Annotated in this window: 47 protein-coding genes and 2 tRNA genes (2 of these 49 running past the window's edge); 27 read left to right on the forward strand and 22 right to left on the reverse strand. The window is 47.8% G+C overall.

Annotated elements, in window-relative coordinates; all coding sequences use genetic code 11:
* From ACO6UX_RS12695 to ACO6UX_RS12710, 4 genes are all read left to right on the forward strand, one after another.
* A protein-coding gene (locus ACO6UX_RS12695; protein ID WP_422448117.1) for an ankyrin repeat domain-containing protein crosses the window boundary here: on the forward strand, positions 1–190 show its final stretch. Its footprint begins 1970 nt before the window's first position; 190 of the gene's 2160 nt are visible here — the last part of the coding sequence; its start codon lies beyond the left edge, outside the window; it ends in the stop codon at positions 188–190.
* Positions 191–362: 172 nt separating this feature from the next.
* Positions 363–1583 carry an ankyrin repeat domain-containing protein gene (locus ACO6UX_RS12700; RefSeq protein WP_422448119.1) on the forward strand — a complete coding sequence of 407 codons (1221 nt, stop codon included), beginning with the start codon at positions 363–365 and terminating at the stop codon, positions 1581–1583.
* Entirely contained in the window at positions 1555–2049 is a 495-nt protein-coding gene (locus ACO6UX_RS12705; RefSeq protein WP_422448121.1) for an ankyrin repeat domain-containing protein, read from the forward strand. The genes ACO6UX_RS12700 and ACO6UX_RS12705 overlap by 29 nt, the downstream gene beginning before the upstream one ends.
* 119 nt (positions 2050–2168) lie before the next feature.
* Positions 2169–3524 carry a transposase gene (locus ACO6UX_RS12710; RefSeq protein WP_422444684.1) on the forward strand — a complete coding sequence of 452 codons (1356 nt, stop codon included), beginning with the start codon at positions 2169–2171 and terminating at the stop codon, positions 3522–3524.
* Between the two features lie 591 nt (positions 3525–4115).
* Here the strand turns inward: ACO6UX_RS12710 and ACO6UX_RS12715 are convergent.
* Positions 4116–4706, reverse strand: a complete 591-nt coding sequence (locus ACO6UX_RS12715) for a hypothetical protein (protein WP_422448123.1) — start codon at positions 4704–4706, stop codon at positions 4116–4118.
* A 1021-nt stretch (positions 4707–5727) separates the two neighbouring features.
* The gene (locus tag ACO6UX_RS12720) at positions 5728–5928 is read right to left on the reverse strand and encodes a hypothetical protein (protein WP_422448125.1); all 201 of its coding nucleotides are present in this window, start codon (positions 5926–5928) and stop codon (positions 5728–5730) included.
* A 259-nt stretch (positions 5929–6187) separates the two neighbouring features.
* Here ACO6UX_RS12720 and ACO6UX_RS12725 point away from each other — a divergent pair, with 259 nt between their 5' ends.
* Complete coding sequence (locus tag ACO6UX_RS12725) at positions 6188–8488, forward strand: Rho termination factor N-terminal domain-containing protein (protein WP_422448127.1); 2301 nt, start codon at positions 6188–6190, stop codon at positions 8486–8488.
* Positions 8489–9168: 680 nt separating this feature from the next.
* On the opposite strand, the gene ACO6UX_RS12730 is transcribed toward ACO6UX_RS12725, so the two are convergent.
* Entirely contained in the window at positions 9169–9303 is a 135-nt protein-coding gene (locus ACO6UX_RS12730) for a hypothetical protein (protein ID WP_422448129.1), read from the reverse strand.
* Positions 9304–9442: 139 nt separating this feature from the next.
* On the opposite strand from ACO6UX_RS12730, the gene ACO6UX_RS12735 reads away from it, so the two are divergent.
* Together ACO6UX_RS12735 and ACO6UX_RS12740 are read left to right on the forward strand one after the other, a co-directional pair.
* Positions 9443–9646, forward strand: coding sequence for a hypothetical protein (locus ACO6UX_RS12735; protein ID WP_422448131.1), 204 nt, complete (start codon positions 9443–9445; stop codon positions 9644–9646).
* Between the two features lie 163 nt (positions 9647–9809).
* Positions 9810–10436, forward strand: coding sequence for a hypothetical protein (locus ACO6UX_RS12740; RefSeq protein WP_422448133.1), 627 nt, complete (start codon positions 9810–9812; stop codon positions 10434–10436).
* Positions 10437–10625: 189 nt separating this feature from the next.
* Here the strand turns inward: ACO6UX_RS12740 and ACO6UX_RS12745 are convergent, their stop codons facing one another.
* Entirely contained in the window at positions 10626–11789 is a 1164-nt protein-coding gene (locus ACO6UX_RS12745) for an ankyrin repeat domain-containing protein (protein ID WP_422448135.1), read from the reverse strand.
* 114 nt (positions 11790–11903) lie between these two features.
* Between ACO6UX_RS12745 and ACO6UX_RS12750 the strand changes: the two genes are divergently transcribed.
* The 5 genes from ACO6UX_RS12750 (at position 11904) to ACO6UX_RS12770 (ending at position 17441) form a co-directional block, all read left to right on the forward strand.
* Positions 11904–13658, forward strand: coding sequence for a hypothetical protein (locus tag ACO6UX_RS12750; protein WP_422448137.1), 1755 nt, complete (start codon positions 11904–11906; stop codon positions 13656–13658).
* A 229-nt stretch (positions 13659–13887) separates the two neighbouring features.
* Entirely contained in the window at positions 13888–14550 is a 663-nt protein-coding gene (locus tag ACO6UX_RS12755; protein WP_422448138.1) for a hypothetical protein, read from the forward strand.
* 226 nt (positions 14551–14776) lie between these two features.
* Entirely contained in the window at positions 14777–15670 is an 894-nt protein-coding gene (locus ACO6UX_RS12760; protein WP_422448140.1) for an efflux RND transporter periplasmic adaptor subunit, read from the forward strand.
* Positions 15671–15672: 2 nt separating this feature from the next.
* Positions 15673–16956, forward strand: a complete 1284-nt coding sequence (locus ACO6UX_RS12765; RefSeq protein WP_422448142.1) for an efflux RND transporter permease subunit — start codon at positions 15673–15675, stop codon at positions 16954–16956.
* Positions 16953–17441: an efflux RND transporter permease subunit gene (locus ACO6UX_RS12770; protein WP_422448144.1), complete on the forward strand. Its 489-nt coding sequence runs from the start codon at positions 16953–16955 to the stop codon at positions 17439–17441. Before ACO6UX_RS12765 ends, ACO6UX_RS12770 begins: the two co-directional genes overlap by 4 nt.
* Positions 17442–17549: 108 nt before the next feature.
* Here ACO6UX_RS12770 and ACO6UX_RS12775 read toward each other — a convergent pair whose 3' ends face one another.
* The 3 genes from ACO6UX_RS12775 to ACO6UX_RS12785 form a co-directional block, all read right to left on the reverse strand.
* On the reverse strand, positions 17550–19610 hold the full coding sequence (locus tag ACO6UX_RS12775) for an AarF/UbiB family protein (protein WP_422448146.1): 2061 nt from the start codon (positions 19608–19610) through the stop codon (positions 17550–17552).
* A 442-nt stretch (positions 19611–20052) separates the two neighbouring features.
* The gene (locus tag ACO6UX_RS12780; RefSeq protein WP_422448148.1) at positions 20053–21030 is read right to left on the reverse strand and encodes a potassium channel family protein; all 978 of its coding nucleotides are present in this window, start codon (positions 21028–21030) and stop codon (positions 20053–20055) included.
* Between the two features lie 360 nt (positions 21031–21390).
* A complete protein-coding gene (locus ACO6UX_RS12785) occupies positions 21391–22392 on the reverse strand; it encodes a hypothetical protein (RefSeq protein ID WP_422448150.1) in 1002 nt (333 codons plus the stop codon).
* A 421-nt stretch (positions 22393–22813) separates the two neighbouring features.
* On the opposite strand from ACO6UX_RS12785, the gene ACO6UX_RS12790 reads away from it, so the two are divergent.
* The 4 genes from ACO6UX_RS12790 (at position 22814) to ACO6UX_RS12805 (ending at position 25296) form a co-directional block, all read left to right on the forward strand.
* Positions 22814–24028: a multidrug effflux MFS transporter gene (locus ACO6UX_RS12790; RefSeq protein ID WP_422448152.1), complete on the forward strand. Its 1215-nt coding sequence runs from the start codon at positions 22814–22816 to the stop codon at positions 24026–24028.
* A gap of 168 nt (positions 24029–24196) precedes the next feature.
* Positions 24197–24451, forward strand: a complete 255-nt coding sequence (locus ACO6UX_RS12795; RefSeq protein ID WP_422448154.1) for a type II toxin-antitoxin system HicA family toxin — start codon at positions 24197–24199, stop codon at positions 24449–24451.
* Positions 24448–24780: a type II toxin-antitoxin system HicB family antitoxin gene (locus ACO6UX_RS12800; RefSeq protein ID WP_422448156.1), complete on the forward strand. Its 333-nt coding sequence runs from the start codon at positions 24448–24450 to the stop codon at positions 24778–24780. The genes ACO6UX_RS12795 and ACO6UX_RS12800 overlap by 4 nt, the downstream gene beginning before the upstream one ends.
* A gap of 63 nt (positions 24781–24843) precedes the next feature.
* Positions 24844–25296, forward strand: a complete 453-nt coding sequence (locus ACO6UX_RS12805; RefSeq protein ID WP_422448158.1) for a deoxycytidylate deaminase — start codon at positions 24844–24846, stop codon at positions 25294–25296.
* Here ACO6UX_RS12805 and ACO6UX_RS12810 read toward each other — a convergent pair.
* On the reverse strand, positions 25289–28159 hold the full coding sequence (locus ACO6UX_RS12810; RefSeq protein WP_422448160.1) for a hypothetical protein: 2871 nt from the start codon (positions 28157–28159) through the stop codon (positions 25289–25291). The genes ACO6UX_RS12805 and ACO6UX_RS12810 overlap by 8 nt on opposite strands.
* Before the next feature lie 559 nt (positions 28160–28718).
* Complete coding sequence (locus tag ACO6UX_RS12815; protein WP_422448162.1) at positions 28719–31967, reverse strand: hypothetical protein; 3249 nt, start codon at positions 31965–31967, stop codon at positions 28719–28721.
* 283 nt (positions 31968–32250) lie between these two features.
* Between ACO6UX_RS12815 and metH the strand changes: the two genes are divergently transcribed.
* Positions 32251–35958 carry a methionine synthase gene (gene metH, locus ACO6UX_RS12820; protein ID WP_422449552.1) on the forward strand — a complete coding sequence of 1236 codons (3708 nt, stop codon included), beginning with the start codon at positions 32251–32253 and terminating at the stop codon, positions 35956–35958.
* 160 nt (positions 35959–36118) lie between these two features.
* Here metH and ACO6UX_RS12825 read toward each other — a convergent pair whose 3' ends face one another.
* Complete coding sequence (locus tag ACO6UX_RS12825; RefSeq protein WP_422448164.1) at positions 36119–37696, reverse strand: hypothetical protein; 1578 nt, start codon at positions 37694–37696, stop codon at positions 36119–36121.
* A 288-nt stretch (positions 37697–37984) separates the two neighbouring features.
* On the reverse strand, positions 37985–39589 hold the full coding sequence (locus ACO6UX_RS12830; protein ID WP_422448166.1) for a hypothetical protein: 1605 nt from the start codon (positions 39587–39589) through the stop codon (positions 37985–37987).
* A gap of 81 nt (positions 39590–39670) precedes the next feature.
* On the opposite strand from ACO6UX_RS12830, the gene ACO6UX_RS12835 reads away from it, so the two are divergent.
* On the forward strand, positions 39671–40993 hold the full coding sequence (locus ACO6UX_RS12835) for an MATE family efflux transporter (RefSeq protein ID WP_422448168.1): 1323 nt from the start codon (positions 39671–39673) through the stop codon (positions 40991–40993).
* 118 nt (positions 40994–41111) lie between these two features.
* On the opposite strand, the gene ACO6UX_RS12840 is transcribed toward ACO6UX_RS12835, so the two are convergent.
* Positions 41112–41780, reverse strand: coding sequence for an RraA family protein (locus ACO6UX_RS12840; protein WP_422448170.1), 669 nt, complete (start codon positions 41778–41780; stop codon positions 41112–41114).
* 58 nt (positions 41781–41838) lie between these two features.
* Here ACO6UX_RS12840 and ACO6UX_RS12845 point away from each other — a divergent pair, with 58 nt between their 5' ends.
* The 5 genes from ACO6UX_RS12845 (at position 41839) to ACO6UX_RS12865 (ending at position 45589) form a co-directional block, all read left to right on the forward strand.
* Positions 41839–42168 carry a hypothetical protein gene (locus ACO6UX_RS12845; protein WP_422448172.1) on the forward strand — a complete coding sequence of 110 codons (330 nt, stop codon included), beginning with the start codon at positions 41839–41841 and terminating at the stop codon, positions 42166–42168.
* 38 nt (positions 42169–42206) lie between these two features.
* Positions 42207–43316, forward strand: coding sequence for a hypothetical protein (locus ACO6UX_RS12850; protein ID WP_422448174.1), 1110 nt, complete (start codon positions 42207–42209; stop codon positions 43314–43316).
* Positions 43317–43414: 98 nt separating this feature from the next.
* A complete protein-coding gene (locus ACO6UX_RS12855) occupies positions 43415–44197 on the forward strand; it encodes a hypothetical protein (RefSeq protein WP_422448176.1) in 783 nt (260 codons plus the stop codon).
* A 352-nt stretch (positions 44198–44549) separates the two neighbouring features.
* Positions 44550–45275: an AzlC family ABC transporter permease gene (locus tag ACO6UX_RS12860; RefSeq protein ID WP_422448178.1), complete on the forward strand. Its 726-nt coding sequence runs from the start codon at positions 44550–44552 to the stop codon at positions 45273–45275.
* Entirely contained in the window at positions 45275–45589 is a 315-nt protein-coding gene (locus tag ACO6UX_RS12865; RefSeq protein ID WP_422448180.1) for an AzlD domain-containing protein, read from the forward strand. Before ACO6UX_RS12860 ends, ACO6UX_RS12865 begins: the two co-directional genes overlap by 1 nt.
* Before the next feature lie 174 nt (positions 45590–45763).
* Here the strand turns inward: ACO6UX_RS12865 and ACO6UX_RS12870 are convergent, their stop codons facing one another.
* From ACO6UX_RS12870 to ACO6UX_RS12915, 10 genes are all read right to left on the reverse strand, one after another.
* Complete coding sequence (locus tag ACO6UX_RS12870; protein ID WP_269674107.1) at positions 45764–46036, reverse strand: hypothetical protein; 273 nt, start codon at positions 46034–46036, stop codon at positions 45764–45766.
* 7 nt (positions 46037–46043) lie between these two features.
* Positions 46044–47192 carry a Na/Pi symporter gene (locus ACO6UX_RS12875; RefSeq protein ID WP_422448182.1) on the reverse strand — a complete coding sequence of 383 codons (1149 nt, stop codon included), beginning with the start codon at positions 47190–47192 and terminating at the stop codon, positions 46044–46046.
* A 204-nt stretch (positions 47193–47396) separates the two neighbouring features.
* A complete protein-coding gene (locus tag ACO6UX_RS12880; RefSeq protein WP_422448184.1) occupies positions 47397–47846 on the reverse strand; it encodes an NfeD family protein in 450 nt (149 codons plus the stop codon).
* Entirely contained in the window at positions 47846–48772 is a 927-nt protein-coding gene (locus tag ACO6UX_RS12885; protein WP_422448186.1) for an SPFH domain-containing protein, read from the reverse strand. Before ACO6UX_RS12885 ends, ACO6UX_RS12880 begins: the two co-directional genes overlap by 1 nt.
* A 211-nt stretch (positions 48773–48983) precedes the next feature.
* Positions 48984–49691, reverse strand: coding sequence for a hypothetical protein (locus ACO6UX_RS12890; RefSeq protein WP_422448188.1), 708 nt, complete (start codon positions 49689–49691; stop codon positions 48984–48986).
* Positions 49692–50105: 414 nt separating this feature from the next.
* Positions 50106–52196 (reverse strand): S9 family peptidase, encoded by a 2091-nt coding sequence (locus ACO6UX_RS12895; protein ID WP_422448190.1) that lies wholly within the window; start codon positions 52194–52196, stop codon positions 50106–50108.
* Between the two features lie 359 nt (positions 52197–52555).
* The gene (gene tusB, locus ACO6UX_RS12900) at positions 52556–52837 is read right to left on the reverse strand and encodes a sulfurtransferase complex subunit TusB (RefSeq protein ID WP_422448192.1); all 282 of its coding nucleotides are present in this window, start codon (positions 52835–52837) and stop codon (positions 52556–52558) included.
* On the reverse strand, positions 52837–53196 hold the full coding sequence (tusC, locus tag ACO6UX_RS12905; protein ID WP_422448194.1) for a sulfurtransferase complex subunit TusC: 360 nt from the start codon (positions 53194–53196) through the stop codon (positions 52837–52839). The genes tusB and tusC overlap by 1 nt, the downstream gene beginning before the upstream one ends.
* A gap of 1 nt (position 53197) precedes the next feature.
* Complete coding sequence (gene tusD / locus ACO6UX_RS12910; RefSeq protein ID WP_422448196.1) at positions 53198–53590, reverse strand: sulfurtransferase complex subunit TusD; 393 nt, start codon at positions 53588–53590, stop codon at positions 53198–53200.
* Between the two features lie 88 nt (positions 53591–53678).
* The gene (locus ACO6UX_RS12915; protein WP_209201278.1) at positions 53679–54350 is read right to left on the reverse strand and encodes a Bax inhibitor-1/YccA family protein; all 672 of its coding nucleotides are present in this window, start codon (positions 54348–54350) and stop codon (positions 53679–53681) included.
* Positions 54351–54734: 384 nt separating this feature from the next.
* On the opposite strand from ACO6UX_RS12915, the gene ACO6UX_RS12920 reads away from it, so the two are divergent.
* From ACO6UX_RS12920 to ACO6UX_RS12935, 4 genes are all read left to right on the forward strand, one after another.
* Positions 54735–54825, forward strand: a tRNA-Ser gene (locus tag ACO6UX_RS12920).
* A gap of 47 nt (positions 54826–54872) precedes the next feature.
* Positions 54873–54963, forward strand: a tRNA-Ser gene (locus ACO6UX_RS12925).
* Between the two features lie 220 nt (positions 54964–55183).
* A complete protein-coding gene (locus ACO6UX_RS12930; RefSeq protein WP_422448199.1) occupies positions 55184–56809 on the forward strand; it encodes an N-6 DNA methylase in 1626 nt (541 codons plus the stop codon).
* A protein-coding gene (locus ACO6UX_RS12935) for a restriction endonuclease subunit S (protein ID WP_422448201.1) crosses the window boundary here: on the forward strand, positions 56806–57671 show its 5' portion. 433 nt of this gene lie beyond the right edge of the window; 866 of the gene's 1299 nt are visible here — the first part of the coding sequence; the start codon lies at positions 56806–56808; its stop codon lies off the right edge, out of view. Before ACO6UX_RS12930 ends, ACO6UX_RS12935 begins: the two co-directional genes overlap by 4 nt.

Below are 57671 nucleotides of genomic sequence, written 5' to 3' on the forward strand. Positions count from 1 at the left end.
CGTCATGTACCTGTGTCAACAGGGTGCCAACATTCACTACTCCAACCCGGCTGAAAATGCGGACGTACTTTCCATTGCCAGGCAAGGGAACCATCAGGAGGTGGTTCAATTCCTGCAACAACAGATTGCAGCAGCAGTTCCTGCCGGAAGCCCGGAAGCGCTTATCCTTGATGAGTCAAAAAATGAGTGAAATGAAAGTTTGGGCTAATGAAGCCAAAAAGTTTCCCTATCTTTACTGCCAAGGAATCAGTCACTTTTTTGATACATTAGTAGTTCCATATAAAAATAATTGTCCGGGGAGGGATAAAAAAGGGCAGATAAATGTCAAGTAGGTTTATAAAAACTGAATTAGGATCAAAAAAATGTATGGTGCAGTTTCCAGTCCTGATGGCCAGAGTGCATTCACCGGCATATCCACCGACAAAAAGCCTTCTGGCCTTGATGCCACCGATAAGTCATCGGCCCCGGTTCTTCCTGCCTTGCCAAAAGAGGCTGCCCCTGCCCACAACAGCCCTGTCGCCGCTACCGCCCTGAAAGACCGAACCATCGCGCCATCAGGGCAGTATACCCCTACGCCCCTGCCGGAAGACTGGCAATGGCAATTGATGTCTGGAATTTTGCATGGAGAAATTAACGCCATTTCAGCATTGCTTCAACAGGGTGCCGATGTTAATTGCAACCTCTCCAGCCAGATTGCGACATTGGATCAGCAATCAGTCAACATTATCGGGTTAGACCCCTCTGTTGCCGCCCTACTGCCCATGGCTGTTGAGAAAGGATCGTGGTACACCCCAATCTGGCTGGCCGCATTGGCTGGCAATCTTGAAGTGGTAAAGTTTCTGCTGTCTTCGGGGTCACACCTTGAGGCCAGTAACCCTCTCCATGCACCTTTGTCAGTAGCAACCGCTGCCGGGCGTCGGGAGATAATCAAGTTTCTGTTGGCACATCATGCCGACATACAGGCTGGCAGCACCACAGGCGTCAATTCGCCACTGTACTGGGCCATTAATGGTGGCCACCAGGATCTGGTGGCGTTTCTGGAAATGAACGGTGCCTATCTGCAAATCGCTTGCCCGGGCAGGGATGCCCCGATTCACCATGCCGCCAAAATGGGGTTTTCCAGAATCGTAGAGTATCTGCTCAATCGGGGCGAGGACATTGATAACCAGAGTACCGGGCAACATACCCCGGTTTATGCTGCGGCAATCTGCGGCCATTTTGAGCTGGTCAGGTTACTGCTTGAGCGAGGTGCAAACAATAGCCATGGCGAAACCGGTGCCAAAACCCTGATCTGGGCTGCCTGCCGCAGCGGCAACCTGCAAACGGTCAAATATCTGCTTGACCAGGGAGCGGACATCAATGCCGGCGGCCCGGACATCAACGCCATCACCCGGAAAGGACACCACCCCATCGAGGCTGCGGCCTATTCTGGCAGTTGCAAACTGGTGGAGTACTTGCTTGAGCGTTATAAGCTGAGAATTGATGCTCCTGACCTTGGCACCACCCTATTCCGCCGCGCTGCTGAGGGTGGTAAAAAGGTGATGATGGATTACATTGCCAGCAGGGCTGGCCATCAACATTGATGAGGAAGGTTATTATTCCCCGATCTCTTCTGCAGCCCGCAGTGGCTCCATAGAAGCAGTAGAGTGGCTACTGGACAAGGGCGCAGACATTCACGCCCACTGCATGGGCCAGGAAACCCCAATGTGTCAGGCCTGCGGCCGGGGGCACTTGGAACTGGTCAAATTTCTGGACAGCAAGGGCGCAAGACTTCAAGATGCCGGGTCGGGTTCGCCACTCTATTGGGCGGCCAGCGCTGGCAGTATGGATACCGTGGCATACCTGCTTGACAGAGGCAGCAAAGTCAATATTGATGTAGTGAAGTACCTTGTTGAGCAGGGGGCTGACGTTAATGTGGAATACCAGAGCCTTGGCAGCGCACTCTGGACTGCATCAGAGTATGGTCATCTGGATACCGTCATGTACCTGTGTCAACAAGGTGCCAACATTCACTACTCCAACCCGGTCAACAATGCGGACGTACAGTAATTCCCGATGAATCCTGAAGCACTACAGCCACGAGAGATACAGAAGAGGTAAAAAAATCATGCCCGCACAATTCTTCGACTAAAATTGCATATTACTCAATCATTGTCGTCGAGTCAGTCATGGGTACGGCTATTCAGAAAAATGTCAGGCAATTCAGTGCTTCTTACTTGATAAAAAAGGTATCAGAATGCTTCGACAGCATTCCAGATCATCGTCCAAATAAATGCGTGATACCCTTTCCTAACTTTCTGAAATCTGCTTTTGCGATGATGCATCAAAAGTTCGATTCACTATTAGGGTTTGATGAAGAGCGGCTTGATGAAATCTGCTGTCATAATCTTGAAAAGCTCTATCACGTAAAAGATGGCAAAGTTCCCTCCGATACCAGAATGAGAGAGGTTGTTGACCCGGTTAATCCACTCGGGTTGAAGACGCCGTTTAAAGAATTGTTTTCTGTCGTTCAGCGCAATGGTGCTCTGCAAGCTTATGCATTCGAATGTGGCAAGTTGAAAGATCTTTATCTGCTTCCTATTGATGGTACGGGTCTCTTTTATTCGGGAACCTGCCGCTGTGATGACTGCTGCATTAAAAACGAGGGCAAAAAAAGTGAAACCTTTTACCACAATATTATGGGGGGCTGTATTGTCCACCCTTCCAGAAAAACCGTCATTCCTTTAGCGCCGGAAGCAATTTGCCGACAGGATGGTTCCACAAAAAATGATTGTGAAAAAGCGGCAATAAGACGTTTTCTGGCGCAGACAAAACATGACCATCCACGCCTGAAACTGGTGATTCTTCTGGATGGTCTATATGCGGACAACCCTACCATTGCTCTGATCAGAGAGCATGGCTGGCACTATATTATCGTGGCCAAAGATGGTAACCATGTGTCGCTTATTGAGGCCATGAATGCCCTTTATGACGAAGGCCAGGTTCATCACCACAAAATCGTTGATGAGAAAAATAACACGACTCATAAATTCCGCTACGCCAATAACGTCCCCCTCAATCTTCAGGATGAAACAGAGCGGGTTAATGTTCTGGATTACATTGAAATCGACAAAAAAGGGATCCAGCATGTCTGGTGCTGGGTAACTGATCTTGAATTAACCGATGATACCGTTGAATCCGTGATGCGAGGAGGCCGTTGTAGATGGCGCATTGAAAATGAAACGTTTAATACCCTGAAAAATCAAGGCTATCAACTTGAACACAATTACGGTCATGGCGAAAAACATCTGGCTACGAATTTCGCCTACCTTACTTTTCTCGCATTCCTGGTTGATCAGATTCAGGAATTTTCTTGTCCAAAATTTCAGCAGGCTTTAAATAAACCAAAGAAGCCTACACGAAAGCGATTATGGAGGAAAATCACCAGCTTCTTTCTCACGTTAATGATTGATAGCTGGGACAGTTTGTTTAAAGCCATTGCCCATGGTGCTAAAGCACAAAAGATAGCTTTTGACACATCATGATTTGGCAAGATAGCCAGAATTTTTCAGGGTGATGATAGTTATTTTTCTTAGCAGCGAAAGTTGAGGGTTCTCTTGTGTTTTCAGAAATTATGAGTATGTCAGTTTTCTGGTTGTGGCAGCTGACGTGTATTCATCGGGAGTAGCTGGCGGACGTACTTTCCATCGCCAGGCAAAAGGGCCATCATAAGGTGGTTCAGTTCCTGCAACAACAGCTTAATGCCAACCCTGCAGGAAGCCCTGAGGGCGATGAGTCAATGAATGAGTGAAATGTAAGATGGTGCTGATGAGACAAAAACTCATGTTATTGAATAGAAATTAACACTTCAGTTTCTTCATTAGCCACAGAATCACCTGGATAAAATTGTTGCTGAAAATAATCTCTCAGGATTGGCAAACCATACAACGCAATTATTGAACCCACTAACAACAAAAATGAACGACTTGAAAGCAATTCAAGAAAAGCTTCAGGTATTGCCTCAAGACACAACTTCAAGAAATCAGTCTCAGTCAGAACTGCACTTGCATACTCATAAGAAATGCCGAATTCATTGGCAAGTTCAATAACAACCAGGTTGACCTGACCTTTTCCCGTCAGTGGTAAATCACCTGAGTTTTAGCTGAATTGACTGACTGACGATACTGCTTTTTGCGCTCCCTTTGACGCTTGGCGTAAGCGGGATCTTTGCGACGCTCCCTTTGGCGTTCCCTTTCGCGCTCGGCGTAAGCGGGATCTCTGCGAAGCGCCCTTTGGCGCTCCCTTTGGCGCTCGGCGTAAGCGGGATCTTTGCGAAGCTCCTTTTGGCGCTCCCTATGGTACTCCCTTAGGCGCTCGGCGTAAGCGGGATCTTTGCGAAGCGCCCTTTGGCGCTCCCTTTGGCGCTCGGCGTAAGCGGAATCTGTCTGGTAGCGCTCCCTTCTGCGCTCTCTTTCGCGCTCCGCGTAAGCGGGGTCTTTGCGAAGCTCCCTTTTGCGCTCCCTTTGGCGCTCCCTTTCGCGCTCGGCGTAAGCGGGATCTTTGCGAAGCTCCCTTTGGCGCTCCCTTTGGCGCTCCCTTTGGCGCTCAGCGTAAACGGGATCTTTGCGAAGCTCCCTTTGGCATTCAATATGTGAAGAATTTTCATCAATAGCTTCTTCGGCTTGAATCGCAGGAGATATATATTGTTGAAGATGTTCACTTTTCAATCGTGGGGTAATAATCGCAATCGACGCTGTGGATTTAGAGAAATTACCAATGCCATCTTGATTAGGAATTTGAATAGGTGGATTAAGTTTAGTATCAACATCTGTCGAGTTTTGCGAGGTTGATTGAACACCCTTTGTTAAGGAGTATATCGAAAAAGTATTATTTTCAGGGTCATATTCTGCAACCTGATAATTTTCCAGTGGTATAGCTACTGGAATTGCAGGAGAATCTTTATAGCTAGTTTGATTTTGTACAGCGAAATCTTTCAACCATTTTTTTTTAGGATTTAAATATCCTTGATTATCTGAACTTGTAGTTTGGTCAGTCATGTCATGCTTAGTTACAGGTTGTCCAACTTCAGTAACCATTCGGGAAAAAGCCTGACCTGTTGCACCAGATTCAGCTAAAGGCACGCCCTGAATATTAGAAAGGCCTTTAGAGGCTGGACTTAATTGAGAAGAAGCTGGTCTATCCATTGAATTAATGAATTATCTAATTAAAGCTTAAGACCATGCTTTCTTATAAAAGTTCCTACCTTTCGCCACTCATTCACTATTTATTTATGTCAACCAAGGAAAGCTGGGGGTCAGAAAGCCGGGGGGGCAGGTCTTTCTTATTGACGCAAAACCAGGGAAGCCGAAACTGGCTTAGGCCTTTCTTTTGAATGGATTCAAGACCTAATGGAATGGTCCGCCCCGTTCCCAAAACGGCTTCAAATGAGCCAAGATAGAAGATAGAATGAGTTTTGCGGAACACCATTCAGAATAAGAAACGGAGCGAACCACGGGCACGCAAAACAAATCAGGAACTAATCAAAAAGGTCAGGTAGCTTTCCTCGGAATTGATCTGAGTAAAAAGAGTTTCCAGCTACATGGTGTTGATGCCAAAGGTCATGTGGTTATCAAAAAGAAACTTACATCGCAAAGCACTCTTGCCCTTTATAATAACACGCTCTTTTGAGCAACCAACCACCACGTTCGTTATCCCTGCCCACCGAATCTGGTGAGATCGTCTCGCTATTCAACGCAGGTGCCTCAAGCAGCATGCCACTTTGAAGTGCGCTATCCCAAGTTTGCCTTTCGAGCTATCCGGGAAAGCTGTAACCACCTCATCCGGTGTGATCCATCGGCCTTTCAACGGCAGGCCCCTCAGGCAACACTCCGCTTTGAAACGCGCTACCCCCAGTTTGCCTTCCGGACTATCCGGGAAAGCCACAAACACAGTTTCCGGCGAGGCATGCAGGCCAAAAATGGGGGGCCTATTTCCTGTCCTGTTCCTGCTTAGGTGTCCTATTTCCTGCGCAGGTTAATCCTGCTCCTCTACTACTTGTCAAGATTCCACAAATAATAAATCAGTTTTGATGTTATACATCAGATTCGTCGACATATTATATTCTGTGAGCACGGATTTTACTGACGAGACTATTTTTTTGACAGGCTCCTATTTTTTTGACAGGCTCCTATTGATTTGGTGAATAATTATGATCTCCTCGAAGTGTAATTTATTTCATTCTGAATATGCATCCTCAGTTACCGGGGATAGTACGTCTGAAACGCTTGACACTCCTTCACAAAGAAAAGGAGTTCCAGCTCATCCTGCTTCTGATAGTCTTTCAACGCGTACTGTAGAGCCTGAAGTTACTACTAATCACCTTGGCTCTCCAGGCTTTAGCTCTGTTTTTTTTGATGCCAGATCTCAGGAATATCTCCTTCTTGTAAAAGCTATTCGTGTTTTGGAAAAAGGTCCGACGTTTAATGATGAAAAAATTGGTTCTGTTTCCAGAAAAAAAATGACCGTTTCTCAACTTAGGCAAATAAAGAATGACTTAAAAGTTGAAAATCTTTTTAAGTTAAGACAGCTGGAGCTTATTACAAACAAGATCTTTTCTCTTACATTAGATTCTAAAGAAGAAATAAGACAACAAGACATTGCTAGTCTTCTTGAGATATTGTCTGATTTTTACAGCCCTGATCATTTTATAAATTGCATGTTATGTATTATGCAAAAAGTGTATGGAGAACATTTTAAAGCCATGAACGTATGCAGGGCTACGTCCATCACGGCTGCGCTACTCAACAAGGCTCAATCTATGAAATTACCAATAACTGTTGCCGCCAAGCATGAGATTGGAGAAATTGTCGAGCTGATTTTCAGGATTGTACTTAGCAAGGACGATATGGGGAAGATATCATCTTTCCCACAATGGTATTCAATTTGGGAATCGTATTTTACGTTAAATATTATCTGCAGCTGCATTAATGTTGATGGCAGTCATTATTGTGCACCCTACTTTAGCCCGGAGCTACCGGTAAAAGTAGCTTTGAAATGTTTTGGTCAATTGCCACACTTAAGTGAAAGGGAAAACGAATTTCTGCAGATGAAAACCTATGGGGGTAAGCTTGATGTAATCAAGATTCAGACGTTACATTTCAATTTGCTGATCGGAAAAGAGGTTAACACGGAACTGGTGATTTCCTACGTAAAAGAGAGTTGTCAGATATTTCAACATAAGTCAGTCATTAGTGTTTCTGATGATTTTGAGCGTTATGGGCTGTTGCAGTTGTTGCATACTGCAACAGTTTGTGTATTAGAAAAATCTGAGCACGATGCACGACGATTAATTGAATGTTACGAATACTTTTCCTTTATGCAGCCTTCAGCAGGTGTATTGAAAAACTATATGCAGGCCAGATGTGAAGAAATATACGGTGCTGTTGATACAGCCAGCTCTATTTATCAGTCCCTGGTCAGTGGAGAAAATCAAGTTCCGGTATTTGAAGAATTGATTCGTTGCCTGGAAAAAATGGGTGATAACGAGGCGGTATATAATGCCTGTATAAATGCCGCGGATTATTACAGAGATAAAGGTATTAAATGGAGAGAAGAGTTCTATGAGCACAAGGCTGTTGCTACGATGATGCTCATGATCAGGATGGATGATCTGAAGAACGTTGATCAATCTCCAGGGCAAGATGAGGTGGATGTCAGCGTTGATATTAAACCACAAGCTAAAGTCAGCCGCAGTAAACCGCAGCAAGGTAATAGAAAAAACAGACTTAAACGGGGGACAGACGCTCGTACAACGGGCTCTCGACGTAGAGAAAAAACAGAATCTGCTCAATCCTGCCATCCACCTTGCCCAACAGTAAAACTCAAAAAAGACACTGCTCATGCTGTGCATTCACGGACAGTGAAAACCGGTTCTTCAGAGCCCGCAAGCGAAAACAATGAGCGGGATTACTGGAGAGAGTTGAATGAGCTGTTTTTGGATTATTATCACGTTCCTCATAAATACCGGGATGCTGTCGAGCGTCTTTCCCTGGAAGCCTGTCAGTTTTTTCCAAATGATATATGGATTCTTCATTCTGCGGGTTGGGGCTTTCATCTTATTGGCGATGAAAAAAAAGCCGCTGAGCTGCTATTGAAAGGTCTGCGCCAGTATCTGAACCGTGATTACCCTGAGGTGAAAAGTTTTATACCTGTTGATATCTATGGCAGCTTTGAAGCAGCCCTGGATAAACTCAAGGTTCACCCTGACATCATGCCTGGCTCATCCGCAGGCCTCAATGTGGCCGCTTATTTAAGCTCTCTGGCGTATGTTTATCGGAATTTTGATAATCATTATGATGCGCAGATGCGTTCTTTGGCTAATTGGTTGAACCCCGCCAGGGAGGCCCGTAAAAAAGAAAAACTGCAGTTGGCTTTTACGCCAAAGGTAAATGTAATTACTGCGGAAGTTGGCCAAATTATCAAAAAGAGTATGGTTTTTGACCGTGTCTAACTCGCTTAACCCTTCCAGAAAGCAGGCGCAAAAACACAAGGGCGGTAATAATCTCAAGGAGGCTGTCCGAGAATAGACTGCACTACGCGGCAACTGCTCCTGCGTTGCTCCGGCTCCTGCATCCATGTAGTGGCAGAAAATTGGTCTAAAAATTCCGTTTTGTAAAAGCTGGGCGTCAGGTCTTTCTTCTTGACGCAAACCCAGGGAAGCCGAAACTGCCTTAGGTCTTTCTTTTGAATGGATTCAAGACCTAATGGAATGGTCCGCCCCGTTCCCAAAACGGCTTCAAATGAGCCAAGATAGAAGATAGAATGAGTTTTGCGGAACACCATTCAGAATAAGAAACGGAGCGAACCACGGGCACGCAAAACAAATCAGGAACTAATCAAAAAGGTCAGGTAGCTTTCCTCGGAATTGATCTGAGTAAAAAGAGTTTCCAGCTACATGGTGTTGATGCCAAAAATCATGTGGTTATCAAAAAGAAACTTACATCGCAAAGCACTCTTGCCCTTTATAAAAACACGCTCTCTCGAGCAACCAACCACCGCGTTCGTTGTTCCTGCCCACCGAATCTGGTGAGATCGTCTCGCTATTCAACGGCAGTAACCGGTGACCATGCAATGGCCCTAAGATTAAAGAAGCACCAAGGATGCATGAAGGTTATTTTTTACGACCTAACTCTAACCGGAATCAATATCCCCCACCCCGATACCTGCCGTTGCCTCCTTGCCCGAGGCTAACACAGTGCAATTCAGCGCGGTGGTGTTGGCAATCGTTTCAGATACAGCGCTAAGTAGCTGGCCATATGGAATCATATATTTCTGGCTACTTGGGCAGGTGCTATGCGAGGCACAACGGAGGGAGCATAGCCATAGCTATGTGACCGGAGTTGTAACGAAGCAGAGTGCCTGAACAAGGAGTCAGAAATATATGATTCCATATGGTTAGCTACTTATGTCTGATCAGGCCCGCCCCGACGCCTGCGCCTCCACCAGAACCTGTGGATTCCACATGACAGTTCACGGCTGTGGTGTTGGCAACAGTGGCCAGGTCAAGGAGCACCCGCCCGGCACCGATGCCTGCCCTGCCACCTTGACCGGAGGCTACAACAGTAGAGTTCACTGCGGTGGTGTCGACAACCGCACCAGCAACAGATAAAAAGAGACTGGGCAAGACAAAAAGCCCCGGAGCAAAAATGCTCAACAAACGGCAAGTGTAGTCAGGCTTATGGCATGAGCAATAATGATTTGAATTTTCTTCATGAGTTTGTGAACTTTCATTGTAAAAAAATACTCATAAGAAAAAACACGAGGAACTTACTATGAATTTATCTACTGTTAAGCCCAGTGATTTAACCACATCAAATACTGCTGCTTTCATTTCAGAGCAATCCTCAACAAGTGACAATTATCATTCATCACAAATATTTATACCAAAGGGTGATCAGCCATTTGATTTGCAAAGATTGCTTTCTAGCAGGAAAGTAATAAAAAATGATCCCACAGCTGAGTTGAGCATTAAACTTTTTGGCAAGAATTTTTTATCAGGGATCACAGTATTTTCAGATAAACCTGAAAATGCTTTTTGGACGTCTACTCTAACAAAAGAAACCACAACCGAAAAAAATACAACTGCCTGGATAGAATGGTGTAGAGTAAACCCTTCGAATTCTTTGTTAGGAAAAACTGCAGCTCAATTTCAGGTTTTAGAAACAGCAAATATATTCCATATTGACTCAAATGAAAAATATAAATGCTTATTAAAAGAATATCCTCATCCAGTAGTTCATAATTATGTAGACTGGGAACGTGTTGCCATTAATTTTGATGCTGTACATTGTACACAAGATTTTCGTATTCCCAGTTGGGATTGTGAATCAACAGCATGGTTCAATAAAGATAAATTAGTATTCCTGAAATCCCTGAATTCACAAGAAATTGACTTGTAATATGGCATCTGGAAAAGCTGGGGGCATTCTTCCTGACGAAAAAACCAGGTAAACAGAAACTGGCTTTGATCTTTCTTTTGAATGGATTAAAGCTTCAAGACCCGTTACTGGCTCCCAGCTCCAGAGTCAACCTCGGCCAGACTCTATTAGCACTGCAACAGCAGTGATGGTGTCAGACCTACCATATTGCTAATCAAAAATAAGGTTTCCCATCAAAGGCGCATACACATAGTCTTTGAGCTGTGGCTTATCCACCGGCAGCAGCGGCAGCAGCGGCTTCAGCGGCAGCATCGGCACCGATTTCGACAACGGTTGTCCCGTTTCTTTACTGTGTGCAACCAGGCGCGAGCGGATAGAGGCCCGGGCGCAGACCTGAAGTGATTGGGGTTGAAAATTATCCGGCTCATTATTCCGATTGATGTTGTCAAACCTGCCAGTCTCGGCCAACAGGACTTTCAAGTTGCGAATTCTGCCCTTGGCAAAATTCAGCGGTGTACACCTATTCCAGGCTCGCGCCTTACAGTTGGCACCCTCAGCCACCAATAGTTGTACTTTCTTGCCCGAACCACTTTTTGCTGCCAAATGTAACGGGGTCCATTGTGTGCAGTTGTCTTGCCTGACTTCAAGGTTAGCCCCCTCGGACAAAAGCAGCTTCAGATAATTCAAGTCGAAACAGTTTTCGCTAGCCGCATAGTGCAATGATGTCAGTTTATATTTATCAGCTGCATCAATATTGGCACCGGCAGCCAGAAGCACCTTGAATACCTCCAGTGTATCGTTTATGGAGATCGAATAAATTAGTGGCGTTGCTTTATTCATATCCCTGGCATCAATATCGGCTCCCCGGGCCAGAAGCTCTTTCGCAACCTCCCCGCTACCGGCTCTGTGCAGCGGAGTCCGGCCTGAATCAGAGCGGGCATTAACGCAGGCACCTGCATCGAGAAATACCTTTAACATCTCCAGATCGGCTTTAGAACAAGTCTGGAACAGTGGCGTGTTTCCGCAATTATCCCTGGCCTCAATATCAGCTCCCCAAGCCAGAAGCTGGTGCACAGTCTCCCCGCTACGGGCTCTATGCAACGGAGTTTGACCTGAAGGATTGCGGACATTCACGCTGGCACCCGCAGCCAGAAGACAGTTGAGAACTTCCGGTTTTTCCGAAGTTACCGCCAGAAACAGCGGAGTTTCGCCATACCGGCCCCTGGACTCAATATCAGCCCCCTGTTCCAACAATGTCTTCATCGATGCCAGGTCACCATCCTCGGCTGCCTTGAGCAGATTTTTATCGTCCGGGGACAGTTTCTTTGTTGCGCCCATCAAGACATTTTCAACGTCTCTCAACAGTGTAATCATAACTACTTCCAAATGGATTATCTCAGACAATCGTCGATAACCATGCAAACTGCCTTAACGGATATGGCAAACAGGTAACAGGTTGCAGATCAGGCACAAGGGGACTGGATCTTTATGCCACAAATCAACAATTCTACCACTCAACACATCGTCCAGCCCGGCATCCATAAGTCTGAAGACAATAACAAACAGCGCAAAACCGTCAGAGCAAGATTCGACGATCGCCAGATATCGGTCCGTGAACCGACTGAGTCTGTATCGGTAAGGGTTACAACAATCGCAAAGGCCGCAAAAGCTGTTGTGATCTCAAAGGTGCAGGGGTTTCTCCTCCGGCAGAGGAAAGTCGAAATCACCACACCCGAAAGCAGTCCGAAAGTACAGCAACCTGTTAATGTTGATAAACAACAGGGATCCGGGCACCAAATACGCCCTGAACGGCCAATGCCAAAGCCAGCGGGTGACAATAGTGACAACCCCACCTCTCATCCCGTGTCAAATAATAGCAGGCCGCTACCACCACCGCCCGGTAAACATGACAAGCCATCCTCGAAAAAACCCCGAAGGCCGCTGCCACCACTTGTCCAACATAGTGAGCAGACGCCAATGAAAAGCAATCGTCAGCGACTGCCTCCTCTTAAGCAATACAAAAGACCATTACCGGAGCTGCCGGTTGACAATAGCGGTCATATGCCCGATGAAAGTCTGACCATGGTCACTACCAGATCTGGCAATACCCTGCCCACAGCGACCACGGAGACATGGCAAGCCGCTGAGTCAACCGGTGTTGACACCCTGTATCAGGATATCAGGGAGCAGTATGCTGGCCAGCTGGCAGACCTCGAAGGTACCAATGATTCCGGGTACCAGACGCAGACTATGGAATCGGTAATAGCAGCAGAGGAATCGCTGGGCGCAACAGAGCTTAACTCATTGCGAAAAGACAAATATAACTCCGGACAGATCGGGCTGAAAAATATCGAACTAAATCCGACCAGAGAAGCGCTTGATGAGTTGGAAGATCTCAAAACGCAATGGCAAAAGGCAAAAACGGCAATAACAGAATGGCGGCAGAAAAAAGGGGATATGGGTAACCAGTCCCCTGCCGACCAGAGGAAATTCGCAGTGCTTGCCAGGGCCGAAGCAGGTGCAGGCCAGAAGTTCCGTACCGAGCTCCATTTATTTCTGACACAGTGCCGCAGCAAAGAGTGGCGGGACAGCGCTGCCGACTTGAGCATAGACGCCTTTTATAGACTGCAAACCATCATTCAGGCATCACCGCTGAACAATGAAGAGAAATACAGGCATGAAAGTGTGGTAGCAACCGTTGCTCTCTTCGAACAACAACAGCTGCCCGGCTATAAGAAGAAGACGAGAAAGAAGAAGCTGAACGATGCACTGCTACGGCTGGATAGTTGTGAAAAGCTGCTATTGAACAATAACGCGTTGGACAACACTAAGAAGCTGGAACTGTTTGGTAGTTTACATACCAGAATCGTCCGTCATTTTGCCGTTGAGGAGCCCTGGCAAGACCAGAAAGTCAGGCTCGACATGGGTAAGGGCGATCTTCTTGCCTTTCAGCTCTTATTACAACACTCAAAAACAGGCGGCAGTGGCAAGCATCCAGACCCGGATAACAGCGAGAAACGACAGTTACTGGAGGATTTCGTGACCAGGAAAAGCGAGGCCCTTGAACGGTTGCAGACCGTCAGGAAAACCTACGATGAGCTTGATGCTGTTAATGAAGACACATGGGAAGACTATGGAGAACTCCTTGAGCTTGCCGACGAAGAGCGTAGCCTGACAACACAGGTAGGTCGCTGGACAGAAGAAAAAATAGCTGCCGCTAAGAAGATGATCAAAAGGGAGTAAAATTCAGGGTAACAATAAAGGACCTTCCCCCCCCCTGCTTTCCCACTTTTTTTGACCCCGGTTTTCTTCCTTCAAAAATCCAGACCTGAACCCTGCTTTTTCTGCTTTTCTGCTTTTCTGCTTTTCTGCTTTTCTGCTTTTCTGCTTTTCATGATTTGAATTTTATCCATGACTTTGTGAACTTTCCTTGTGAATAAACACTCATAAACGTAAACACAAGGAACTTACTATGAATTTATCTCCTGCGAAGTCTAGTGAGCTAACCAGTTTACATAGTGCGGCTTTCCTTTCAGATCCATCCTCAATATATGATAATTATCATTCAGCACAAGTATTCATACCAAGACGTGATCAGCAGTTTGATATGCAACGATTGCTTTCTAACAGGAAGGTAGTAAAAAATGACCCCAGTATTCAGTTTAACTCCGAACCTCTGGGTAAGAATTTTCCACTATGGCTAAGATTGCCGAGAGATAAACCTGAAAATACTTTTTGGACAAGTACTCTAAAAAAAGAAACTGCAACCGAAGAAGAAGAAACTGCAACCGAAGAAACCAAAACCGAAAAAAACACAACTGCCTGGATAGAGTGGTGTAGAAATAACGGTATGCACATTTTCTTAGGCAAAACTGCGGCTCAATTTCAGGTTTCAGATACAGCAAATATATTTCATATTGACTCATACGAAAAGTATGAACACTTATTAAAAGAATACACTCATTCAGAAAATGATAATTATATAGATTGGGAACGTGTGGCCATTGATTTTGATGCTGTACATTGTACACAAGACTTTGATCTTCCCGGATGGAGTTGTGAATCAACAGCATGGTTTAATAGAGATAAATTAGTATTTCTGAAATCCCTGAATTCACAGGAAATTGACTTGTAATGCGGAATCTGAAAGAGCTGGGGGCAGTCTTCCTGACGCAAAAACCAGGGCAGCCGAAACTGACGTTGGTCTTTCTTTTGAATGGACTCAAAATTACGAAAAGTTATCGTAATCGTCAGGGTATCATCGAACCTTTTAGCGATATAATCCCCCCATTAATGAATTCAGTCAGACTTCCGCCAAATTCTGATGTCCCTTATTCCCACAGGCAGGAGACCTCCGGGTCATGACAGCAAACTCTCTCTTCACCCAACCGGGGTTGGTATTGGCTCGGGCAGCGACCACCAAATCCCGGGCAATCCTGCTGGTTGCCCTGACCTGCCTGGCAGCTTTTTCCCAGGTCGCTTCCGCTACAGCGGCAAAAAGCCAGGCTCCTACGGTAACGGCCTTTCCAGTGACGGCCACCACATTGCAACAGAATCTGATGGCGCTGGGAAACCTGAAAGCCAACCAGTCCGTTGACATTGCCCCGCAAATCAATGGCCGTATTGTTGCCCTGCATCTGCGCGATGGTGTGAATGTCAAATCAGGACAGCTGCTGGTTGAACTGGATGACCGTGAGCAGGAGGCAATCACCGCCCAGGCGCGAATTGCCTTTGAGGATGCCCAGCGGCAACTGGACTATATGGAAGCTTTGATCAACAGCAAAGGGTCCCGTATTTCAGCTACCACCGATGCCTGGCCCGGAAAAACCTTTACCGGCACCATCAACAGCATTAACCCCCGGATTGACCCGGTCAATCTGTCCTTTCAGGTCAGGGCCCTGCTGGATAACCCTGAGTCACAGCTTCTCCCGGGTATGCTGATGCGTACCTCTATTGAGCGCCCGAACCAGCAACAACGATTAGTTGTGCCTTCCCGCAGCATCCTGTATGACGGTAACCGCCGTTATGTGTTTGTGATTGATGAGCAAAACCGGGTGGAACGCAGGACCATTACCACCGGGCAAACCATTGATCAGTTCATCGTTGTCGTATCCGGACTGGTGGAAGGCGAGCGGGTAGTGAATGAAGGTGCGGTAAAAGTCACCGATGTCCGCCGGGTAACTGTGCTTGAGAAAGAACCGTCTGTTCTCTCTGCCAACCCGGTCACACATGCCGCTGCCAATGGATTGCTGTAACCATGATACTGTCTGATTTATCCATCAAACGACCGGTATTTGCCACTGTCGTCAGTCTGCTGCTGATTACCTTCGGGGTTATCTGTTTCCAGATGTTACCGGTTCGGGAGCTGCCGGATATTACCCCACCGACGGTGATGGTGTATACCGGCTATGCCGGGGCTTCTGCCGAGGTTATTGAAAGCAAGATCACCAATGTCATTGAGGACCAGCTCGGTGGTATTGAAGGGGTGCGCTTTATTGAAAGCACCAGCCGTAATGGGACGTCCCGGATTAATATCGAGTTTTCTCCCGACCGGGATATGGAAACGGCAGCCAATGATGTCCGGGAAGCCATGTCACGGGTTATCTGGCGTCTGCCGGATGAAGCCGAGTCACCCATTGTCTGGAAGAACGATGGCAGTGGCGAAACCATTCTCAATGTCAGCCTGCAAAGTGACACCATGTCTTTGATTGTACTCACTGACTATGCGCAACGCACCTTGCAGGACCGGCTTTCCCTGGTCGATGGCGTCAGCTCCGTTGACCTTATGGGTGCCCGGGAATATGTCATGCGCATTGAACTGGATGCCCGGGCCATGGCGGCCCGGCAAATCACCACCAGCGATGTCCGCAGCGCCCTGCGTCGTGACAATGTCGAGCTGCCTGCCGGTGAATTAACCGACAGTTTGAGAACCTTGCCCGTCCGGTTAAACCGTGACTACAACACCATTGACGATTTCCGTCGTCTGCTGATTCGTCAGGAGGGCAGCCGCAGAGTCTATCTTGCAGATATTGCCTCCATCCGTACCGAGGCCAAAGAGATCGAGACACTGGCAAAAGCCAATGGCCGGAACGTATTGAGCCTTGGCATTGTGCCACTTTCCCAGGCTAACCCGCTGGAAGTGATTCAGAACGTGAAAGATGAGATCGATGCATTCACCCCTTTCCTGCCGGAAGGCACCTATATGACCACCACGCGGGACTCTTCCATTTATATCCAGTCCGCCATTGATGAGGTGTATGCCACCCTGGCCATGACGATTGCCCTGGTGGTGCTGGTGCTTTATATCTTTCTTGGCAATGTGCGGGCCACCCTGATCCCGGCCGTTACGGTACCAGTGTCGCTGATCAGTGCGTTTATCGTTATCCACCTGCTGGGCTACTCCATCAACCTGCTGACGCTGCTGGTGCTGGCCATTGGTCTGGTGGTGGATGATGCGATTGTGGTGCTGGAAAATATCCACCAGCATCTGGAGCGTGGCGAACCGCCCCTGTCGCCGCCTGGAAAGGTGCCCGGGAGGTGAGCTTTGCCGTGGTGGCAACCACGGTGGTTCTGGTGATGACCTTCGTGCCCATCATATTTATGGAAGGCTCTGTTGGCCAACTGTTCTCGGAATACGCCATGACCCTGAATATTTTCAGCCAGCTGGCGATGATCATGCTGATCGGATTATCGGCCAAGAATGGCATTTTGATTGTGGAGTTTATCAACCAGCTTCGGGATCAGGGGTGGACCTTTAACGAGGCAGTACTTGAAGCATCAGCGTTGCGGCTGCGCCCTATTCTGATGACCGCTCTTACCACGGTGGTTGGTGCCAATCCTCTGCTGCTGGCCTCAGGGGCCGGTTCAGCGTTCCGGTTCTCTATCGGGGTCGTGGTTTTTGCCGGTGTTACCGTCTCCAGCCTCTTAACCCTGTTTGTGGTGCCAGCCATGTATTCATTGATGGCCAGAAGAACCACCTCTCCTGACCATGTGACAAGACAACTGGAGAAGCTGCTGACTCAATAACTCTTTCACTGATTTTCTCAGGCGGGGAAGTTACTCAGGCTAATACCGGTTACCGAATTATCGGTTACCGGTTAAGCCTGATAACTCCGGGTTTGCTGCCAATTAACTTTAACTTGGCACCGGTGGTGGATATGCAGTGCTGGACCCAGCATGACTGTGCGTCTGTCCGGGATGAGCAGGCGGCATCTGCATCTGCCATTGCCGAATTAATTCATCAACCTCACGTCTGAATTCATCAGGTGGTAAGTGCATTTTTGAGAGTAATTGAGACACTGCATATTCCAATTCCTCATCAGTTACTTGAATGGTGCTCATTAGTTCAATTAGCTGTTGACGTAATTCTGGAAGCTGCCGTAGCAAGATCAGCAGAGCATTTTGACCAGCAATGTTTCCGGGAGGCACACTTGAACTGGCATCACTGCCCAGCAGTTTGATCAATGAAGGCACGATTCTGTCCAACGACCTTCTTGCTTCATCGGTAATAGTGATCTGGGAGTCAATTAATACCTTGGCCCTGAACAACGCTACAGTTTCTTTTGGCATCTTCACATTACAGTTATAGGCTCTGTTAAACAGGTCAATGACTTTTTGATCAATCTTGCCCTCTCCACGATAGGGCATCAGATTCAGGACCTCCTGCTTCAGCTTATCCCAATTTGCTTTATCAGATTCATATTCACCCAAAGTTTTCAGACATTGAACTACCTGATCTGCATATTGACTTCTCCTGGCTACACCGGACTCTTCACGGAGTTGCTCCATCGCGCCAAGAATGGTATAGGTGGCTTTCACCGCATCCCTCGAGACTTTTTGTGCATTACCCAGATCAATAAAGTAAATGTTCAGTCTGCCATCCTCAACGGTAACCATGACATTGCCATCATGCATATCTGCATTAAAAAACCCCGTCTGGGCATAACAGTAAAACCAGTGTTCGAATGCCAGTTTTTTCAGACTTAACCTGAAGGCGAGTAAATGATCGTCCGATATATTCGTCTCATCGATATTCAATAACTTTGCCGCAAGACTCCGAAGTTTTGGCTGGTCATGTTCACTTAGCGTAACCCCATCAATTTTTTCCATGCCCAAGGCATGGGAAGAGGCAGTATTACCATCAACGGCTGGAACTTTAAAATTAACCGGAAGACTTAGCAAAACCGTGCCGGTGCCAGGATGCTGGATTTCCCACCCATTTGGCCGGGGAGGCAGCGCGTATGCATAATCCGGTAATTCGTCTTGCCGAATATCAAATATATGCTGCTGTGCAACGGCCTTGAAAGCAAAATCCTGTTGCCGTGTTCTGTTGGCCTCAGTGATCAGATTCAATTCTTCCTTGACACTGTCAAAGAATGAGAAAATGGCATGTTTGGTCCCTTTACCAATTGAACCCGGTGCAAGGAAGGTAATCAGCCCAAGTACGAACCTGAGAACCCGTAAATCAGAGTAAACCCTGGTTTCACTTGACTCGGAAACGGTCTTGACAATCAGACTCTCTCCGCTTTTCAGGATGATCTCATTGACCTCACCAATTGAACCGGTACCGAGATTACGCCTTTCATTCAATCGATCCGGGTTGTAATCAATACCTGCTTCATCAAGGCAATGAATCAGCTCTGCCTCGGTCATTGGCTTATTGCTGGTGGCAACGTGAGATAAAGTCCTGGTAAATTTCTCATGGTCATCACCAAAAAGATCTTGGGCAATTGAGGGAGAACTGCATGCAAACTGAATCGCCTTTACCAGAATCCCCCCCCGGGCTTTAGCAGCAGCGTTTTGGAAGCTCTCTATACTGCCACCATGCCGATAGATACTGAAAAGAATCCCCATCATTTTGAACATTCTGACCAGGCTGGCAAACCCCTTTTTAATCCTATCACCCAGCCATTCAAGGGAAGATAGAGTACGAGGCTGGCGTCCAACGATGACCTGATCATCAGGCACTTTAGAGGGGTCTTCAGGGTCAAACTGCTGTTCACCCAGGTGTGACTCAGGGGGGACAGCCCTGACAGTGTGACCGGCAGCCACGGGTCCATAAGGTGATTGTTGCGAGGTAAAGGTCGCAGAATGGACACCTTGGGATAATGGGTCAACCTGACCAACTCCTGGATGAGCATGAGTCTGATCCGGGATTTCGCTGGCCGACTCAGTGCGTGCATTAGCTGGCATCATAACAGAACTCCTTATTGTTATTAGTGGAAACATTACTGTTTAAATTAGAAAAATAAGTGATTAAGCCCAATTGAGGAGTAATCACATAATAGTTATTTAGTTATTGAGACCGAATAAAAGATGAAAAGTTCACTATTATTTCTGTTTAAAATATACCAATTACTTAAAAGCATGATTATTCATCAAGTAATGCTCTTGATTTGAAAAGATAAACCCGGCGAAAACATAGTTCACAAATAAAAACTAAGGTACCAATTAAGAATTCTGGTAAACCTGCAGCATTATCGAAAGAGATTGGTTTTTACTGGCTCAAAAGGTTGGCAAAGGGAGAGAATCATCGAAAAAGGCCAAATTGCGGTATTAATGTTTAATACCGCATGGGTCTCAAGTTCAATGCCAGGAGCCTGACCGAGAATTAGGGTTGATTACCGCAGCGCCGGAACTACAGCTGCTCCCACTGAATTTCATGTCCGTGAATCCGATGAGCAGACAGGTAATAAACAACCTGTCCGGCTGTCACCCGGTCATTGCCGGGCGGATTTAATCTCAGGTTATCTCCGGTGGCAGACCCCGCCACTCCAAGGGCTATGGCTTCGTGATGAATTTTAAAAAACTCCAGCAGTCGACCAAACGTCGTCCCTCCAAAATCTTCAGGCACGCGAACACTGTACTGTGTTGGCCCGGTCAATGTTGATAACAGTTGCTGTTGCACACGAGAAGACCCCGGATCCTGGGCTGAGCGAACCAGCAGTTCCATGGACAAATTACTGTGACACTCTATTTGCGGGCAGTGGGACTGAAGCAGGTGTACCATCTGCTGGCTTTCAAACCAGGCAACAACATGGGCTTTGGTTTTCGTCGCGGCAATACTCAGGCAGGTGGCCAGGGTCTGATCATCGGAGTCACGGAACACGATCACTCTGGCCGCATTGCCAATGCCGGTTCGCTGAATAAACGACGGCTCCGTCAGGCTTTCCCCCTGGGCAAACAAAATCTGTTCAGGAAAAGGATTCTCCATTTCCTGGCTGGTACAGAGTAATACCTTACGGTTCTCGCGACGTTTGTCGCCAAAAATCAGCTGCAACATTTTCGGGGTGTGATTTCGCTTCCAGCCAAATATGACAATATGATTGTCCAAATCTGAGTAATCCACTTTGCCCTGCATTCTTCTACTCCATACCCTGAGAAAAAATGATGACAGCTTCCCCAGCCCCCCTGCGAGAAGCACAACGCCACCGGGGAGAATAAACAACGCGGCCAGAACCCGCCCTGAGGCAGTACCCGGACTCAGATCGCCATAGCCGACGGTGGTCGATGTTGTGACATAAAAATAAAACCACTGATCAACAGGCAGAAGCGCCGATTCACCGGCCAGCCACATCAGCGCCCAGGATAAAATAAAGTGGCCCAGCAAAACCATCAGCAAAACCAGCCAGCTCAGTTTCAGAAACTGGTGGTGAAAGAACCGCAAAGTTGATTTCAGAAAACTCAAGTTAACCCTACCATGCATGGTCCAGAAGTCTGATATATCACCAGTGCGTGATAATAACACATATATTCATGACGTTAACTTATAAGATCTGTGATTCAGGCCTTTTCAGGTCCCAGGCCTGTTTGCCAGACAACACCGAATTTTTATCCTCAATTTCTCGCGATCCTCGCTACGGGCAATAGTCCCGTACAGCGTACCAGAGCAACGCAGATGATGGTGTGCTGCACAGGAAAGCCTATTATCTGACACCTGATGTATAACCAGAGACTATGGGTGGAAATTCACCAACTAATCATTAACCCAGGATTGCACTCGCCTGGATAAGTCAGACACGACGGACATAAACCGCGACACTGGCTGGTGGGTATCATAAGAGGGGGTCATAACAATATGCAATAACCTCTGTTCAACAGGCTTTCCCCAGGGTGGCTCTACAACATAGTTTTCCCGAGGTTTAGCCGGCTGCTTTTCAGTTTCATCCGGGACATATTTGGCATTAGCGAATCGATGAATAAGATTGTCTGTGTTTGAGTAAACATGACCAAGGTTTTTTTCGAAAGGGTGGTCTTCAGCAGATCCCTTAGTAGCATAATATATTCCAAAACAATCCCTCCCCTCTAATTCCGCTGTTGCCAGCCCTCCTCCCGTGTAATAAGGACCACCCTCTTTAACTGAATCATCATTCATTAACATCACGAGGCTATAATCCCCCCTATCACGAAACCATTCAGTTCCGACTAAACCGTCACTGCGAATGTAATTTCGAATGATCCTCAACGCACACAATTCCACAGTCTGACCCTGCAATGAGAATTGCCCGGCCAACACCTCTACACCTTTTATTGCCAGATCAATCAATGCCTTATCACTGGTCATTAATTGGCACTCAAAGCTTTTCTGATTAACAATCCGAGAATCAGGAGCAAATTGTACGCGTACTTTGGTTTCTGGATAGCCTTCAGGGATTAAAGAAAAAATACATTGGTTGTCATCAACTCCTGGCAACACTCGTGAACAAAGTCTGGATTTCAGTATTGTATTATATTCATCTTTAACAAAATCATAGCTATCTATATTGATTGCATCGTTGGCCCGTTGCAGAATTCCCGGCTCAACAACCGGTTGTATCGTCCGGAAGGTATCACCGAACTTTACATCCTTCGATGAAGCTGGGCCCTCCTCCAGGATAGAAAGACTCATTGCTTGCGGTGATTTTACGTCACGAGTAGCTGTAATCATTTTTTGAACACCCGATAATTTAGCTCGTAAAAACGACTGATAATCAGTCACCAATTTTAGACCTTATGATCAGCAAATAGTTCAGCCCCGCTGAGTAGTTGGTCAAGGCTTCAGTCAATCGGTTTAACAGCCCTTTGCGCTTAAGTAGCTGGCCATATGGAATCATATATTTCTGGCTACTTGGGCAGGTGCTATGCGAGGCACAACGGAGGGAGCATAGCCGTAGCTATGTGACCGGAGTTGTAACGAAGCAGAGTACCTGAACAAGGAGTCAGAAATATATGATTTCATATGGTTAGCTACTTATATCAATCTTGAGTTCCACCGGCAAACCAGCGCAGACATCATAATTAAATTAATGTCTGCTCTATAAACAGCGATCAACATCCTGATAATTGGCATAAACACGGATTGTTGATCAATCGTACCTGTCGCATTATCTCCCTATTTTTCAACTTATCAGCGGACCACCATGCGACACCTGACTCCCGAAAAACACCCCGCTTTTGTTCTGATTCTCCTGACCCTGTTTGCGGTGGTAGGACCTGTGTCCATTGATATTTTCACCCCCTCGCTGCCGGCAATCACCGCGTTTTTTGGCACCACCTCCGCGATCGCTCAATGGAGTGTTGGTTTATTCATGCTGGGCTTTTCCCTGTCGATGCTGATTGTCGGCCCGTTGGCTGATCGTTTGGGCCGAAAGAAAACCCTGCTGATGGGCTATTCCCTTTACCTTGCGGCAACAGCAATCACTTTGCTGACGGATAGCATCTATCTGTTCATTGCCGCCCGTTTTGCCCAGGCCGTTTTTGGCTGCTTCGGAACTGCCGTTGCCAGAATGATGGCCCGGGACTATTACCGTGACCAGATGGAAGTGAAAATGCTGGCCTATATTGGCGGCTGCCTGACCATTGCCCCCATGGCCGCACCCATTGTCGGCGGTTATCTGCAGGAGTATGCCGACTGGCAGTACAGCTTTTACGTGATGGCAGCCATGGCGGTGATTGCGATACTGGCACTGACGCTCTTGCCAGAACACAAGCAGGAAACAACCACGGCAACCACATCGAAAAATTCTGTGCTGGCAGGCTATAAAGCGGTGCTGACGGATGCCCGCTACCTGCGCTTTACCATTGCCGCCGGTGCGGCATTTGCCGGAGCCTTTGTGTTTGTTGCCGGAGGCTCCTTTGTGGTTATTGGTCAGTTAGGCATTTCTCCGGCAACCTATGGCTACCTGTTTGCTGTGGCTATTGCCAGCTACCTGTTCAGCGCATCCATGGGCCCTAAACTGACCGCCAACATGAGCCGGACCCAGAGCACCCTGGTCGCTGGTAGCCTGTTGATGATTGGTGCCATGGTTTCCCTGGTGAGCGGTCTGCTGACGGATGGTCAATCCATCACCGGCTATGTTGCGGGTATCGCTATTTATGAACTGGGTCTCGGTCTGTTTATGCCGCTCTGTCAGGCCAGGGCCACTGAACATATGAAAGAGAATATGGGTACCGCAGCGGGCCTGATTTTCTTTATTGAGATGCTGCTGGCAACACTGATCAGTGCACTGATCGGCTTTCTGCCTGAAGCGGGTACCCTGTCGCTGTCAGTGATCACCTTAATCGCAGTTGCCATCTCCGGTGTCTGTCTGATGAAAACCAGCGATGTATCAGCAGTCACTCCACAGGCTGCCTGAATCTGTTGTTATCAAAGCGGGTATGAATCACCATACCCGGTTTCTCAGTCGGCTTGCCAACGGGTCAGAGAGTGCGGGGGGGGGGGGGAGCAGGCCATATAAACGGATTATTGTCGATAGTACTATTATCCGGTACCATTGCAACTATACTATTTACCAATCAATACAATGAAAAAGAAACATGCCACGACACTGCGCAAACTGTTTGCCAGACCGGTCAGCGGCAGCATTCACTGGGCCGATATTGAAAACCTGTTTCTTGCTCTTGGTGCCAAAGTTGAAGAGCGTGAAGGCAGCCGGATCAAGGTGGTACTGTTTGGTGAGGTACGGATCTTTCACCGCCCACATCCGTCACCGGATACCGACAAGGGCGCGGTGGCCAGTATCCGCCGGTGGCTGGAGAACCACGGAGTGACGCCATGATTAACCAGATGAACATCAACGGCTATATCGCTGTCATTACTTACGACCCGGACATTGACCTGTTCCGTGGCGAGTTTATTGGCCTGAATGGCGGCGCAGATTTTTACGCGGCGGATGTCAAAAGCCTGCACCAGGAAGGCAAAGTCTCCCTGAAGGTGTTTCTGGAGGCCTGTCAGGAGGAAGGTATAGAGCCACGCAAGTCTTTCTCCGGCAAGCTGAACCTGCGTATTGACCCGGATCTGCACGAATCCGCCAGTGTGGCAGCAGCGGCCAGTAACCGCAGTTTGAATCAGTTTATTAATGATGCATTGCGCCAGAGCCTGAATTAATAGCTTCTGTGTCTGGTAAGCGTAAAGACGACGTTTTCAGAAAACTCAAGGAATAAATGACCAATGGCCACTGATAGCAAGGGCATTAGATCGGTTGATACTGTGTATATGGAGATGGCCCACTCCCTGGCCAAATTATCAAAGTGTGTGCGCCTTCAGGTAGGCTGTCTGCTGGTCAAGGATGGGCGGGTACTTTCCACAGGGGTTAATGGCACGCCTTCAGGCTATATCAACTGTAATGAGGCTGACTACGAAGAACACCACCCCTGGTCACTCAGGCATGAAATTCATGCTGAACTCAATGCGGTTATCTGGGCAGCACGGCTGGGTACTCCCATAGAGGGGGCTACCGCTTATGTGACCCACAGCCCCTGTGATCAATGCACCAAAAACCTGTTAGCGGCCGGTATCCGGCGCATTGTTTATGACATCCAGTACGACCGCAATCCCCAGGAAGAACTATCACAGTTCTGTCGGGAAAACGGCGTTGCCATTGAGCAGGTATCCATTAAATAACATCCGAGACATGCTGTGGATCGATAAAATTACGAAAGTCATAGAACTTATCTGCCCAATCGGAATAGTCGTCAAGGGAGTGGCCATACAGTGAGCGGCACGTCTGGCCTTTTCCCCTCTGGCAGGTGAACTCCCAAAAAATGTCTTTCATGACATGTGCCGCTGTTGAGAATTGAGCACCAAACTGCACACAAAATTCAGGATGAACGTGACCTATCAGACAGTTAATGTCCTTTTTCAACAACTCGGGGTTCCTGAACCAAAGCGATGAAGGCAGGCACTGAAAGGCTTGCTGAAAAACAGATTCCACCTGTTCATGCACACATTGCAAAATAGATAACCGTAACTCTGCTTTTACCGCCTGGATCGATTGTCCGGAATAGCGACATTGGGCATACAGCGCCTGGTTATCAAAGCTTTTGCATCTCAACAGCCACTGTTTATTTTGGATAAAGTGTAACTGTGCTACAGGATTTTCAATCTTACCCACATATTGATCAATGATTGCCAAAATCCCATTATAATTTTCCCGGCCTATGTCAAGGAGGAGCAACCGATTGGTTAAATCATTTCTGAAAGCGCGGGTATACACCCAGTGACGCTCAACTTCTTTTATTGACAAGCCAAAAGGAATTTTAACGCCCTGATTCACAGTAAGGCGAACCGGCTCAGGCTTGCCAGTAACGAGTTGCCACTGGTTCTCGTCCGGGCTCTGTTGCTGATGATCGGTTTGTTCCTCAAGCTCTGATTCACTGTCAGGTTTTCGCTCTGACTCAAGATCGGGCATTTGAATAGCAAAGTGCTTTTCACTCTGGACGTCAGTTAGCTTTTTCTCCTGGCGATGTTCCTGGCAGGCTTGCCTTCTGACGACAGCAGGCGGGCTCTTTTTCCTGGCTTTGCTTTTCCTGGCAGGTCCACTTTCGGGTGCCTTTCCCTCAGCCTCTTTACAGTGAAATTTATTATCTCCCGATAATGAACAGGCATTTTTTTCAGATTGAATTTCCTCTAACCGGTTCTCCAATTGCAGAACTTTTTCGCCAACCAGTTTAATCTCCATGGGGATTTTAAACCTGACCGACCTTACATTGCTTTTATCAGCCTGGTCATGTAAAAAACATCGGTAAACTTTCCAATGCTTCAGTGAGCCTGGCAGGTCTCCTCGTTTTTCAAGTAACATGGCAAGATATTTATTCATTTCAGGCCGTGAGCCAGTCGCCGACCGATAGTTAACTTCTGCTTTATTCAGCAGGTCTGTAAATTGTTCACTTGACTCGCCCTGAGAGCTGGCCAGCTTTTCGTAAAGAATACCTAACAATGCTTTTACACAAACATCTTTAATGTTGTCCTTTTCAATAAACTGAATCGCTAATTGATACTTACCCTTTGAGGCCATGCAAAGTCCAAAATAAAGTGTTTTACTTTTATGCCTGGCAAATTCAAGAAGCGCTGATGCCTTGGAAGGATTACCCAGCATATAGTAATACAGGGCAACTCTTTCAGAACGCAGTTGTGCACTTCGTGTCGATCCACGCATCAATAGAATTAATTCATAAGCATAATCCATAGCTCTTTTGACTATTTCAGCAGATTGATTTTTATGGTCATTTATTTCCACTTGAATGAATTCCAGGTATTCAAGTGCCTTTTCCGGATTCAAAGTGGTAGAGTAAGGCCAACGGGAAAACCCAAGATCATTCCAGAGCATGGTTAACAGTGCCAGAGTATTGTATTTTGTAGAGTTTTCAGCAACACTTCTAAATACTTCAACATCCTCCAGGACTTCTGCGATTGCAAAGCATGTACATTTTGCCAGTGCAATCTCTGATTCCTGTTTAGGGCATCTCTCCAATACCGAGCTTAGTGCGGCTAATTGGACCCTGTCAGTCGTTTTCCAGCGATAATTTACCAAGAATCCTGCAGCCAGAAAGTTTAAAACCCAATAGTCAGCAACACGACAGATGCCTCTTTCAACGCTGGCAATCGTCATTTTATGAAGAATACGGTTGTATGTTTTTACCTGTCCCGGGAGGGCTAACTTTACAGCAGCATTTTTTCCGGAAGAGTAGCCATAGGATGACATTGAGTATTCCATAGTTACCTTGTTGTAAAAATGTCCCAATGCCTGAAGAAAAGCAAAATAGGCAATCTCTTTCTCATGAACGGCCAACTCTGTTTCTAATAAAAGTGCGTTAAAGTAATTATCAAGAAAGTCAACATTGCCAGCATTAACTACTTCAACATAATGACCATCACAATATTCCTGGTAGAGATGGTGAAAAATAATCACCACTTTATCAAGTTTGGTCAAACTAAAGGGAGATCTTGCAACTTCAGCCAATTGTCCCTCCTGCTGTTCCCTGGCACTGTTACTTTTTACGGCTCCCGGTTCATCCCCGTATCGACACTCTTCTACATCACCTGAAGCAGGGCTATGCATTTGGCACCGATTATAGCCAGCAATAGCCGTTTCATGGTGAACTTTTTCAATAATAGATCTTATTCTAACCATAGCTTCTTTGCATTCTGACTCTTTAGCGAGTAACTTTGAAGATAAAGAACTTAAACTACTGCTATCACTGTCCCCTTCTGATGAGACAACTGCTTTTTTCAACTTCTCAAAAGCTTTCAGAAAAAGCTTGTTTTTATCAATAGACTCAATAGATTTTTCCAACTCCTTATCAACTGCCTTCATCTGCTCACAAACGGAATAAAATTTCGTTAAGGATTCAATTTCAGGAAAGTATTTGTCGTTATCGGGAAGCCACCATAAATTCAACACCTTGATGAGAGCATTGCCATTTGATGGTGGTATTAAGTCTCCGAGAGAATAAAGCATACTGAATGCTTCCTGCTCACTTGGCATGCCGTACAACATTCTTATGAGGAAATTCTCCTGAATATACAGAGCCGCCAACTTAAACCTGATCAATTCCTGATGGGGTATCTCACCATGAACCCTGGTGAGATCAATAATCTGTTGTTTTATTTCGTCAAGCTGCCGGGCTAATATTTCCGGATCCGGAGCTGTCTGTTGTTCAGCATGTTCAGTGCTCTGTGGTTTAACGTCCTGTTGCGAACCTTCACACGGCGATACTTGCTCCGAAGTACACTGGCTTGATTTCAACAGATCATGTGTACCATGAGACTGTTCGGAAGCTGCAATGACACGAACCTCCCTGTTAGCAATGCTTTTCCCATGACCATCTCTGAACGTGCCCGCTTCCTTCAGGGCTTTTTCACCGACCAATACTGTTGGTGTAACTTCCAACGGTTGTGTATCAGAACACACCTCCCCGCCCTCAGAGCTGTGCCTTACCGGGCTGTGGCTGCTACTTATTGGGTCCATAATCTGTCGCCTGTTTATTTATATTGATCAATAGATACCCTGGGAGCCTGTCGGGAAAACGGCGTCGCCATCCGGGCTAAATAATGTCCGAAAGATGTTGAGGATCAATAAAATCACGAAAGTTATAGAACTTTTCAGCCAAATTGGCATAGTCCCCGGGGGAGTGGCCATACAGTGAGCGACATGTCTGGTCGGTTACCCTCTGGCAGGTAAACTCCCAGTGAATATCTTTCATTACATGGGCCGCTGTTGAAAATTGAGCGCCAACCTGTACACAAAATTCAGGATGAACGTGATCTATCAGGTATTTCATGTCCTTTTTCAACAACTCGGGATTACTGAACCACAGAGGTGTAGGTAAGCACTGAAACGCATGCTGAAAAACAGACTCCACCTGTTCCCGCACACACTGCAAAATAGATAACCGTAACTCTGCCTTTAATGCCTGGATCGTTTGCCCAGAACGACGACAATGGACATAAAGTGCACGGTTATCAAAACTCTTACATCTCAACAGCCACTCTCTATTTTGTATGAAGTGTAACTGTGCTACCGGATTGTCAGTTTTGCCCACATATTGATCAATGAGTCCCAAAACCCCATCATAATCTCCCCGGCCAATGTCAAGGAAGAGTAGCCGATTGGTTAAAACATTTCTCAAATTGCGGGTATTTCCCCAGTGACGCTCGACTTCTTTTATTGAAAAGCAAACAGGAATTTTAACCCCTTGATTCACAACAAGCCGAAACGGGTCAGACTTCCCAGTGACCAGCTGCCATTGGTTTTCGTTCAGGCCCTGTTGATAATGGTGTTGAGGATCGGTTTGTCCCTCAAACTCTGATCCACTGGTAAGATGTAGCTCAGCCCCGGGATTCGGCACTTGAATAGAACAACGCTTTTCGCTGTGGATGTCTGCTGGCTTTTGTTCCTGGCAAGCCGGTTTCCTATCGGCAGCAGGTTGGCTCTTTTTCTTGCCTTTCCTTTTCCTGGCAGGTTGACGTTCAGGCTTCTTTTCCACAGTTCCCTGGCCATAAGATTTATCATCACCCAATAGTGACTCGGCCTTTTTCTCAGATTTAATTCCCCCTATCAGGCTCTCCAACTCCAGAATTTTTTCACCAACCAGTTTAATCTCCATGGGAATTTTAAACCTTACCGACCTTATATTACTTTTATCTTCCTGATCATGTAAAAAACAGCGGTAAGCTTTCCAGTGTTTTAGCGAGTCTGACAGATGCCCTCGTTTTTCAATCAACATGGCTAAATATTTATTCATTTCAGGCCGTGAGCCAATCACGGCCCGATAATTAAGCTCTGCTTTTGTGAGCAATTCATTATATTCTTCAGATGATTCGTTCTTAGAGCTGGCATGCCTTTCGCACAGAATACCTAACAGTGCTTTAATACAAGCATCTTTAATTTTATCCTTTTCAATAAACTGAATGGCAAACAGGTATTCACCCTTTGATGCCATGCAAAGCCCAAAATAAAGCGATTTGCTTTTACCCTTGGTAAACTTAAGAAGTTCCGATGCCTTTTGAGGATCATTCCGCATAAAGTAATACAGGGCGATTCTTTCAGAATACAGCTGTGAAATCGGCGTCGACCCCTGCATCAATTTATTAAATTCACAGGCAATATCCATGGATTGCTTCAACAATTCGGCACTTTGATTATCATTACTGGCTATTTCATATCGAATGAATTCCAGATATTCAAGCGCTTTTTCCGGATTCAAGGTGTTTGAGTATGGCCAACGGGAAAACCCAAGATCATTCCAAAGCATGGTTAATAGTGCAAAGGTATTGTATTTTTCAGAATTATCAGCAACACTTCTGTACGCTCCAACATCCTCCAGAACTTCTGCGATAGAAAAACAGGTATATTTTGCCAGTGCAATCTCCGATTCCTGTTTAGGGCTTCTCGCCACCGCCATGCTTAGAGAGGTTAATTGAGCCCTGTCTCTGGATGTCCAGCGATAATTCATCAGAAACCCTGAACCGAGCAGGCTTAAAACCCAAAAGTCAGCACTCTGACAAACATCACTTTTAATACTTGCCATCGCCATTTTATGAAGCCTGGCATTGTAAGTTATTGCCTTATTATAATGAGCTGTTTTTACATAATTACTATTTCCAGCACAGTAACTGACTGTGCACTCCATAGCTATCTTGTAGTAAAAATGTCCTAATGATTGTAGAAAAGCAAACCAGGCAATCTCTTTCTCATAAATGGATAACTCTGTTTCCAATAAAAGCTCGTTAAAATAATTTTCAAGAACATCAATATTGGTAAGATTAAGTGATTCAATATACATTTTATTGTTATGTATTTGGTAAAGATGGTGGAAAATAACCACTAATTTATCAAGCTTGGTCAAACTGAAGTCAGACTTCATAGCTTTGGATGACTGTTCTAATAACTCCCTCTTAATACTATTACTTTTTACGCCTTCCGATTCATCCCTGCAGGGATTATCCTCTACATCACTTAAAGCAGAGCCATGCACTTGAGATCTATTCTGACTGGCCGTAAAACATTCATTGCCCCCTTTTTTAAGAAGTCTGCCCAAGACCTCTTTAAACTCTTTTTCACTAAAACATTCTGAAGTAAGAGAACTTGCAGTGCTGTTATCACTGCTTCCTTCTGATGGGATCAGCTTTTTTTTCAACTCGTCGTTAAAAAGCAACCGGCCTTTGTCAAAAGGCTCGTCAACTGTATTCAAATCCCCGAGAGCTGTCTCCAAATACTCACTAACAGAATTAAGCCTCTTTAAAGAAATAGTGGTTGTTTCAGGAAAGTATTTCGCGTTACCGGGAAGCCACCATAAATCCAGCACCCTCATGAGAGCAGCACCATTTGATGACTGTGGTAATAAGTCTCCAAGCGATTCCAACTTACTGAATGCTTCCTCCTGACTTGCCATGCCGTACAACATTCTTGTGAGAATATTCTCCTGGATATACAGTGCAGCTAACTTAAATCTCATCAATTCCTTTTGTGGTATCTCACCATGAACACCGGTGAGTTCAATGATCTGTGTTTCTATTTCATCAAGCTGCCGGGTCAACATCTCCGGGTCCAGAACTTTTTTTTGTTCAACATGTTCGACACTCTGCGGTTTAATTTCCTGTGGCGCACCTTCACATAGCGCTACCTGAACCGTTTCACTCTGGCTCGGTTTCAATAGAGCACCTGTACTGACTCCATGAAACTGTTCGGACACTTCAATTACACGAACCTCCCTGTTAACAAAGCTCTTCCCATGACCATCTCTGATCGCGGCTGCATCAGTCAGCGCTTGATCACTTGTTGGAGTAACCATCAACGGTCGTGTATCAGAACACATCTTCCCATCCCCGGAGTTAAGCCTTATCCGGGTGTGGCTGCTACTCATTGGCTCCATGATTTACCTCCTGCTTAACTATTTTTTCATAACAATTGGATACCCTCGATGAAAGAAGGTTTCACTATGTTGGTACCATGGGTCGTTTATTTACAGAACCCATACACTTACACTTCTTCCTGACCCAACAGAAACCAGAGGCATCCGGGAGCCAAGTTCTGGTACTATGCCCGCTAGAAAAAATAACATTGGTCTGCTATCTATGCTGCAAGCTACGCCACACCAAAAAAAAGCCCTCTCTGACCTGACACAACTGCTGGAAAAACGCATTCTGATCCTTGATGGTGCCATGGGCACCATGATTCAGGACTATAAGCTGGAGGAAGTGGACTACCGTGGCGAACGCTTTGCCAGCCATGCCTGCGATGTGAAAGGCAACAATGATCTTCTGGTATTGACCCGTCCGGACATTATTCAACAGATCCACCGGGAGTATCTTGCAGCCGGTGCTGATATTCTGGAAACCAACACCTTTAATGCCACCACCATCGCCATGGCAGATTACCAGATGGAAGATCTGGTACCGGAAATTAATCACCAGGCAGCCCTTCTTGCCCGGGAAGTGGCCGATGAATTTACCCGGGCCAACCCGGATAAACCCCGTTTTGTCGCTGGTGTTCTTGGCCCAACCAACAGAACCGCTTCCATCTCCCCTGATGTCAACAATCCCGGCTATCGAAATACCAGTTTCAACGAACTGGTGAACGCCTATCAGCTGGCCGCCAAAGCATTGATTGAAGGCGGCGCTGATATCCTGCTGATAGAGACCATTTTTGACACCTTGAACGCCAAAGCGGCCATCTATGCGCTGCGAGACCTGTTCGACCAGCTGGGCTTTGCCTTGCCGATCATGATTTCCGGCACTATTACCGATGCTTCCGGTCGCACCCTGTCAGGTCAAACGACAGAAGCCTTCTGGAATTCGGTCGAACATGCCCGGCCACTGTCCGTTGGTCTGAATTGTGCCCTGGGTGCCAGTGAGTTACGCCCCTATCTTGAAGAACTGTCCAACTGCGCAGGTACCTGGACCAGTGCTCACCCCAATGCCGGTCTGCCCAACGCGTTTGGTGAATATGACCAGAGTCCCGATGAGATGGCAGAGATTGTTGCCGGGTTTGCCCAATCCGGCCTGGTCAATATTATTGGTGGCTGCTGTGGTACCACACCGGCACACATTAAAGCCATTGCCGACAAGGTTGCTGATATTCCCCGACGAGTCATGCCAACCATTCCGGTGGCCTGTCGTTTAAGTGGTCTGGAGCCATTTACCATTGATCGGGACTCATTGTTCGTCAATGTCGGTGAGCGCTGTAACGTCACCGGTTCCGCCCGCTTCAAACGTTTAATCATCGAAGAAGATTACGATACGGCTCTGGATGTTGCCCGTGACCAGGTGGAAAACGGTGCCCAGATTATCGACATCAACATGGATGAAGGGATGCTGGATGCCAAAAGCGCCATGACTACATTCCTGAATCTGGTGGCCTCTGAACCGGATATTTCCCGGGTCCCGATCATGGTCGACTCCTCCAAGTGGGAGGTCATCGAAGCCGGGCTGCAATGCATTCAGGGCAAGGGCATTGTCAACTCCATCAGCCTGAAGGAAGGTGAAGATATTTTCCGCCGTCAGGCCCGTCTTTGCCGCAATTATGGGGCCGCCGTTGTGGTTATGGCGTTTGATGAGCAGGGTCAGGCGGATACCGAAGCCAGGAAAATAGAAATATGTCAGCGGTCGTACAACATTCTGGTCAATGACGTCGGCTTCCCGCCCCAGGATATTATTTTTGACCCCAATATTTTTGCTGTGGCCACCGGTATTGATGAGCACAATAACTATGCGGTGGATTTCATCAATGCGGTGCAATACATTCGCGAGAATCTGCCCCACGCCATGAGTTCCGGTGGGGTCAGTAATGTCTCTTTCTCTTTCCGGGGGAACAACCCGGTTCGGGAAGCCATTCATGGGGTCTTTCTCTACCACGCCATCAAGGCCGGACTGACCATGGGCATTGTCAATGCCGGACAGCTGGAGATCTATGAAGAAATTCCCCCGGAGCTGAAAGACAAGGTTGAAGACGTCATCCTCAACCGCTCAGCGAATGGGACTGAAGCGCTGCTGGCCATTGCAGACCAATATCGGGAAGGTGGTTCTTCCGGCAAAAAAGAGGAAGATCTGGCCTGGCGGGAATGGCCTGTTAACAAACGGCTGGAACATGCACTGGTCAAAGGCATTACCACCTGGATTGTTGACGATACTGAAGCGGCAAGACTGGCCGCCAGCCGTCCTATTGAAGTGATTGAAGGCCCACTGATGGATGGCATGAACGTGGTGGGCGACCTGTTTGGTGAGGGTAAAATGTTTCTGCCCCAGGTGGTGAAGAGTGCCCGGGTGATGAAACAGGCGGTTGCTCACCTGGTCCCTTTTATCGAAGAAGAGAAAGGCGAGAGTGCGCGATCCAATGGCAAGATTCTGCTGGCGACGGTCAAAGGTGATGTACACGACATTGGTAAAAACATTGTCGGTGTCGTTCTGGCCTGTAACAACTTTGAGGTTATTGACCTTGGGGTCATGGTTCCCTGCGAAACCATTCTGAAAACCGCAGTGGAAGAAGACGTTGATATTATCGGGCTCAGCGGTCTGATCACCCCATCACTGGATGAAATGGTTTATGTGGCCAGTGAAATGCAGCGTCAGGGCATCAGACGCCCACTGATGATTGGTGGAGCGACCACATCACGGGCCCATACGGCGGTAAAAATTGAGCCGCAGTTCCAGGATGATCTTGCCATCTATGTCACCGATGCCTCCCGCAGTGTGGGGATTTCAACCCGGCTGATGAGTGATTCATTAAAGCCCGCTCTGGTGACAGAGACCCGCTCCGAGTATGAAAAAATCCGGATCCGTCACGGAAAACGGAGCAACAAACGGGCACTGCTCACTTATCAGGAAGCCCTGGATAACGCCTTCAAACCGGACTGGTCCCGATACCAGCCACCGGTTCCGACGTTTACCGGCGTTAAAGTGTTCGATGACTTCCCGCTGGAAGAACTGGTCAATTACATCGACTGGACTCCGTTCTTTATGACCTGGGATCTGGCCGGTAAGTTTCCCGCCATTCTTAAAGATGAAGTGGTCGGCGAAGCAGCCACCAACCTGTATCACGATGCACGGCAGATGCTGGATAAACTGGTCAACGAAAAGTTGATCCGTGCCCGGGCAGCCATTGGTTTCTGGCCCGCCAACCAGATCAATCACGATGACCTGGCCATCTATCAGGATGAAAAAAGAAGCCACATCAAAACAATCCTGCATCACCTCCGTCAGCAGGCACCAAAACCGGAGGATAAGCCCAATTACAGCTTGTCTGACTTTGTGGCCCCGGAATCATCAGTCCTGCCAGACTATGTGGGCGGTTTTGTGGTAACGGCAGGTATTGGTGCAGACCAACTGGCCAGGCAATATGAACAAGCCGGTGATGACTACAACAGCATTATGGTGAAAGCGCTGGCAGACCGTTTTGCCGAAGCGTTTGCTGAATGTATGCATGAAAAAGTGCGCAAGGAGTACTGGGGTTATGCCTCCAATGAGCAGCTCAGTAATGAAGAGCTGATCAGGGAGAAATACGCCGGTATTCGTCCAGCGCCCGGCTACCCGGCCTGCCCGGACCATACGGAGAAAACGGCATTGTTCGCTCTATTGAACGGTGAAGAAAATGCCGGCGTGTCACTCACTGAACACTTTGCCATGATGCCTGCGGCCAGTGTCAGTGGCTGGTATTTCTCCCATCCTGAAGCGAGATATTTCGGCCTGGGTAAAATCGATAAAGACCAGTTGGAAGTATATGCTGAACGTAAAGGCTGGTCTTTAGCAGAAGCGGAACGCTGGCTTCGCCCCAATCTAGGAGGCTGACCGAGAATAGACTGCCCTACTGCGGTGGCAGCAAATTGGTCTAAAAAGTCGGAAATTTTTAGCAAATAGAACCACTATTCACTAAAAATTTCCGACTTTTTATCCTCAATTTTCTGCCATCCTCGCTACGGGCGCTATTCTCGGTCAGCCTCCTAGCCAATTAGACCTGGTAACCGGAGGGCAGCTTGCCCTCATACTTTTCATTCCACAATCGTTGAGGATCTACACTCCTGGCAAAATGACAATCACGCTTCCTGTGATGTTGTAGCAGATGTATCAGCTCCGATGCGAATTGCCTGATTGCTTCTGGCATGTCACTCAGAGCTGGCTTTTCGACTTTTTTGACATTTTCGGAAAAACCACAGGCAGGGCAGGTCAATGACGGGTAATAGGAGAAACCGAGATCATCACCTGGCACCAGTCCAGCCCGGGCGATTACCGATACCAGCCATGTTATATCACCCACTTTTGAATAATCATGATGCCACAATTTATGAAGGAATATATCAGTTACAAAATAATCGATATCAACTTTTTTACCCTTAAACCAGTCTTGAAATGCCGCGTAGCACCACTCAAAAGATTGTTTAAGGTAAACGTCCCCTATACGCTTATCATCACTATTGAACCGGGAACCCAACACTGAATAACGTTCACTGCCGATAAAATCCACCAGATCCCCCGGGTTTTGATATTCAAAATCTAACTCAAGGTGTGCGCCCAGGTAGTTAATGTGCAAATGTTGCAAGTCCTTTTGTGATATGTCCATTGGAATATCATCCCCTTGCGAAGTATATAAATAATTAACAGTTGTGCATTTGATAAACTCTGCATAACTGCTATCGCGAAGTGCCACTGTTTCAAACAGCTTGTTTATTTCCATATCATCCAGACAGGGGATATTCTCATCAGGCAAGCGCTGGAATGCGATCAACTTTACCAGTTCACAGAATTCTTTTTTTACGATTAAAACTTTGTTGATAGCCAATCGATCAATGCGCTCATGCATACATGTTGAATACTGGATAGCCTCTTTAAGTCCACCAATCATTTTCTTCAGATTGTCATAAATTTTTGCAAAACTGCATTCGTCAAAGCAAATATTCAGGTTCGTGCAGGTCAGGTGTCTTGACGTTATGGAATATTTTATCAATGTACCCTTAAAGGGTATCAATAACCTTTGGAGATAGAGCCTCCTTGTTCTCTCAGTCAGCATTTTTGAGCTTTGATTTTCAGTAATATATTCATCACATTGAGCCTTCACTGAACTCAGTTCGTCGTATAACTGTGGCAGGCTGAGCTCTGGTAATACGCATTCAGGTTCTGATTGAACCGGAGCTTCAGTGATGATTTTCTCAACGGCCTGCTTCACTGACGGTGATCTCTCCATAATCCGCAGATATCCGCTGAGCCATCTTAACAGGTTAATACTCAGGGGAAACTTGCACTGCTCCGGGCTAATAACGCACTCCTGCCTGAGAACAGCCCGTGACAATGCCGAAACCTCAACAGGGGTAAATAGTTGTCGGCTTTGGAGGGTGGATAAAAATCGGAGGCTATCAGCCACAGAACCGGGTATTTCGTAGCCCGTGATAGCCCTGTCTTGAATAGATTTAAAAAAGGACACCCCATTGCATTTGCGTTCGAGCTGACTGTTGACCAATGGTTTATTGGCAACATCGGGAGTGGCTCTGTGTAAATCCTGTAAATATATTGGGTTAGATGATGTTGTATCCATAATAATCCAATACCTGTTTTTATTTTTTGATCAACCGCCGATTTTGGACTCTTTTTTATACTGATAGTTCATATATGCTGGATAAACTGGTCAACGAAAAGTTGATCAGTACCCGGGGAACCATAGGCTTCTGGCCTGCCAACCAGATCAATCGATAAAGACCAGTTGGAAGTATACGCTGAACGTAAAGGCTGGTCTTTAAAAGAAGCTGAAGGCTGGATCCACCCCAATCTTGTCTGCTAGACCTGATAAGGGGTATTTCCAAAATAAATTGCACATTTCAATGTCTCAAAAGTAACCGGAGGGCAGTTTGCCCTCATACTTTTCATTCCACAATCGTTGAGGATCTATACTCTGCGCCAAATGACAATCACGCTCACTGTGATGTTGCAACAGACGTATCAACTCTGATGCGAACTGCCTGATTGTTTCTGGTATGTTACTCAGCCCGGACTTTTCGACTTTTTTGAGATTTTCTTTAAAATGACACTCAGGGCAGATCAACGACGGGTTATCAGAGAACCAGATACAATTACCCGGCATCAATCCAGCCCGGGCGATTATTGATACAAACCATTTTATATCATTCATTTTTGAATAATCATCACACCACAATTGATGAAAGCAACTCATAGTTTCTAACTTTGTGGTCTTATGATCCCTGAACCAGTCTTGAAATGCTGTATAGCAAAGCTCAACATATTTGTTATGGTAAACATCCCCTATATACTTGTTAATACTATTGAACCGGGAACCCAACGCTGAATAACATCTACTATTCAAGCCAATAAAATTCACCAGATTAGCCCGCCTTTTATCGCCTAAATCTAATTCAAGATGAATGCCCATGTAGTTAACGTACAAATGTTCTAAATCCTTTTCTGCCAGAGCCATTGGAACAATCGGACTTTTTTCCATACGTACCCTTCCAACAGTCTGGTATTTAGTGAACTCTGCATAACTTCTATCCAGCAGTGCTCTTGTGTCAAACAGTTTGTTTAATTCCATATCATCCAGACAAGGGATATTCTCATCAGGCAAGCGCTGGAATGCGACCGATCTTACCAATTCACAGAATTCTTTTTTCAGTATTAAAACTTTGTTGATACCCAGTCGATCAATTCGTTCATGCATACAGCTTGAGTATTGTATATTCTCATCAAGTTGATTAATAACGTTAATCATATGTTCGTAATGGAACGAAAAATTAAGTTTGAAAAACTGATTCCGTGCCAATAAAGAACTTTGATTATCTTCTTCCCAATCATCCCAAAAGGGTAACAATAGCCCATAGAGATAGAGCTTCTTTTCTTCATCAGTCATTGAGCTTTGATTTTCAGAGATATATTTATCACACTGGTCCTTCACCGACTTCATTTGGCTGTGTGACTTCAGCATACTGGTCATAACATTTATTTTGAGGAAATCTTCCACGTTATCCTTATTTTCATTCGGCATTTCAGACATTAAAAAATCAACGGCTGAATGAACCGGAGCATCAATGATAATTTTCTCAACGGCCATTTTCACTAACGGCGATCGCTCCATAATCCGCAGGAACCCACTGAGCCATCTTAACAGGTTAATACTCAGGGGAAATTTGCACTGTTCCGGGCTAATAATGCACTCTCCATTGACAACAGCCCGTGACAATGCCATGACCTCAGCTGTGGTTAATAGTTGTCGGTTTTCAAGTGTTGATAAAAACTGCAGATTATCGGACACAGAACCTGATATTCTAATGCCAGTGATCGTTCTGTCTTGTATAGATCTGAACAAGGATACCGTGTTTTTGCGTTCAAAATGACTGGTGACCAATGGTTTATTGGCAACATCGGCAATGGCTTCTTGTAAATCCTGTACACATAGCGGTTTTGATGATGTTATGTTCATAATAATTTCAGGTTTCTGTGCGGTTTTTTATTGGACTTTTTTTTGCCCGATAGTTCATAAATGCTGGAGATATTTAGCTTAATGAAGCAAAGGCTTGCCACCATTTTTCAGTTAGGCGTACCCATCATGCTGGCCATGCTCTCCCAGAGCATGATCAACCTTGTTGATGCCGCACTGGTGGGTCCCCTGGGAGAAGGTGCCCTTGCCGCTGTGGGTGCTGGCAGCTATGCGAATTTTGTAGCGCTATCGTTGATGACCGGCCTTTCAGCGGCTGTCCAGGCTCAGGTTGCCCGCCGTGTTGGTGCAGGCCGTTTTGATGAATGTGCCATGCCAACCAATCATGGACTGATCATTGCCTTCTGCTTTGCCATGCCAGTCAGTATTATCCTGGTCATCACTTCCCCCTGGTTGCTGGCGTTATTTGATCAGGGATCTCCCACCTTTAAAGGGGACGCAACGGACTATTTTCAGATTCGGGTCATGGCCCTTACCGCAGCCGCCATGAACCTCTCATTTCGAGGTTTCTGGAACGGCATTGGTGAGCCAAACGGTTTTCTGAAACTGCTGGTCTGCACCCATATTTGCAATGTGATCTTCAGCTTTATCCTGATCTACGGAAAGCTTGGCCTGCCTGCCCTGGGCGTGCAGGGAGCGGCCCTGGGAACCTTGCTGTCCATGTACCTGGGAGCCTTGCTTAATTTCCGGATACTGAATAAGCGAGCCAGAAAATTCGGATTCCTGACGCACTGGAGAAATTGGCCGGCCTTAAAGCGCCTGGTTCTTCTGGCGATTCCTGACTCCCTGCAACAGACCCTGTTTGCCCTTGGCATGATGATGCTGTTTGCCATTGTTGCCCAATTAGGTATCCGTGAAATGGCCATCGCCCATGTGTTGATGAATACCTCCCTGATGCTGATACTGCCGGGTCTGGGTCTGGGCATGGCTGCCAATACCCTGGTCAGCCAGAGTCTGGGAGCCCGGGAGCCAGAGGTTGCCTGGCGCTGGGGGCAGGAAGTCATGTATACAGCCAGCGCCGTGTTACTGGTACTGAGCCTGCCGTTGATTTTTACCCCGGAGGCTGTGCTGTCGCTCTTTCTCCATGACCCTTCACTACTGGCAATGGGCTCAATCCCGATGCAGTTAACCGGCATAGGCATTGTTCTGGATGCGCCCTCCCTGGTCTTTATTCAGGCTTTACTGGGAGCGGGTGCCAACCGAACGGTGCTCTATATCCGATTTGTTGCACAGTGGCTGATTCTGTTGCCGCTGTGCTGGCTTATAGGCCCTGTTCTGGGGTTTGGACTTACCGCCGTCTGGTCAGTACCCATACTGCAGAGAATGATTACCTCCGTCAGCTTCCTGGTTGTCTGGCGCTCACGGCGCTGGAGTAAAGTACAGATTTAAGGAAGGCATTTTCCCGGTTAAACAGCAACTCATCCGATTCAGAGCTGCATTGTTCCAACCAGCAGCAAGCCGCTCAGGCAATATTCCGCCTTGAAGTGAGTTATGCACTGGTTGCACTTCACCCCTGGTCGACCGTAAATGTCAGTTCACTTTTTTCACCGGCCTCTATTTTTTGCCAGTGTTCATCGAAATTGATCAGGTCATACAGTGAAACCCCCTCCTGAAGCCTGGCAAGTACCCGTTCATCTCTGGCCTTAATCTCTTCAGCGACAGGAATCAAATGTGCTGCTTCTTCCAAAGATAAAACCAGTACCCCATCATCATCACCGAAGATAATCTCACCCGGACGAACCTCTACACCGCCACACTCAACAACCTCCCGGGTATGAAATATCCGTTTTGACGTGCCTGACATTGGGGTAAACGTGTGTGCATAAACCGGGAAATTCATTGCTCTTACCGATGCCGTATCACGAAAGGCCCCGTCAATAACAAAACCGGCAACCCCTTTGCGCATCGCTTCCGTTGATAACAGCTCCCCTGCCACGGCTAATACACTGCCCTGGGTCTCAATAACCATAACATCCCCGGATTGGGCTTCCTGAATTGACTTGATCACCGTGAGAAAGTCATTATGACAGTTCACGGTATAGGCAGATCCGATCAGCTTAAGCCCCGTCTGAAGCGGTCTTATTGCCGAGTTCATCACTCTCAGACGCTGGTCAGCATCCGCAAGATGGGATGTTTTCAAATCAGCCAGGCGGGAACGTATTTCGTTTAACTCCATGGGGAACCTCAGGTATACCGGGTTTACAGCTGACCTGACCACCAGACTCTGCCGGTAAGTGCTGTCAGATCACCAACACAGGAGACTGAAAAGCAGAGAAGCCGAGCTCAGTACAAAAATTGATGAACTGATCAATAAAGCCAGCCTGTCTGACCAACAGGAAGACGATACTTACAAAGAGGCCAATGATTATAGCATTCCCGAGGATTTACAGTTCACACAGGAACGCCTGAAAAAGATAAAAGCAGCAAATAAAGCACTGGAAAATTCGGGTTGGAAATTTATCAAAGCCGATTTTGTTTATGATGCTGAAGCAAAAATACTCACGCAGGAATGCCGTTCCTTCAGGGGCCAGAAGAGATCATCATCGCACTCCATCGACCGATAATAACAACTACTAATAAGTCGATATTGAGGAGCGTTCCCATGAACAGATTGTCAAGGGTCAGATGGGTCCTGCTGGTCAGTCTCTGCCTGGCCATCAAGGCTTTCAGTGCCGGTCACAGCGTCCATATCCAGATGAGCAAGAAGGCCGTTGAGTTGGTCTCTGACCCGGAGTTGAGGAGTATCCTGCAAGAGTACCAGGCGCAGTGGGTGATTGGTTCTGGCCTACCGGACGGTGGTTACCTGAATGGTTATCCTTATGCCGAGATCAGCCACTGGTCGAAATTCCATCGTTCCTATTTCTCCCGGGTCCAGAAAACCTGCCCTCCTGACAAGCTGCAGCTGGCAGAGTGTAAAAAACTGGTTTCCCATTTTATGGGGATGGTGGCTCATGGCTTTGAGGATGAAATTTATGACAATTTATTGATGAGTTTATCCGACGAGGTGGATGGGCGTGGGGGGGATCATCTGGCCACGTCCAAGGATACCATCGTCGACAAATACGCCCTGTACGATTACCAGGGAGCCTACGATGTGCATCCTACTGCGGTATCACCGCTGGATGTGGTTTATCAGGCGCTGCAACCACTGCTGAAATCGAGAGTACAACTTAGCCACCTTGAAGAAGGACAGGGTAATATTGTGGCAGCAGCCGTTTGGGAGCGGCAGCTGGTCAATCCGTTCAGCAATCTTATGGACAGCCGGTTATACCCATGGCTCCGGCAGAACTACCGGGACGGCATTGGCGGCATCAATTATACCGGGATCAGTGTTGCGAGGTTATGGGATTACTACTGGGCAAGGTTCAAGGGGCATGATCAGGTTGAGCCACATTTTACGGTGTATCCTGAGCCAGGGGGAACTATCGGCCTGAATAGCAATATTGGCCGTGGACGTTTTATGTTTATTGCTGATCGGCCACTTTCTTATTTTTACAGGGAGCTTGAGCTGCAAAAGTTGATGCTCGATGGCTCATGGCAGGAAATCGCCTCTAAAAATTACTATCGCCCTGATGGTTATCTCCACGCTGTTTTTCCGATTGGAGGTTTTGTCGCCGGGGAACAGTATCGGGTCAAAATGTCCTATTCCGTTGATGGACTTCATTTTGACCGGGAACTGATATGGAATGCCACCGCAGCAGGTATTCCCTGAATGGCGAGGAGTTTGTCAGATTTTTACGCAGTCGGTCAGTGGAAAATCTGAAAGTCTCCTAGACTGATATGTAATAAAAACATAACAGGGAAAGACTGATGACGTTGCCTCATCTTGACTCACAACAGGTATTACCCCCTTTCCAAGGGCCTTTGCTTCCCCCGGATCAAGTTTCAACTGACTCGCCAGGCAGCGTCGTTGTGGTACCGCCTTTAACCACTCCCCAGGATAATTTTACCGACATTGCCCAGGTTCCCTTGGAAAAGCGCACTATTAAGGTGAGCGATTACAATCTTGTCAATGAACAATCACCCTCCCGATTAAAAAAACTGGCATCCGCCATAAAAATCATTGGTGCTAATGTCATCAGGGCAGTTAATGACAGCGTAACCACCCGGCGACTGCTGCTCAGTGGCCTGTTGGGTGGTCTGGTGGGGCTGACATCCGGCGTCTTGCTGATGGCTTCGCTGACCGGGGGTCTCTCCATGGTTACCCTGATACCGTCACTCTCTATTTGCGCACCAGCGGCGGTGGTGGGGGCATTAGTGGGGACTGCCGGGGGAATGATCATGTTGGCAGGTTATGGTGTCGCCAAGGGGCTGGTGCGTTCAGCAGCCTACCTCTGGCGTTCGCCGGAACAGCGCTTTCTGCATGATTACCGGCAGGCGGCAAAAGAGTTGGAGTCGCTGGAAGAAGAGCGTGTCAACAACCGTCACATGCGCTCTGAAAAATATATGCGGATTGGCATATTAAGAGCTTATCTGGAGCCCCGGCGCGCTGAATGTCACCAGCTGTTGGTCGCAGGCAATGTCCCCGATAAAGTCTGGCGTCAATATGGCTTCCACTCGGGCAATAATATTCCTCCCTCTTCGATGGTTTGAGTCTATTCCCGAACAGCCTCCCGGGAGGCTGTACGAGCATTCCCTACTAGAAAACTATTTCCCCTTTATTCAAGGGCTTATCTACCTGTTGCAGGCAACTGCTGACGCCAGAATCCACGCTTACTGCGGGAAGCTTGTGCCTTGCATCTCCGGTGATGTTTTTTGTACGATGCTCTTGCTCTGGCGAACAAGAATGAAAACAGTGGTTACTGTGTCACGGTATTCCGCCCCTTGAATGGACTTTTTTACAACCATCACAAACTATTCTTCTTACCGAATGTCTAAACTGTTCAAGATTGTAAGATTCCAGAATCTTCAGTTATGAGGATGAATTGTTAAGGAAGTGTGTTGTATGTCTCAGGCTGAAATTGTTCACCACTCGAGCAACGATGAAAAAGTCAGGGCTTTTTTCAAGGGTGCCGCAGCTATTATTCCGCTGACTGTCGCGGTCCTGCCCTGGGGTATCCTGACCGGATCTCTGGCTATTGAGTCGGGCTTTGACCCGGTTCAGAGCCAGGCACTGTCAGGCATTATTTTCGCCGGTGCCGTTCAGCTGGCCATTATGGGCATGATCCAGGCCGGCGTGGGTTTGGGCAGCATTCTGATTTCAGCCCTGCTTATTACCTCCCGCCACTTCCTTTACTCCATGGTGATGCGGAAGAACATCAGCCCACTGCCGCTCAAATGGCGTCTCGCCCTGGGCTTCCTGTTAACCGATGAACTGTTCGCCATTGCCAACCCCGGTCAGCTGAAACGCTTTGACCGCTGGTACGCACTGGGAGGAGGGTTATGCTTTTATCTTGGCTGGAATCTTGCCACCCTTGGCGGCATCATCGCTGGCGCAAGCTTTGAAAATCTTGATGCCCTCGGACTGGATTTCGCCATTGCCGCCACATTCATCGCCCTTGTTATCCCTAGCATCAAAAATGCCCCGGTACTGGTCTGTGTGCTCACTGCGCTGGTGACATCGGTCATTTGCCAGGTCATGCAGATTCAGGTCGGCCTGCTGATCTCAGCCCCCCTGGCCATGGTGGCTGGTTTTGTCTGCGCCAAAGCCACTGACAGAGGAGAAAGCTAATGAATACCTGGGTTATTCTGTTCATCGTAGCGGCCCTGGTTTTTGGCAGCCGCTTCCTCCTGATGGAGCCATGGCTCCCCCTCAAACTCAGTGACACGGTTCAGCAGGTATTGAGTTTTTCCGCCCCCGCCGTGCTGACCGCCATTGCGGCACCGATTGTCTTTATTCGTGAGGATCAGCTCAGTCTGTCCATGGGCAACCATTATCTGATTGCCGGCATTATCGTAGTATTTCTTGCCCTGATGACCAGGAACACATTACTGACCGTCATCCTGGGTATGCTTTCATTTCTGCTGCTAAGACATGTGCTGTAAATACGGGAAGCCTTCGGTCTGTCTACTTCCCGCTCAGGAATTCTCCTTCAGGGATGGGACTTTTTCGGGGGAACACTTATGTATAAATTACTTTGGCAGGGGTTATTGATCAGGTCAAAAATAAAGCCAGCAAATAATCACTGGCTTTATTTTCACGGCTATTGGCATGCCCCGCTACTTTTTACCGGAGCCTGTTATCGAACTCATCAGGTTAGACACTGACTTTTTAAAGTCTTCAATGGCCGAAACACCCAGCTTTTTAACATCCACCAGGTGTGGCTCTGCCTTGTCCAGGTACTCATCAAGATGATCGACTTCTTCATGCTGCATATCCTGCCGCTCAGCCTCCAGCTCTTGCTCAAGGCGTTTCAGGGTTGCCTTGACCTCTTTGATTTGAGCCTTTAACTCCTTCTTGTGAGCCTTGTATTCCTTGAGTGTTGTCATCATGTCCTCCTCAGGCAGTTATCGCGATCAGGATAGCAGGTAGAATGAAAAAGACACCTACCACATAGGCCAGCACCATCCATTTATTCCGGCTGGCCACCAGGGCAAAACGACGGGCAAGCCTTGGTGGTATATTACGAAGGAATGGAAGATTGTAAATCAACAGTACGGCTGACACATTAAACAACAGATGGACAACTGCTATCTGCAGAGCAAAGAATCCCATGGCTCCTTGGACTGCTGTCGCCGCCAGCAAGGCTGTGACCGTAGTGCCGATATTGGATCCCAGGGTAAATGGATATATCTCCTTGAGCTTGAAGATGCCATTCCCGGCAAGAGGTACGATCAGACTGGTACAGGTTGAGGATGATTGAACGGCAATGGTCATCATCATGCCGGAGAAAATACCCGTAGCAGGTCCCTGCCCAACGGCTTTGTGCATAATCTGCTTGGCTTTACCCACCATCAGATGCTTAAGCAGTTTGCCAAGATAGATAATGGAGATAAAAATAAAAGCCAGCCCTGTCAACGCCAGGCAGACACCGGCCCACAGGTCTGGCAAAGAGCCATAGGCTCCCTTGAACAGGTCTACAGCAGGCCCTGTAAGCACCTTAACAAAGTTCAAACCTTTGATACTGACAGAGTCGCCGCCAACCAGCAGTCCGGCCAGAAAATCAGACGACTTTGACAGGAACCCTGTCATGATCTCCAGCGGTAGAAAAATAATAACCGCCATCAGATTGAAAAAGTCATGAACGGTAGCCGCAGAAAACGCACGACGAAACTCTTTTTTCTTACCGATGTGGCCCATACTGACCAGCGTATTGGTCACAGTGGTACCAATATTGGCCCCCATAATCATCGGGATGGCGGTGGCAACCGGAAGACCTCCGGCAACAAGGCCAACAATCACCGAGGTCACGGTACTGGATGACTGAACAACCGCGGTTGCCAGTGCACCTGCCACCAGCCCCATCACCGGGTTGGTGGCAAAAGCAAATAACTGTCGGGCACCATCAGCACCACCAGAAGCCCACTTAAAGCCAGAACCTATCATCCCGACAGCGACCAGCAATAGGTAGATCATCAGCGCAACAAATAGCCACTGAACAACCTGACCTTTCGATTGCGTCGACTCGGCTGTATAACTGGGTTGCATTTGAACATCCTGCAAGGTGAATAAACTCGACTATCCAGAAATAACACTGGATGTCACGGCATCAAACTGGATTACCGAAAAAACGATTGTTCCATTGAAGGGGGACAAGCATAAAGAAACTGTAAAGGAGTCTCAAGCCTGTCCCGGAGAGAATTGAAATAAGAAAGCCAGTGTCGGTTACTCCAACATTCCGGTGTCAAATAATCAGACCAGCTCTCTGACCAGTAACATCATCCCCTGGTTGCCCGTTACCGAGACTTTGCTCCCTTTAGCGACAGATCTGTCCGATTCCACCTTCCAGAGGGTATCGCCAATGGCAAGTTTGCTCTGCCCGGCTGGCAAGTCATGCTCAAGTACAATGGTCCGGCCTATTAACTGCGATGCCCGATTATTTAATTCGGGGCTGTCACTCTTGTTGTTCACCTTACGGAACAGCTTCCAGTATGCCAGTGAGAACAACAAACTGCCGGTACCAAACATCACCAGCTGAATGGGCCAGCTTGTATCAGGCACCAGCCAGAGCCACAAAGCGACAACCGCAGCAGCAGCGGCACTGCCCAGCAGGAAACCACCCGCACCCAGCGCCTCTGCGCCAAGAAGCATAAAGAGCAGAATCAACCAGTGCCAGGGTTCCAGGGTAATAGCAATAGCCATCAGGCCTCCTTCTCACTTCCCTTTTTAAGAGTGGCCTCTCCCACCAGCTCCTTGATACCGGCGATTGAGCCAATCAGACTACCAGCCTCCAGAGGCATCATGATCACTTTATTATTCTCGGCAGAGGCAACATCCTTCAGAGCTTCTACGTATTTCTGGGCAACAAAATAGTTGATTGCCCGATGATCACCTTCTGCAATCGCCTTGGACACCATAGACGTTGCCACCGCCTCGGCTTCTGCCAGACGTTCCCGGGCTTCCGCTTCCCGCCTGGCGGCTTCAAGCTCACCTTCCGCCTTAAGGATCTGCGCCTGCTTTTCACCCTCGGCTACTTTAATGGCCGCTTCGCGGGCACCTTCCGCCTCAAGGATCTGGGCGCGTTTATCCCGCTCAGCCTTCATCTGCCTGGCCATGGCTTCCACCAGGTCCGCAGGCGGGGCAATATCACGCAACTCAATACGGGTCACCTTCAAGCCCCAGGGATCGGTGGCTTCATCCACTTTGATCAGCAGGCGTTCATTAATTCGATCCCGGTTGGACAGCATTTCATCCAGTTCCATGGACCCTAATACCGCCCGGATATTGGTCATCACCAGGTTTTTCATGGCACGATCAAGATCGTTCACCTCATAGGAGGCTTTGACCGCATCCTGGACCAGGTAGAAACAGACTGCATCCGTGGTCACCTGAGCGTTATCGGCACTGATCACCTCCTGGGGCGGGATGTCCAGAACCTGCTCCATCATGTTCATTTTTTTACCAACCGTATCAATCACCGGCACAATCACATGCAGCCCGGGCGTTAACGTACTGGTGTATTTGCCAAATCGCTCGACGGTGTAGTTATACCCCTGGGGGACAATTCGTACACCGGTTGATATAAGAACAGCAATAAGGACAACAAACACAATTGCTGTGATTTCCATACCCATAGAAGGCTCCTGTTTACTGACTTTATTTATTCTGACGCGAAGTCCGACTTATGTCATCTCATAAGCCATGACTGCATCCTGGTCTCAAACCAATTGCAAATAGCCGGTGACAATCAGGCCTGAAAAAGAGTTTATCATCATATTTTTGACCTATGCGTTAAAAGTCGTGGTTTTTATATTGGTATGTATTGTTGCGAAACCTCTTTTAACGCTCCCTTCGTTGCCCCCTTATCCGCTCCCTTATGCGCGCCCTTTCCCGCGCTGCGAAAGCGGGATCATTCTGGTAGCGTTCCCTTCGGCGAGCCCTCTGGCGTGCCTTTTTTCGCTCGACGCCATCGGGGTCATTCTGGCAGCGCTCCCTTTCGCGCGCTGCGTAAACGGGATCATTCTGGTAGCGTTCCCTTCGGCGAGCTCTCTGGCGTGCCTTTTTGCGCTCGACGCCATCGGGGTCATTCTGACAGCGCTCCCTTTCGCGTTCCCTGTCGCGCTCCCTTTTTCGCCTGGCGAATGCAGGATCTTTGCGAAGCATCCTCAGACGCTCCCTTTCGCGCGCTGCGTAAACGGGATCATTCTGGTAGCGCGCCCTTCGGCGCGTCCTTCGACGTTCCTTTTCGAGCTCAGCGTATTCGGGGTCATTCTGGTTGTTGTTGACAACGGATGAGATTTGCGGGGTTGATTGATCTGTATCTGTCGGAGGCTGAATCAGAAAACACTGATTTTCAGGAATATCTGTGTGGGCATGATCATTATTTAACGATTCGATTCTGACTGGTAAGTAAAATAGTTGATCTTCTTTATTAATATTATCAACGCTGGCTATCGACCTTTTTTCCAGCCGGGTAGCATCAACTGGATTATGAAAAGGCACCGTCGATTGCTGAAGGCACTTTTTAGCAGTTTCAGCTGTACGCATAGCACATAGAATAACAGCAGCTTCTATGATGTCCCGGGAGAAGGCCGCACCTGATGCATGAGATTTGGAAAAAGGAGTACCCTGCAAACAGGATAAATGATCAGAAGCTGCATTTAATTGAGCAAAGGTAGCAGGTCTTTCCATTGAATTACAGAATTGTTGAGTTTACCTTAAGACCATTCTTTCTTATAAAAGTTCATCCCTGAAATACTCTGTCTAATATTTATTCAGTAGTGGGTTAAAAGCCTGTTCGGGCATGAATATCACCCCCCGAATATGACTTGTTGATCAAAAGGCCAGCAACCATATAGTTAGTGCATTTTGTACCTTGCTGGCCAATTAATCTGTGTTCTCAAGACCGGGAGGCTGTCCGAGAACAATGACAGATTCACATAATAAATCCGTCGATCAAGGCTACTTCATGCCAAAACACTTGAGGATAAAGGCATAGTTAAACGCTTCTTCATCAATCCATTCATAACGCTTGCTGGCACCCGCATGGCCTGCGTGCATATTCATGTTCAGTAGCAGCAGGTTTTCGTCGGTTTTTAATGCCCTTAAACGTGCCACCATCTTGGCCGGTTCCCAGTAGGTGACCTGCTCATCGGATATCCCGGAGTTAAACAACATCGGAGGATAATCCCTGGCCTGCACATTGTCATAAGGCGAGTACTGCATAATGTAATCAAAGTCGTCGGCACTGGTGACCGGGTTGCCCCACTCTTCCCATTCCGGTGGCGTCAATGGCAAGGATGCATCACTGATGGTGTTAATAACATCAACAAAAGGTACATCGGCCACCACGCAACCAAACAGATCCGGACGCAGGTTGGTCACCGCTCCCATTAACAGGCCACCGGCACTGCCACCATTAATGGCAATCTGCCCTTTATCGGTATAACCCTGTTTGACCAGATACTCCGTAGCATCAATAAAGTCATTGAAGGTATTCATCTTATGACGCATTTTGCCATTGAGATACCACTGATAGCCCTTTTCATCTCCGCCACGAATATGAGCCGTTGCATAAACGAACCCACGATCCACCAGGCTGAAGAGCCTGGATGAAAAACCAGCGGTCATGCCATAACCGTAGGAACCGTAACCGTAAACCAGGGCACGATGGGAGCCATCCTTTACCAGACCTTTGTTATGAATAATGGTGACCGGAATACGCTCACCGTCCCGGGCGGTGGCATACTCCCGCCTGACCTCATATTTTTCCGGGTCAAAGCTGGGTGTTTCCCGGGTATAGACCGCTGTGGTTTGCACGGTCTTCAGATCCAACTCAAGAACGGTACTGGGCATAACCGGTGAGGAGTAATCCAGCCGGACGGTTGTAGCGTTATGATCCCAGTCACCGGAAAAATCCAGTTCATAGGCTTCGTCAGGCATGGATACCCTCTGCCGGGTACCGGATACCATATCCTGTACCACCAGCTCATCCAGCGCTTTGTCGTTATTTTTCTGCTCAATAATCAGGTAATGATTGTAGAAATGAATATCGGTGAGGCTGAGCGTGTTGCTTTCCGCCTGAATCAGATGCCAATGCTTCTGCTGCCACTGGTTTACCGATGTCTTATACAGCTGGAAGTTATTGGCACCATGAAGATTGGTGAGAATATAGAAGTCATCACTGTCGCCATCAAGATAGTGATCAAGGCTGAACACCACATCATCAGTGCCATGGGCAAACAGACGGAAATCGATCGCCGCGCGGGGAGAAACATAAACCACCTGACTGGAGCCACTGTTGAGATACACCATAACGTATTCACGGTCTGTGGTTTCTGCCAGCGAAAGAAACATCCCGTCAAACTCATCAGGTTTGGAGAACACCAGCGCTTTCTTTTCCGGTCCCTGATGGATATTGATTTTATAGACATGTTTACCACGGGCCTGCTCATCACGCTCCACCACCAGAAGGTGCTCATCATCTATCCAGAGTATGGAGCCGGTACTGTTATGGTAGATCCACTCACTGTCCTGCCCACTCGCCAGATTCCGAACCCGAATGCTTCGCTCCATGGAGCCGGTGAGATTATAACCATAAGCAAGAAAAGTATTTGCCCGGTTGGTGATGGACGGGCCAAACATATAGAGGTCCTTGCCATCTGCCTCCTGGTTAACGTCCATATAAACCACTTCAGGCAGATCCATCGAGCCATGGCGACGACAGAGAATAGGATAGTTCTTCCCCTTCTCTTCACGGTAATAATAGAGAAAATCTCCCTTTTTAACCGGCCAGGACTGATAGTCTTCTTTTATCCGGGACAGAATTTCCTGATAAAGCTGCTCCTGAACGACCTTGCTGTCTTTCATTTGGGCATCTTTATAATCACTTTCAGCGTTAAGATAGGCCAGCACCTCCGGGTTTTTAAAATCCAGATCGCCTGCCACAATCTTCTGCCAGTGCTCATCCCGCAACCAGTGGTACTCATCGATACGGGTCTGGTCGTGCTGAATAATGGAGTGTGGAATTTTTTGAGCGACCGGTGCTTTCAAAGGGATCTCCTCAGAGGCAGATAATGTCAAAGCCAGTGTCAGTAAACACAATAAAACAGTTTGCCAGCATACCACGGCCTATGGTGAAAAAACTCAACAGTTAAAAGCAAATGAGTTTGATGCTTACAATCTCCGTTCACCCTGAGCGGAGTCGAAGGGTGATTGGCACAGTCTTTATTAAGGGTATTGTTGAATGCCTTTCGTCCGTGCATCCTGAGCGGAGCCGAAGGACGCTCAGGGTGAACGGCGTTTGGATGTCAATGGAAGAGGCCCATCAATTACATTGAAGCCGTCCACCAGTTAACGGCGATATAGAGAGACAGGGAGAAAGCATAAAATATATGATTGGATAATATCATTCAAAACCACGACAACACTTTCTCATTATCAATACATAATGAAACAAAGCGATCATAGTTGATGACTTCAAACGGCGCAGACACCACCACCCCGCGGGCCTTTGCATCAATATCCAGCACATAAACAGCGCAGCCATCCGGCAGAGCATTCAACCGGCTTGCCGGTGACAGCAGTTCATAAACAGCGTCTTCAATCAACAACACAGAATCGCCGCTGACAACAGCACGAACACAGAGAGCCATCGCCTGACCAGGCTTATTAACGGTATGCAGCGTACTCATCAGAAATTAAACACCCTGGAATGCTGTTGGATAAACAGAGACAACTCGCCCCCGGCAAGCACTGCCACCCCTGCCTGAAGCGCATCAGGACTGATACCCCGTTCCTCCAGAGACTGCTGATCCACATAAATGGTATCTATGCCATACAGAGGCAGCACCTGAAGCATGGCAGCAAGATTCTTACGGGGAATGTCACCGGCCTCCTGCCCTTGCAATAACTGATAGACCCCATCGCCCATCAGTAAAAGGCTGGTCTCAATATCATAAGAAGCGGATACCAGTGCCGTATCAAGCGCCTCACGGGCCGACTGTCCACTGTAAGGAGCCCGGCTGGAAATAACACACACAGAATGACTCATCTCAGGCTCCAAAGGTGATCAGGCGATCGGCCATCAGTGCGCCATCAAGCAACTGCCCCAGACCGGAAAGCTCATACCCCTTGCGGAGATTATGACCAGGCAGATCATAACGGTAAGATTCTGCCTGATCCACAATACCCCGCCTTAATGCCGCCGCAATACAAACCACGGCATCCAGATTATGCGCCTGGATAAACTGCTGCCACTCTTCAGGAAGGTTGGACTCATCCTGAGGTGGCTGGGCAATGGCGGTCGCCGTATTCACCCCATCCTGATAAAAAAACAACCGGACAATTTCATGCCCCCCGGCCACCACCGCCCGGGCAAAGTGCAATGCACTTTGTGGTGCCTGACTGTTGGCCGGAGCGCCATACACGGCCAGTGCAAACTTCATAACAATAACCTTGCGTTAACAGGAAAAAAATAGCCAAACAAAAAAAGCCCCACCAAATGGCGGGGCCCGCTAAAAGCAAAATCAAACATCAGTCGTCACTACTGGCACCCAGCAGGTGGAGCAGCGCAGTGAACAGGTTATAAATATCCAGGTAAAGGGAGACAGTGGCACGGATATAGTTAGTCTCACCACCATGGATAATGCGGCTGGTGTCAAACAGGATAAAACCGGACATCAGCAGTACAATCAGGGCAGACAGCGCCATGCTGGCAGCAGGGATATTAAAGAAGATCAGGGCAATACTGGCGACCACAGCGACAATCAGGCCAACCATCAGGAAGCCACCCATGAAGGAAAAATCTTTGCGAGTGGTCAAAACATAGCCAGAGAGGGCAAAGAACACCACGGCAGTTCCACCCAGGGCCTGCATGATCAGGGATGGACCATTGGCCATACCCAGGTAATGGTTAAGCATTGGCCCCAGGGCGGCACCCAGCACACCGGTAAAGGCAAAAACAGCGACAATACCCTTGGCAGAATCAGCGGTCTTGTTAACCACGAACAGCAGGCCAAAACCGACCAGAGAGAGAACCAGTGCCGTCATCTGGCTGATCTGCAGAGCCATGGCAACACCGGCGGTGACAGCACTGAATAGCAGAGTCATGCCCAGCAACATATAGGTATTGCGAAGAACCTTATTGATTTCAACGCCTGCACCCAGGCTGGTAGAAGCAGCGGTCATTACAGGTTTGCGATCCATCTTTGTCATTCCTCTATATAGATGTAATACCAGTCATTATATCAGACCAATTTACTGGGGCTATAGTTTTAACAATTCCTGACATTTTGCCTCCTAGTACATGGTTTCAATGAGTTTGACGTGTACAACCTCCGTTCACCCTGAGCGGAGTCGAAGGGTGCTTGGCACGATCTATCAGAGTCCGGAGTTTCCGCCCTTCGACAAGCTCAGGACGAACGGAGTGCGGAGGCACGACAACCCGTCAAACTCATTGAAACCATGTACTACATGTACTAGATGCTATCTACTATTTTTCAAATTTCCTGAGCTGGGAGCATAGAAAAAGATTACCGTTTATCAAGGCGTTGACAGAATTCTGATTTCAGGTACTATTCCTCTCGTCGCGGAGGGATGGCTGAGCGGTTGAAAGCACCGGTCTTGAAAACCGGCGAGGGTTAATAGCCCTCCCAGGGTTCGAATCCCTGTCCCTCCGCCATATCAGCACTCTTTTCTTTCATTCTTCGTGACAGAAAAATCATCCTTGGAGGGATGGCTGAGCGGTTGAAAGCACTGGTCTTGAAAACCAGCGAAGGTTAATAGCCTTCCCAGGGTTCGAATCCCTGTCCCTCCGCCACTTCTTAATTCCCCGGCTTTATCAGTCATAACCTTCTGAATTGCAAGACCTCTTCACCCCCCATCACTGTACACCACCCTATCTCGCTATATGTTTTACCCCCCCTATACCACTGAAACCCCCTTTACGGTAACCTAACGACCATTTACTACTAATGGGCCGACAGAAGCACCAGGTTAACAACCCCCCCGCTTGCCCGCCCCGCCACCGGTTACCCTTTATGTCGCAAAAACTCACCCTCGAAACCCTGGAATCCTGGCTCTGGGAGTCCGCCAATATCATGCGCGGCTCCATCGACAGCTCCGACTTCAAGAACTACATCTTCGGCCTGATCTTCCTCAAGCGGCTGAACGATGTATTTGAGGAGCGTGTCGCCGCCATCATGGACGATGAAGACTGCACCCGTTCAGAGGCCATGGCGATTGAAGAGGAAGAAGGTGACTACTTTGTGCCGCTGAATGCCCGCTGGGATTACATTATTGAGCGCACCGAGAATATCGGCGAGGTGATCGACGAAGCCTTTGGTGATATTGAAGCCCGCAACAGCTACCTGGAAGGTGTGCTCACCGCCATTCAGTTTGGTGATAAAGCCAAGCTTGGCGATGATTTGCTGGCCCGTCTGCTGCGCCATTTCAACCGCTACAATCTGGGCAACCAGCACCTGTACAAGGCCGATATGCTGGGCGATGCCTACGAATACCTGATCAAACAGTTTGCCGACGATGCCGGTAAAAAAGGCGGCGAGTTTTATACCCCGAAGCCGGTCGTGCAGCTGCTGGTGAGGCTGCTGGACCCACAGCCCGGCCACACGGTGTACGACCCCACCTTTGGCAGCGGCGGTATGCTGGTGGAGAGCGCCCACCATGTGGCCGAACTGCCCGGCGGCCAGATCATGGGGCGGCCGAACGTGGCGCTCTACGGTCAGGAGCGCAACCTGGGCACCTGGGCCATCGGCAAGCTGAACCTCTACCTGCACAATATGAACGCCGACCTGCGCCGGGGTAATACCCTGGTGGAGCCGCTGCACCTGGAACAGGACAGTGTGCGTGTATTCGACCGGGTGATTGCCAACCCGCCGTTTTCCGCCAAACAGTGGTGGACGCCGCTGGAAGTCAACCTGAAAACCAAAGTGGGCAAAGACGGCAAAGAGAAAGAGGTGGCCCCCAACTACAAGAAAGAGGTCTACGACCGTTACGGACGCTTCGGTTACGGCATCCCGCCCCGTGGCTATGCCGACCTGGCCTTTGTCCAGCACATGCTGGCCAGTCTGAAAGACGATGGTCGTATGGCGGTGGTACTGCCCCACGGCGTGCTGTTCCGTGGCGGTGAGGAGGGCAAGATTCGCCAGGGCTTGCTGAAAGGCACCAGCGAGCAGCCCGGTGACCGTATTGAGACGGTGATCGGCCTGCCGGAGGCGCTGTTCTATAACACCGGTATTCCTGCCTGTGTGTTGGTTATCAATAAACAGAAGCCCGCCAACCTTAAGGACAAGGTGATCTTTATTGATGCCAGCGGTGAGTTTGCCGAGGGCAAGAACCAGAACAGTTTGCGGGTGCAGGATATTGACCGTATTGATGAGGCGCATAGTGCGGCTTTTCATAATGGTGTGGAGGAGGAGAAATATTGTCGTCTGGTGTCGATGGGTGAGATTGCTGGTAATGATTACAACTTGAATATTGCGCGGTATATCGATACTTCGGTGGCGGAGGTGCCGGTGGATATTGGTGCGGTGCTTGGGCGGTTGGCAGTTATCAGTGAGCAGTTGGCAGAGGTGGATGCACAGTTGGATGGGTATTTGGCTGAGTTGGGGCTTTTGGCTACGGCGGATATGGAGCTGGTGTCATGACAGTGAACCGTCTCTCAAGCAAACCCATAGATTTCGTAGTGCAAGACTGGGACGTGGTACCGATTCGCACCTTTGTGAAAGAATTAATCTCTGGCACCAGTGTAAACTCCGAAAACCGACAAAAGTCTCAGAATGAAAAGGGTGTGTTAAAAACCAGTGCTGTCGGTCACGGCAGATTTTACGCAGGCGAACATAAAGCTGTTCTTATTGACGAGGAAGGGCGGTTAAAAAATTCCGTAATTGCAAGTCGTATAATCATTAGCAGAATGAATACACCGAATCTGGTGGGTGAATCAGGCTATGTGGATGCGACCTACTCAGATTTGTTTCTCCCAGATCGCCTTTGGATGACCGAACCCTCAGAAGTTAAACACTGCACCAAGTGGTTAGCTTATTGCCTGCAATTCCCGCCAATTAAACAGACGATACAGGCATCAGCATCAGGTACAAGCAATTCGATGAAAAATATCTCAAAAGATAATTTTTTATCGACTGAAGTACCTATGCCCCCACTCCCCGAACAGAAAAAAATCGCCCGCATCCTGTCGTCCGTCGATAGCAAGCTGGCCCTGATCGACCAGCAGATCACCACCACCCAAACCCTGAAAAAGGGGTTGATGCAGAAGCTGTATACCCAGGGTGTCGGCACCCAGGATGCTGATGGCCGGTGGCAGCCTCATACCGAGTTTCAGGAAACGGAGATGAAACTTGTAGAGAATGGTCTGATTAGTAAGACAGCCAGCAGAATCCCTGATGGCTGGAAACCCCTTAAATTGGGAGATATTTTCAGCGTTAAAAGCGGTGATTTCCTGCCCAAGAATAAAATGGAGCCAGGAACTGTGCCAGTTTACGGTGGAAATGG

Origin of the sequence: Endozoicomonas sp. ALB091 (assembly GCF_049310265.1) — a bacterium.
In the GTDB taxonomy this organism is placed as follows: domain Bacteria; phylum Pseudomonadota; class Gammaproteobacteria; order Pseudomonadales; family Endozoicomonadaceae; genus Endozoicomonas.

Excerpts from the sequence above, each read along its gene's own strand:
- ACO6UX_RS12700 (WP_422448119.1), top strand. The coding sequence starts at position 363 with ATGTATGGTGCAGTTTCCAGTCCTGATGGCCAGAGTGCATTCACCGGC.
- ACO6UX_RS12710 (WP_422444684.1), top strand. The coding sequence starts at position 2,169 with ATGGGTACGGCTATTCAGAAAAATGTCAGGCAATTCAGTGCTTCTTAC.
- ACO6UX_RS12725 (WP_422448127.1), top strand. The coding sequence starts at position 6,188 with ATGATCTCCTCGAAGTGTAATTTATTTCATTCTGAATATGCATCCTCA.
- ACO6UX_RS12730 (WP_422448129.1), bottom strand. The coding sequence starts at position 9,303 with ATGATTCCATATGGCCAGCTACTTAGCGCTGTATCTGAAACGATTGCC.
- ACO6UX_RS12735 (WP_422448131.1), top strand. The coding sequence starts at position 9,443 with ATGTCTGATCAGGCCCGCCCCGACGCCTGCGCCTCCACCAGAACCTGT.
- ACO6UX_RS12740 (WP_422448133.1), top strand. The coding sequence starts at position 9,810 with ATGAATTTATCTACTGTTAAGCCCAGTGATTTAACCACATCAAATACT.
- ACO6UX_RS12745 (WP_422448135.1), bottom strand. The coding sequence starts at position 11,789 with ATGATTACACTGTTGAGAGACGTTGAAAATGTCTTGATGGGCGCAACA.
- ACO6UX_RS12750 (WP_422448137.1), top strand. The coding sequence starts at position 11,904 with ATGCCACAAATCAACAATTCTACCACTCAACACATCGTCCAGCCCGGC.
- ACO6UX_RS12755 (WP_422448138.1), top strand. The coding sequence starts at position 13,888 with ATGAATTTATCTCCTGCGAAGTCTAGTGAGCTAACCAGTTTACATAGT.
- ACO6UX_RS12760 (WP_422448140.1), top strand. The coding sequence starts at position 14,777 with ATGACAGCAAACTCTCTCTTCACCCAACCGGGGTTGGTATTGGCTCGG.
- ACO6UX_RS12765 (WP_422448142.1), top strand. The coding sequence starts at position 15,673 with ATGATACTGTCTGATTTATCCATCAAACGACCGGTATTTGCCACTGTC.
- ACO6UX_RS12775 (WP_422448146.1), bottom strand. The coding sequence starts at position 19,610 with ATGATGCCAGCTAATGCACGCACTGAGTCGGCCAGCGAAATCCCGGAT.
- ACO6UX_RS12780 (WP_422448148.1), bottom strand. The coding sequence starts at position 21,030 with ATGGTTTTGCTGGGCCACTTTATTTTATCCTGGGCGCTGATGTGGCTG.
- ACO6UX_RS12790 (WP_422448152.1), top strand. The coding sequence starts at position 22,814 with ATGCGACACCTGACTCCCGAAAAACACCCCGCTTTTGTTCTGATTCTC.
- ACO6UX_RS12795 (WP_422448154.1), top strand. The coding sequence starts at position 24,197 with ATGAAAAAGAAACATGCCACGACACTGCGCAAACTGTTTGCCAGACCG.
- ACO6UX_RS12800 (WP_422448156.1), top strand. The coding sequence starts at position 24,448 with ATGATTAACCAGATGAACATCAACGGCTATATCGCTGTCATTACTTAC.
- ACO6UX_RS12805 (WP_422448158.1), top strand. The coding sequence starts at position 24,844 with ATGGCCACTGATAGCAAGGGCATTAGATCGGTTGATACTGTGTATATG.
- ACO6UX_RS12810 (WP_422448160.1), bottom strand. The coding sequence starts at position 28,159 with ATGCCAAGTGAGCAGGAAGCATTCAGTATGCTTTATTCTCTCGGAGAC.
- ACO6UX_RS12815 (WP_422448162.1), bottom strand. The coding sequence starts at position 31,967 with ATGGTTACTCCAACAAGTGATCAAGCGCTGACTGATGCAGCCGCGATC.
- metH (WP_422449552.1), top strand. The coding sequence starts at position 32,251 with ATGCTGCAAGCTACGCCACACCAAAAAAAAGCCCTCTCTGACCTGACA.
- ACO6UX_RS12825 (WP_422448164.1), bottom strand. The coding sequence starts at position 37,696 with ATGGATACAACATCATCTAACCCAATATATTTACAGGATTTACACAGA.
- ACO6UX_RS12830 (WP_422448166.1), bottom strand. The coding sequence starts at position 39,589 with ATGAACATAACATCATCAAAACCGCTATGTGTACAGGATTTACAAGAA.
- ACO6UX_RS12835 (WP_422448168.1), top strand. The coding sequence starts at position 39,671 with ATGAAGCAAAGGCTTGCCACCATTTTTCAGTTAGGCGTACCCATCATG.
- ACO6UX_RS12840 (WP_422448170.1), bottom strand. The coding sequence starts at position 41,780 with ATGGAGTTAAACGAAATACGTTCCCGCCTGGCTGATTTGAAAACATCC.
- ACO6UX_RS12850 (WP_422448174.1), top strand. The coding sequence starts at position 42,207 with ATGAACAGATTGTCAAGGGTCAGATGGGTCCTGCTGGTCAGTCTCTGC.
- ACO6UX_RS12855 (WP_422448176.1), top strand. The coding sequence starts at position 43,415 with ATGACGTTGCCTCATCTTGACTCACAACAGGTATTACCCCCTTTCCAA.
- ACO6UX_RS12860 (WP_422448178.1), top strand. The coding sequence starts at position 44,550 with ATGTCTCAGGCTGAAATTGTTCACCACTCGAGCAACGATGAAAAAGTC.
- ACO6UX_RS12865 (WP_422448180.1), top strand. The coding sequence starts at position 45,275 with ATGAATACCTGGGTTATTCTGTTCATCGTAGCGGCCCTGGTTTTTGGC.
- ACO6UX_RS12870 (WP_269674107.1), bottom strand. The coding sequence starts at position 46,036 with ATGATGACAACACTCAAGGAATACAAGGCTCACAAGAAGGAGTTAAAG.
- ACO6UX_RS12875 (WP_422448182.1), bottom strand. The coding sequence starts at position 47,192 with ATGCAACCCAGTTATACAGCCGAGTCGACGCAATCGAAAGGTCAGGTT.
- ACO6UX_RS12880 (WP_422448184.1), bottom strand. The coding sequence starts at position 47,846 with ATGGCTATTGCTATTACCCTGGAACCCTGGCACTGGTTGATTCTGCTC.
- ACO6UX_RS12885 (WP_422448186.1), bottom strand. The coding sequence starts at position 48,772 with ATGGAAATCACAGCAATTGTGTTTGTTGTCCTTATTGCTGTTCTTATA.
- ACO6UX_RS12890 (WP_422448188.1), bottom strand. The coding sequence starts at position 49,691 with ATGCGTACAGCTGAAACTGCTAAAAAGTGCCTTCAGCAATCGACGGTG.
- tusB (WP_422448192.1), bottom strand. The coding sequence starts at position 52,837 with ATGAGTACGCTGCATACCGTTAATAAGCCTGGTCAGGCGATGGCTCTC.
- tusC (WP_422448194.1), bottom strand. The coding sequence starts at position 53,196 with ATGAGTCATTCTGTGTGTGTTATTTCCAGCCGGGCTCCTTACAGTGGA.
- tusD (WP_422448196.1), bottom strand. The coding sequence starts at position 53,590 with ATGAAGTTTGCACTGGCCGTGTATGGCGCTCCGGCCAACAGTCAGGCA.
- ACO6UX_RS12915 (WP_209201278.1), bottom strand. The coding sequence starts at position 54,350 with ATGGATCGCAAACCTGTAATGACCGCTGCTTCTACCAGCCTGGGTGCA.
- ACO6UX_RS12930 (WP_422448199.1), top strand. The coding sequence starts at position 55,184 with ATGTCGCAAAAACTCACCCTCGAAACCCTGGAATCCTGGCTCTGGGAG.